This window comes from Streptomyces sp. NPDC005728 (assembly GCF_040630895.1).
Classification (GTDB): domain Bacteria; phylum Actinomycetota; class Actinomycetes; order Streptomycetales; family Streptomycetaceae; genus Streptomyces.
In genome coordinates this window covers 1-53942 of record NZ_JBEXYL010000065.1, presented here as the reverse complement: position 1 = coordinate 53942, position 53942 = coordinate 1, and the positions used below count along the sequence as shown (strand labels likewise).

General features: G+C 69.6%; 51 protein-coding genes. 33 read left to right on the top strand and 18 right to left on the bottom strand.

Features of this window, described 5'->3' with window-relative positions; translation table 11 throughout:
* Positions 1-511 precede the first annotated feature (511 nt).
* The 7 genes from ABZ471_RS33225 to ABZ471_RS33195 all read left to right on the top strand — a co-directional run bounded on the left by ABZ471_RS33225 (position 512) and on the right by ABZ471_RS33195 (position 10506).
* Positions 512-1723 (top strand): ROK family transcriptional regulator, encoded by a 1212-nt coding sequence (locus ABZ471_RS33225; protein WP_359071692.1) that lies wholly within the window; start codon positions 512-514, stop codon positions 1721-1723.
* A 133-nt stretch (positions 1724-1856) separates the two neighbouring features.
* Positions 1857-2960: a substrate-binding domain-containing protein gene (locus ABZ471_RS33220; RefSeq protein WP_359071691.1), complete on the top strand. Its 1104-nt coding sequence runs from the start codon at positions 1857-1859 to the stop codon at positions 2958-2960.
* Between the two features lie 186 nt (positions 2961-3146).
* On the top strand, positions 3147-3938 hold the full coding sequence (locus tag ABZ471_RS33215; protein WP_359071689.1) for an ATP-binding cassette domain-containing protein: 792 nt from the start codon (positions 3147-3149) through the stop codon (positions 3936-3938).
* A 23-nt stretch (positions 3939-3961) separates the two neighbouring features.
* Positions 3962-5248, top strand: coding sequence for a sugar ABC transporter permease (locus ABZ471_RS33210; RefSeq protein ID WP_359071695.1), 1287 nt, complete (start codon positions 3962-3964; stop codon positions 5246-5248).
* A 128-nt stretch (positions 5249-5376) separates the two neighbouring features.
* Positions 5377-7305 (top strand): 1-deoxy-D-xylulose-5-phosphate synthase, encoded by a 1929-nt coding sequence (gene dxs / locus ABZ471_RS33205; protein WP_359071687.1) that lies wholly within the window; start codon positions 5377-5379, stop codon positions 7303-7305.
* Positions 7306-7457: 152 nt separating this feature from the next.
* Positions 7458-8984 (top strand): amino acid permease, encoded by a 1527-nt coding sequence (locus ABZ471_RS33200; protein ID WP_359071685.1) that lies wholly within the window; start codon positions 7458-7460, stop codon positions 8982-8984.
* Positions 8985-9057: 73 nt separating this feature from the next.
* Complete coding sequence (locus ABZ471_RS33195; protein WP_359071683.1) at positions 9058-10506, top strand: glycosyltransferase family 39 protein; 1449 nt, start codon at positions 9058-9060, stop codon at positions 10504-10506.
* Between the two features lie 60 nt (positions 10507-10566).
* Here ABZ471_RS33195 and ABZ471_RS33190 read toward each other — a convergent pair whose 3' ends face one another.
* From ABZ471_RS33190 to ABZ471_RS33170, 5 genes are all read right to left on the bottom strand, one after another.
* Positions 10567-11262, bottom strand: a complete 696-nt coding sequence (locus ABZ471_RS33190) for a 2-phosphosulfolactate phosphatase (RefSeq protein ID WP_359071682.1) — start codon at positions 11260-11262, stop codon at positions 10567-10569.
* Between the two features lie 92 nt (positions 11263-11354).
* Entirely contained in the window at positions 11355-12116 is a 762-nt protein-coding gene (locus ABZ471_RS33185) for a hypothetical protein (protein ID WP_359071680.1), read from the bottom strand.
* 228 nt (positions 12117-12344) lie between these two features.
* Positions 12345-13436, bottom strand: coding sequence for a histidinol-phosphate transaminase (locus ABZ471_RS33180; protein ID WP_359071678.1), 1092 nt, complete (start codon positions 13434-13436; stop codon positions 12345-12347).
* Positions 13437-13560: 124 nt separating this feature from the next.
* Entirely contained in the window at positions 13561-14394 is an 834-nt protein-coding gene (locus tag ABZ471_RS33175; protein WP_359071676.1) for a class II aldolase/adducin family protein, read from the bottom strand.
* Between the two features lie 556 nt (positions 14395-14950).
* The gene (locus ABZ471_RS33170) at positions 14951-15562 is read right to left on the bottom strand and encodes a hypothetical protein (RefSeq protein WP_359071675.1); all 612 of its coding nucleotides are present in this window, start codon (positions 15560-15562) and stop codon (positions 14951-14953) included.
* 773 nt (positions 15563-16335) lie between these two features.
* Here ABZ471_RS33170 and ABZ471_RS33165 point away from each other — a divergent pair.
* From ABZ471_RS33165 to ABZ471_RS33130, 8 genes are all read left to right on the top strand, one after another.
* Complete coding sequence (locus tag ABZ471_RS33165; RefSeq protein ID WP_359071673.1) at positions 16336-17562, top strand: hypothetical protein; 1227 nt, start codon at positions 16336-16338, stop codon at positions 17560-17562.
* Positions 17563-17649: 87 nt separating this feature from the next.
* Positions 17650-18873, top strand: coding sequence for an argininosuccinate synthase-related protein (locus ABZ471_RS33160; RefSeq protein ID WP_359071672.1), 1224 nt, complete (start codon positions 17650-17652; stop codon positions 18871-18873).
* Positions 18867-19628: a hypothetical protein gene (locus ABZ471_RS33155; RefSeq protein ID WP_359071670.1), complete on the top strand. Its 762-nt coding sequence runs from the start codon at positions 18867-18869 to the stop codon at positions 19626-19628. Before ABZ471_RS33160 ends, ABZ471_RS33155 begins: the two co-directional genes overlap by 7 nt.
* Positions 19625-20839 (top strand): ATP-grasp domain-containing protein, encoded by a 1215-nt coding sequence (locus tag ABZ471_RS33150; RefSeq protein ID WP_359071668.1) that lies wholly within the window; start codon positions 19625-19627, stop codon positions 20837-20839. Before ABZ471_RS33155 ends, ABZ471_RS33150 begins: the two co-directional genes overlap by 4 nt.
* Before the next feature lie 75 nt (positions 20840-20914).
* Positions 20915-22180 carry a SidA/IucD/PvdA family monooxygenase gene (locus tag ABZ471_RS33145; RefSeq protein ID WP_359071666.1) on the top strand — a complete coding sequence of 422 codons (1266 nt, stop codon included), beginning with the start codon at positions 20915-20917 and terminating at the stop codon, positions 22178-22180.
* Between the two features lie 102 nt (positions 22181-22282).
* Positions 22283-23245 (top strand): fatty acid desaturase, encoded by a 963-nt coding sequence (locus tag ABZ471_RS33140; RefSeq protein WP_359071664.1) that lies wholly within the window; start codon positions 22283-22285, stop codon positions 23243-23245.
* Complete coding sequence (locus ABZ471_RS33135) at positions 23242-24471, top strand: MFS transporter (RefSeq protein ID WP_359071663.1); 1230 nt, start codon at positions 23242-23244, stop codon at positions 24469-24471. Before ABZ471_RS33140 ends, ABZ471_RS33135 begins: the two co-directional genes overlap by 4 nt.
* Positions 24458-25411 (top strand): GNAT family N-acetyltransferase, encoded by a 954-nt coding sequence (locus ABZ471_RS33130; RefSeq protein ID WP_359071661.1) that lies wholly within the window; start codon positions 24458-24460, stop codon positions 25409-25411. Before ABZ471_RS33135 ends, ABZ471_RS33130 begins: the two co-directional genes overlap by 14 nt.
* Positions 25412-25743: 332 nt before the next feature.
* Here the strand turns inward: ABZ471_RS33130 and ABZ471_RS33125 are convergent, their stop codons facing one another.
* On the bottom strand, positions 25744-26142 hold the full coding sequence (locus ABZ471_RS33125) for an NTP pyrophosphohydrolase (RefSeq protein WP_359071659.1): 399 nt from the start codon (positions 26140-26142) through the stop codon (positions 25744-25746).
* 72 nt (positions 26143-26214) lie between these two features.
* Here ABZ471_RS33125 and ABZ471_RS33120 point away from each other — a divergent pair, with 72 nt between their 5' ends.
* Positions 26215-27234: a hypothetical protein gene (locus ABZ471_RS33120; protein WP_359071657.1), complete on the top strand. Its 1020-nt coding sequence runs from the start codon at positions 26215-26217 to the stop codon at positions 27232-27234.
* A gap of 129 nt (positions 27235-27363) precedes the next feature.
* Here ABZ471_RS33120 and ABZ471_RS33115 read toward each other — a convergent pair whose 3' ends face one another.
* From ABZ471_RS33115 to ABZ471_RS33095, 5 genes are all read right to left on the bottom strand, one after another.
* A complete protein-coding gene (locus ABZ471_RS33115; RefSeq protein WP_359071655.1) occupies positions 27364-29490 on the bottom strand; it encodes a 3-hydroxyacyl-CoA dehydrogenase NAD-binding domain-containing protein in 2127 nt (708 codons plus the stop codon).
* The gene (locus tag ABZ471_RS33110) at positions 29487-30713 is read right to left on the bottom strand and encodes an acetyl-CoA C-acyltransferase (RefSeq protein ID WP_359071653.1); all 1227 of its coding nucleotides are present in this window, start codon (positions 30711-30713) and stop codon (positions 29487-29489) included. The genes ABZ471_RS33115 and ABZ471_RS33110 overlap by 4 nt, the downstream gene beginning before the upstream one ends.
* Before the next feature lie 278 nt (positions 30714-30991).
* Positions 30992-32278, bottom strand: coding sequence for a ribonuclease D (locus ABZ471_RS33105; protein WP_359071652.1), 1287 nt, complete (start codon positions 32276-32278; stop codon positions 30992-30994).
* A gap of 157 nt (positions 32279-32435) precedes the next feature.
* Positions 32436-33095, bottom strand: coding sequence for a response regulator transcription factor (locus ABZ471_RS33100; protein ID WP_359071651.1), 660 nt, complete (start codon positions 33093-33095; stop codon positions 32436-32438).
* Positions 33096-33377: 282 nt separating this feature from the next.
* The gene (locus ABZ471_RS33095; protein WP_359071649.1) at positions 33378-34055 is read right to left on the bottom strand and encodes a DUF3000 domain-containing protein; all 678 of its coding nucleotides are present in this window, start codon (positions 34053-34055) and stop codon (positions 33378-33380) included.
* Positions 34056-34151: 96 nt separating this feature from the next.
* Between ABZ471_RS33095 and hemE the strand changes: the two genes are divergently transcribed.
* Positions 34152-35219 carry a uroporphyrinogen decarboxylase gene (gene hemE, locus ABZ471_RS33090; protein WP_359071648.1) on the top strand — a complete coding sequence of 356 codons (1068 nt, stop codon included), beginning with the start codon at positions 34152-34154 and terminating at the stop codon, positions 35217-35219.
* 10 nt (positions 35220-35229) lie between these two features.
* On the opposite strand, the gene ABZ471_RS33085 is transcribed toward hemE, so the two are convergent.
* The gene (locus ABZ471_RS33085) at positions 35230-36054 is read right to left on the bottom strand and encodes a rhomboid family intramembrane serine protease (protein WP_359071694.1); all 825 of its coding nucleotides are present in this window, start codon (positions 36052-36054) and stop codon (positions 35230-35232) included.
* 92 nt (positions 36055-36146) lie between these two features.
* Here ABZ471_RS33085 and ABZ471_RS33080 point away from each other — a divergent pair, with 92 nt between their 5' ends.
* Complete coding sequence (locus tag ABZ471_RS33080; protein WP_359071647.1) at positions 36147-36431, top strand: hypothetical protein; 285 nt, start codon at positions 36147-36149, stop codon at positions 36429-36431.
* Between the two features lie 14 nt (positions 36432-36445).
* Here ABZ471_RS33080 and ABZ471_RS33075 read toward each other — a convergent pair whose 3' ends face one another.
* The gene (locus tag ABZ471_RS33075; protein WP_359071646.1) at positions 36446-37891 is read right to left on the bottom strand and encodes an FAD-dependent oxidoreductase; all 1446 of its coding nucleotides are present in this window, start codon (positions 37889-37891) and stop codon (positions 36446-36448) included.
* 27 nt (positions 37892-37918) lie between these two features.
* Positions 37919-38878, bottom strand: coding sequence for a DUF4349 domain-containing protein (locus tag ABZ471_RS33070; protein WP_359071645.1), 960 nt, complete (start codon positions 38876-38878; stop codon positions 37919-37921).
* Between the two features lie 157 nt (positions 38879-39035).
* On the opposite strand from ABZ471_RS33070, the gene hemG reads away from it, so the two are divergent.
* A complete protein-coding gene (gene hemG, locus ABZ471_RS33065; RefSeq protein ID WP_359071643.1) occupies positions 39036-40592 on the top strand; it encodes a protoporphyrinogen oxidase in 1557 nt (518 codons plus the stop codon).
* 5 nt (positions 40593-40597) lie between these two features.
* Positions 40598-41329 (top strand): hydrogen peroxide-dependent heme synthase, encoded by a 732-nt coding sequence (gene hemQ, locus ABZ471_RS33060; RefSeq protein ID WP_359071642.1) that lies wholly within the window; start codon positions 40598-40600, stop codon positions 41327-41329.
* Here hemQ and ABZ471_RS33055 read toward each other — a convergent pair.
* From ABZ471_RS33055 to ABZ471_RS33040, 4 genes are all read right to left on the bottom strand, one after another.
* Positions 41326-42960 carry an alpha/beta hydrolase gene (locus tag ABZ471_RS33055; RefSeq protein WP_359071640.1) on the bottom strand — a complete coding sequence of 545 codons (1635 nt, stop codon included), beginning with the start codon at positions 42958-42960 and terminating at the stop codon, positions 41326-41328. The genes hemQ and ABZ471_RS33055 overlap by 4 nt on opposite strands.
* A gap of 148 nt (positions 42961-43108) precedes the next feature.
* A complete protein-coding gene (locus ABZ471_RS33050; protein ID WP_359071638.1) occupies positions 43109-43891 on the bottom strand; it encodes a TIGR04222 domain-containing membrane protein in 783 nt (260 codons plus the stop codon).
* Positions 43892-43987: 96 nt separating this feature from the next.
* The gene (locus tag ABZ471_RS33045; protein ID WP_359071637.1) at positions 43988-44779 is read right to left on the bottom strand and encodes a DUF4142 domain-containing protein; all 792 of its coding nucleotides are present in this window, start codon (positions 44777-44779) and stop codon (positions 43988-43990) included.
* 137 nt (positions 44780-44916) lie between these two features.
* Complete coding sequence (locus tag ABZ471_RS33040; RefSeq protein WP_359071636.1) at positions 44917-46212, bottom strand: DUF692 domain-containing protein; 1296 nt, start codon at positions 46210-46212, stop codon at positions 44917-44919.
* 307 nt (positions 46213-46519) lie between these two features.
* On the opposite strand from ABZ471_RS33040, the gene ABZ471_RS33035 reads away from it, so the two are divergent.
* The 13 genes from ABZ471_RS33035 to ABZ471_RS32975 all read left to right on the top strand — a co-directional run bounded on the left by ABZ471_RS33035 (position 46520) and on the right by ABZ471_RS32975 (position 53846).
* Positions 46520-47419: a hypothetical protein gene (locus tag ABZ471_RS33035; RefSeq protein ID WP_359071635.1), complete on the top strand. Its 900-nt coding sequence runs from the start codon at positions 46520-46522 to the stop codon at positions 47417-47419.
* 10 nt (positions 47420-47429) lie between these two features.
* Positions 47430-48506 (top strand): DUF5047 domain-containing protein, encoded by a 1077-nt coding sequence (locus ABZ471_RS33030; RefSeq protein ID WP_359071634.1) that lies wholly within the window; start codon positions 47430-47432, stop codon positions 48504-48506.
* 9 nt (positions 48507-48515) lie between these two features.
* On the top strand, positions 48516-49328 hold the full coding sequence (locus ABZ471_RS33025; protein ID WP_359071633.1) for a hypothetical protein: 813 nt from the start codon (positions 48516-48518) through the stop codon (positions 49326-49328).
* A gap of 432 nt (positions 49329-49760) precedes the next feature.
* Entirely contained in the window at positions 49761-50084 is a 324-nt protein-coding gene (locus ABZ471_RS33020) for a hypothetical protein (protein WP_359071632.1), read from the top strand.
* Positions 50085-50092: 8 nt separating this feature from the next.
* A complete protein-coding gene (locus tag ABZ471_RS33015; protein ID WP_359071630.1) occupies positions 50093-50338 on the top strand; it encodes a hypothetical protein in 246 nt (81 codons plus the stop codon).
* Between the two features lie 65 nt (positions 50339-50403).
* A complete protein-coding gene (locus ABZ471_RS33010; RefSeq protein WP_359071629.1) occupies positions 50404-51180 on the top strand; it encodes a hypothetical protein in 777 nt (258 codons plus the stop codon).
* Between the two features lie 12 nt (positions 51181-51192).
* Positions 51193-51405: a hypothetical protein gene (locus tag ABZ471_RS33005; RefSeq protein ID WP_359071627.1), complete on the top strand. Its 213-nt coding sequence runs from the start codon at positions 51193-51195 to the stop codon at positions 51403-51405.
* Positions 51406-51410: 5 nt separating this feature from the next.
* A complete protein-coding gene (locus ABZ471_RS33000) occupies positions 51411-51683 on the top strand; it encodes a hypothetical protein (protein WP_359071626.1) in 273 nt (90 codons plus the stop codon).
* Positions 51683-51892: a hypothetical protein gene (locus ABZ471_RS32995; RefSeq protein ID WP_359071624.1), complete on the top strand. Its 210-nt coding sequence runs from the start codon at positions 51683-51685 to the stop codon at positions 51890-51892. Before ABZ471_RS33000 ends, ABZ471_RS32995 begins: the two co-directional genes overlap by 1 nt.
* Positions 51889-52797 carry a glycoside hydrolase family 25 protein gene (locus ABZ471_RS32990; protein WP_359071623.1) on the top strand — a complete coding sequence of 303 codons (909 nt, stop codon included), beginning with the start codon at positions 51889-51891 and terminating at the stop codon, positions 52795-52797. Before ABZ471_RS32995 ends, ABZ471_RS32990 begins: the two co-directional genes overlap by 4 nt.
* A 3-nt stretch (positions 52798-52800) precedes the next feature.
* Positions 52801-52986: a hypothetical protein gene (locus ABZ471_RS32985; protein ID WP_359071621.1), complete on the top strand. Its 186-nt coding sequence runs from the start codon at positions 52801-52803 to the stop codon at positions 52984-52986.
* On the top strand, positions 52983-53297 hold the full coding sequence (locus tag ABZ471_RS32980) for a hypothetical protein (RefSeq protein ID WP_359071620.1): 315 nt from the start codon (positions 52983-52985) through the stop codon (positions 53295-53297). The genes ABZ471_RS32985 and ABZ471_RS32980 overlap by 4 nt, the downstream gene beginning before the upstream one ends.
* A gap of 213 nt (positions 53298-53510) precedes the next feature.
* Positions 53511-53846, top strand: a complete 336-nt coding sequence (locus tag ABZ471_RS32975) for a hypothetical protein (protein WP_359071618.1) — start codon at positions 53511-53513, stop codon at positions 53844-53846.
* Positions 53847-53942 lie beyond the last annotated feature (96 nt).

Here is a 53942-nt window from a genome sequence, read left to right as displayed (position 1 = left end):
CGATCTGCCTGCCGGCCGCCGCCCTTATTTTACCTGCCGGCGCGGTGGGGGCCCGGCCGCCCCCGCGGGGGCGACCGGGCCCGCGGTCATGCCGCCCGTGCCTGGGCTCAGAGGGCCGTGATCCCGCTCGACGGGGCACTGCCGCTTCGCATGTGCGATTCGCTACAGGGGCTCCCGCCCCGATCACGACCGGGTAACGCCCTCGCCTCTGGATTCCGCGGCTGAACGATCCGCCGTCCCCTGCGCGGCACCTCCGCCGCACCCCCGATCCCGGCCCCCAAGGCCCGCCGGAACGGTCTTCCGCCCTGCTCCGGGGTGGCATCCGCATGTCTGCGAGGTGTCCGGGGCGGAACCAGAGAAGCGAGAGCGATTTCCCTCAAGGACTTGACTGCGGTAACCCGTACAGCCGAGCTTGGAGTTCATAACTTGTAAGTGGCCCGGTTCCGCAGATGTGACCTGGGCCACGGGCGGCGCAGGGGCCGCCCGGCCGATGGCGGGAGTGGATGGGTCGATGGAGACTCCGGGGTCGCAGTCGTCGCTGCACCGAGCCAACCTGGAACGAGTCGTACGGGCCGTGCGGCTGGCCGGGTCGCTCACGCAGGCGGAGATCGCGCGGACGACCGGCCTGTCCGCCGCGACGGTCTCCAACATCGTGCGGGAGCTGAAGGACGGCGGGACGGTCGAGGTCACGCCCACCTCGGCGGGCGGGCGGCGGGCCCGCAGCGTCTCGCTCAGCGGGGACGCCGGCATCGTCATCGGCGTCGACTTCGGGCACGAGCACCTGCGCGTCGCGATCGGGAACCTCGCGCACCAGGTGCTGGCCGAGGAGTCCGAGCCGCTGGACGTCGACGCCTCCGCCACCCAGGGCTTCGACCGGGCGGAGGAGCTGGTCAACCGCTTGATCGCGGCGACCGGCGTCGACCGGTCCAAGGTGGCGGGCGTGGGGCTCGGCGTGCCCGGTCCGATCGACGTGGAGTCGGGGACCCTGGGTTCCACCGCGATCCTGCCCGGCTGGGGCGGCACCAGGCCCGCCGAGGAGATGCGCGAGCGCCTCGGTGTGCCCGTGCACGTGGACAACGACGCCAACCTCGGCGCCCTCGGCGAGCTGGTCTGGGGCAGCGGCAAGGGCGTGCGCGACCTCGCCTACATCAAGGTCGCCAGCGGTGTCGGCGCCGGTCTGGTGATCAACGGGAAGATCTATCGCGGCCCGGGTGGCACGGCGGGTGAAATCGGACATATTACACTCGATGAATCCGGTCCGGTCTGCCGTTGCGGGAACCGTGGCTGCCTGGAGACTTTCGCGGCCGCGCGCTACGTGCTCCCGCTGCTCCAGTCCAGCCATGGCACCGACCTGACGATGGAAGGCGTCGTACGGCTGGCCAGGGACGGAGACCCGGGCTGTCGTCGGGTGATCGCCGACGTCGGCCGCCACATCGGCAGTGGAGTGGCCAATCTCTGCAATCTGCTGAATCCGAGCCGGGTGGTCCTGGGCGGTGATCTCGCCGAGGCCGGAGAACTCGTTCTCGGGCCCATCAGGGAGTCCGTGAGCCGCTATGCCATCCCGAGTGCGGCGCGCCAACTGTCCGTTCTCCCCGGGGCACTTGGAGGCCGTGCTGAGGTGCTCGGGGCGCTCGCTCTCGCGCTCAGCGAGATGGGTGATTCGACCCTTTTGGACGGTTCTGCCGCCGACTTGCTGCCTGCGGCCACTCCTGCCTTCACTTAGAGAACGGATGGCACCGTTGCCATCTCGTTAAGGATTTACTTCTTGACGTCGCACGTGTGGCCGAGTTGACTTCCAGCCACCTCGGCCGCAACGACGCGGCCTCGTCAGGGAGGTTTCTAGAGTGAACACGCGCATGCGTCGTGCCGCCGTTGCCGTTGCCGCTGGGGCGATGGCTGTCTCGCTGGCCGCCTGTGGCAGTGCCAAGGAGTCCAAGGGCACCGACAGCTCTTCCTCGGCGTCCGCCAAGAAGGGCGACAACATCAAGGTCGGCCTTCTCCTTCCGGAGAACAAGACCGCCCGCTACGAGAAGTTCGACCGCCCCCTGATCGAGAAGAAGATCAAGGAGCTGACGAACAACAAGGCGGAGATCCAGTACAACAACGCCCGCCAGGACGCGAACGTTCAGGCCCAGCAGGTCGACACCATGATCACCAACAAGGTGGACGTCCTGATCGTGGACGCGGTGGACGCCAAGGCCATCCAGAACTCCGTCCAGAAGGCCGTTGACGCCGGCATCAAGGTCGTCGCCTACGACCGCCTCGCCGAGGGTCCGATCAGCGCCTACACCTCGTTCGACAACGAGGAGGTCGGCAAGACCCAGGGCGAGGCCCTGCTGAAGGCGCTGGGCAGCAAGGCCACCAAGGCCTCCAAGATCGTCATGGTCAACGGCTCGGTGACCGACCCGAACGCCGCCCAGTTCAAGAAGGGCGCGCACTCCGTCCTCGACGGCAAGGTCACCGTCGCCAAGGAGTACGACACCAAGGAGTGGTCGCCGGACAACGCCAACTCCGAGATGGAGTCGGCGATCTCCGCGGTCGGCAAGGACAAGATCGCGGGCGTCTACTCCGCCAACGACGGCATGGCCGGCGGTATCATCACCGCCCTGAAGGCCGCGGGCGTCTCCGTCCCGGTCACGGGCCAGGACGCCGAGCTGGCGGGTGTGCAGCGCATCGTCACCGGTGACCAGTACATGAGCGTCTACAAGCCGTACGCCCCCGAGGCCGACGCCGCCGCCGAGATGGCCGTCGCCCTCGCCCAGGGCAAGTCGCTCGACTCGATCGCCAAGAACAAGGTCTCCTCGGGCTCCGCCAAGGACGTCCCGTCGGTCCTGGTCCCGGTCACCGCGCTGACCAAGGACAACATCAAGGACACCGTCATCAAGGACGGCGTCTACACCGTCGCCGACATCTGCACGGACAAGTACAAGTCCGCCTGCGAGAAGCTCGGCCTCAGCTAAGCAGCCCCACGGTCCCTTCCCAAGTACCGGCGTTCGCCCGTGAACGCCCGTACGGGACCGGACGGACTGCCCAAGGCTCCTCCGGCGCCCCGCGCATCAGACAGCCCCGCAAGCTCGGTGCGGGGCGCCGGACGGAACTCCCCCAAACTTCTGCACAACCTCCCGCCGGGTCAGGCGGCGAAGGAGATGGTTCACGTGTCCGCTACGCCCGTGCTGGCGTTGCGCGGGGTCTCCAAGCGATTCGGTGCCGTTCAGGCGCTCACCGACGTAGAGCTTGAGGTCCACGCCGGTGAGGTGGTCGCCCTGGTGGGCGACAACGGTGCCGGAAAGTCCACGCTGGTCAAGACGATCGCCGGCGTGCACCCCATCGATGAGGGTGTCATCGAATGGGACGGCAAGGCCGTTTCGATCAGCAGGCCGCACGACGCCCAGGCCCTGGGCATCGCGACGGTGTACCAGGACCTCGCGCTGTGCGACAACATCGATGTCGTCGGCAACCTGTTCCTCGGCCGCGAGCTGAGGAAGTGGGGCGTCCTCGACGAGGTCGAGATGGAGCGCCGCGCCCGCGAGCTGCTGACCACGCTGTCGATCCGCATCCCGAGCGTCCGTATCCCGATCGCCTCGCTCTCCGGCGGTCAGCGCCAGACCGTGGCCATCGCGCGTTCGATGCTCGGCGACCCCAAGCTGGTCATCCTGGACGAGCCCACCGCCGCCCTCGGCGTCGAGCAGACCGCCCAGGTCCTCGACCTCGTGGAGCGTCTGCGCGAGCGCGGTCACGCCGTCATCCTCATCAGCCACAACATGGCGGACGTGAAGGCGGTGGCCGACAAGGTCGCCGTGCTGCGCCTCGGCCGCAACAACGGCGTCTTCGAGGTCAAGACGACCTCGCAGGAGGAGATCATCTCCGCCATCACCGGCGCCACCGACAACGCCGTGACCCGCCGTGCGGCGCGCACGTCCGGGGAGGTTTCCAAGTGAGCATCGACAAGACCTCCGCGAACATGGACAAGACCCCCGAGGCGTCCGGGGACACGCCCGTCGTGAACCCCGAGGCCGCGGCCGCCGCGGTCACCGCGGTCGACCCGCGCCTGCTGGTGCGCGAGCAGGGCCTGCTCGGCTACTGGACCGAGTTCAAGCGCAAGATGAAGGCAGGCGAACTGGGCTCCCTCCCGGTCGTCCTGGGCCTCGCCATCATCTGCATCATCTTCCAGGTCCTGAACTCCGAGTTCCTCTCCGCGCAGAACATCAGCAACATCACGGTCACGATGGTCGGCACGGGCATGATCTCCGTCGGCATCGTCTTCGTGCTGCTGCTCGGCGAGATCGACCTGTCGGTCGGCTCGATCAGCGGCGCGGCCAGTGCCCTCGCGGCCGTCCTGACGGTCAACCAGGGCTGGCCCGAGTGGGTGGCCGTGCTCGTCGCCATCGCCGTCGGTGCCGCCATCGGCTCGCTGCACGGCTTCTTCTTCGCGGTGCTCGGCGCGCCCGCCTTCGCCGTGACCCTGGCCGGTCTGCTGTTCTGGCTGGGCTTCATGCTGAAGGTGCTGGGCGAGGACGGCACGATCAACCTCGACAGCGACGGTCTGATCGGCAAGCTGACCACGTACACCTTCACGGACGTGGCCGCCGCCTACGGCCTGGCCGTCGTCGTGGTCGCCCTGTTCTTCGTCAGCTCCTTCCTGGGCAACCGGCGCCGGGAGGCCGCGGGCGTCCCGTCCCGGCCGCTGAGCGACACGATCCTGCGCACGGCGCTGCTGGCCGTGGTCTCCTTCGCGGGCGCCTACATGTACAACCAGTACAAGGGTCTGCCGCTGGCCACAGTGATCTTCCTCGCATTCCTGGTCGGCACGGACTTCGTCCTGCGCCGCACCTCCTACGGCCGCAAGATCTTCGCGCTCGGTGGCAGCGTGGAGGCGTCCCGGCGTGCGGGCATCAACGTCACGGCGGTGCGGATCTCCGTCTTCGCGATCTCCGGCGGTTTCGCGGCGATCGGCGGTCTGTTCCTGGCCTCGAAGATCGCCTCCGCCAACCAGAGCGCCGGTACGGGCGACCTGCTGATGAACGCGATCGCCGCGGCCGTCATCGGTGGTACGTCGCTCTTCGGCGGCCGGGGCCGTACCTGGAACGCCCTGCTGGGTGTGCTGGTCATCGTGTCCATCCAGTACGGTCTCCAGCTGGAGTCCATCGCCGAGCCGGTGAAGTACATGATCACCGCGGCGGTCCTGCTGACCACCGTGGTCATCGACTCCATCACGCGCAAGACGCAGAAGACCGCGGGGCGCGCGTAGCGCCCCTAGGCAGGAACAGTGCCCGGTGCCCGAAAGGTGCCGGGCACTGTCGTGTCCCGCAAAGCCGGAACATTAGACTCGTCAAGCCCGGCGACAGCTCGATCAGCTCTACTTGCAAGGAGGCACGGGTGCCGCTGCTGACCCGCATCAGGGGACCGCGCGATCTGGACCGGCTCAGCCTGGAGGAGCTGGACCAGCTGGCAGAGGAGATCCGGACCTTCCTCGTCGACGCAGTCTCCAAGACAGGCGGCCACCTCGGCCCCAACCTGGGCGTGGTCGAGCTCACCATCGCCCTGCACCGCGTCTTCGAGTCCCCCAAGGACAAGGTCCTGTGGGACACGGGCCACCAGTCCTACGTGCACAAGCTGCTCACCGGCCGGCAGGACTTCGCCAGGCTGAAGATGAAGGGCGGCCTGTCCGGCTACCCCTCGCAGGCCGAGTCCGAGCACGACGTCATCGAGAACAGCCACGCCTCCACGGTCCTCGGCTGGGCCGACGGCATCGCCAAGGCGAACCAGCTGAAGCAGCGGGACAGCCATGTCGTCGCCGTGATCGGTGACGGGGCACTGACCGGTGGTATGGCCTGGGAGGCGCTGAACAACATCGCCGAGGCCAAGGACCGCCCGCTCGTCATCGTCGTCAACGACAACGAGCGCTCCTACGCCCCGACCATCGGCGGCCTCGCCAACCACCTGGCCACCCTGCGCACGACCGACGGCTACGAGCGCTTCCTCGCCCGGACGAAGGACATCCTCGACCGCACCCCGGTCGTCGGCAAGCCGCTGTACGAGACCCTCCACGGCGCCAAGAAGGGGCTGAAGGACTTCATCGCCCCGCAGGGCATGTTCGAGGACCTGGGCCTGAAGTACGTCGGCCCGATCGACGGACACGACATCGAGGCGCTGGAGTCCGCCCTGGCGCGGGCCAAGCGGTTCGGCGGGCCGGTCATCGTGCACTGCCTGACCGAGAAGGGCCGCGGCTACCAGCCCGCCCTCCAGGACGAGGCCGACCGCTTCCACGCCGTCGGCAAGATCCACCCGGACACCGGTCTGCCGATCGCCTCCTCCGGCGCCGACTGGACCTCCGTGTTCGGCGAGGAGATGGTCAGGCTCGGCGAGGAGCGCGAGGACATCGTCGCCATCACCGCGGCCATGCTCCAGCCGGTCGGCCTGGACCGCTTCGCCAAGCGCTTCCCCGAACGGGTGTACGACGTCGGGATCGCCGAGCAGCACGGCGCCGTCTCCGCGGCCGGTCTGGCCCACGCCGGCGTGCACCCGGTCTTCGCCGTCTACGCCACCTTCCTCAACCGTGCCTTCGACCAGGTCCTGATGGACGTGGCCCTGCACAAGTGCGGGGTGACCTTCGTCCTGGACCGGGCCGGTGTCACCGGCACCGACGGTGCCTCGCACAACGGCATGTGGGACATGTCGATCCTGCAGGTCGTGCCGGGGCTGCGGCTGGCCGCCCCGCGCGATGCCGACCAGGTGCGGGCGCAGTTGCGCGAGGCCGTCGCCGTCGAGGACGCGCCGACCGTGGTGCGTTTCTCCAAGGGCGCCGTCGGCCCCGCCGTACCGGCCGTGGGCCGCGTCGGCGGCATGGACGTGCTGCGCGAGCCGGGCACCGACCGCCCCGACGTGTTGCTGGTCTCCGTGGGCGCGCTCGCCCCGATGTGCCTGGAGATCGCCGGCCTGCTCGACCAGCAGGGCATCTCCACGACGGTCGTCGACCCGCGCTGGGTCAAGCCCGTCGACGAGGCGATGGCCCCGCTCGCCGAGCGGCACCGGGTCGTGGTCACCGTCGAGGACAACAGCCGCGTCGGCGGTGTCGGCTCCGCGATCGCCCAGGCCCTCAGGGACGCGGGCGTGGACGTGCCGCTGCGTGACTTCGGCATCCCGCCGCGCTTCCTCGACCATGCCTCCCGGGCCGAGGTCATGGCCGAGATCGGGCTGACCGCGCCCGACATCGCCCGCCAGGTCACCGGTCTGGTGGCCAAGCTGGACGGCCGGTTCGACCGTACGGCCGACGAGGTGGACTCGGTCGAGCCCGTGCGCGATTAGGACGCGTCCGGGAAAGCACCCGTCGGGCCGGTTCCGCCCCCTTCCCAGGTGGCGGAACCGGCCCGTTTGCGTGAACCTGCCTGTGCCGGGGCATACGCATCCCCAGCCCTCTCGATCATGTCGAGGACGACGAGCGTGTGGGAGGTAGGTCCGTGAGCAGCACCCTCTTCCGAACGAAGAAGGTCGAACAGTCCATCCTCGACACCGAGGAACCGGAGCACGCGCTCAAGAAGTCCCTGTCCGCGCTGGACCTGACCGTCTTCGGCGTCGGTGTCATCATCGGCACCGGCATCTTCGTGTACACCGGGTCCGTCGCCAAGACGACCGCGGGCCCTGCGATCTCCCTGTCCTTCGTCGCGGCGGGTGTGGCCTGCGCCCTGGCCGCGTTGTGCTACGCGGAGTTCGCCTCCACCGTCCCGGTGGCGGGGTCCGCGTACACGTTCTCGTACGCCTCGATCGGCGAGCTTCCCGCCTGGATCATCGGCTGGGACCTGGTCCTGGAGTTCGCGCTCGGCACGGCGGTGGTCGCGGTCGGCTGGTCCGGCTATTTCCGGTCGTTCCTGGTCAACAACATCGGCTGGCAGGTCCCCGAGGTACTGGGCGGCCGGGACGGCGCCTCGGGCTTCGGCTTCGACCTGTTCGCCGCCCTGCTGGTCCTGGCGCTCACCGCCGTGCTCGTCGTCGGCATGAAGCTGTCCGCACGCGTCACCCAGGTGGTCGTCGCGATCAAGCTGGTCGTCGTGTTCATCGTGATCATCGCCGGCGCCTTCATCGTCAACACGGCCAACTACAAGCCCTACATTCCGCCGTCCCAGCCCGAGGCGGCCGGCGGCAACCTCCAGGCCCCGCTGATCCAGCTGATGTTCGGGTGGGCGCCGTCCAACTTCGGTGTGATGGGCATCTTCACCGGCGCCTCGATCGTGTTCTTCGCGTTCATCGGCTTCGACGTGGTGGCCACGGCCGCCGAGGAGACCCGCAACCCGCAGCGGGACATGCCGCGCGGCATCATCGGCTCGCTGTTCATCTGCACGGTGCTGTACGTGGCCGTCTCGATCGTCGTCACCGGCATGCAGAAGTACACGGAGCTGTCCGTGCAGGCCCCGCTCGCGGAGGCCTTCAAGGCCACGGGGCATCCCTGGTACGCCGGTGTGATCAGCTTCGGCGCCACCATCGGCCTGATCACCGTCTGCATGATCCTGCTGCTCGGCCAGACCCGGGTGTTCTTCGCGATGAGCCGCGACGGGCTGCTGCCGCGGTTCTTCTCGCACACCCACCCGCGCTTCCGGACGCCGTACCGGCCGACCATCCTGCTCGGCGTGATCATCGCGGTCGTCGCGGGCTTCACCAGCCTCCAGACGCTCGGCGAGCTGGTGAACATCGGCACGCTGTTCGCGTTCATCATCGTCGCGATCAGCGTCATCATCCTCCGCAGGACCCGCCCCGACCTGCACCGCGCCTTCCGCACTCCGTGGGTCCCGGTCATCCCGATCCTCTCCGTGTGCGCCTCGCTGTGGCTGATGCTCAACCTGCCCGCCGAGACCTGGCTCCGGTTCGCCATCTGGATGGTCATCGGCTTCATCGTCTACTTCCTCTACGGCCGCTCGCACAGCCGCCTCAGCCGGCACGAGGAGACCTCCGTCGACGAGGTCACGCACCCGCCGAAGGGCAACACCGAGTAGCCGTCAAGGTCCCCACCTCGGTCCCGTATGTCCCGCTTCAGATGGGACTGCGGTGCCGGATAGCCTCCTGCCCATGCTCGCCGCCCCGCTCGCCCCCGCACGGAACGTGACCGCCCGGAGGGCGTACTGGGCACGGCTGCTGCCCGTCCTCGCAGCCCTGGCCTGCGTCACCCGCGTCCCGTCCTTCGTCCGGCCGCTGTGGAGCCCCGACGAGGGCTATCTCGCCGTCCAGGCGCGCCTCCTGGCCCAGGGCGGCCACCTGTACGAGACGGTCGTGGACCGCAAGCCGCCCCTGGTGCCCTGGCTGTACGAGGCCGCCTTCGCGGTCTGCGGATCCGGCTCCCTCACCCCGGTGCGGGTCCTGGCGGTCCTCGCGCAGACGCTCACGGCCCTGCTGCTGGCCTCCGTGGCCCGGCGCCGCTGGGGCGACACCGCGGGCCGTACCGCCGGGGTGTTGTACCTGCTGGTCTCGGTCGGGCTCAACCCCGAGGACGCCCAGGCCGCCACCTTCGAGGTGTTCATACTGCCCTGTACCGCGGCCGCCCTGTGGTGCGCGGACCGCGGCCGCTGGGGCGCGGCCGGTGCCGCAGTCGCCTGCGCCTTCCTCGCCAAGCAGACCGGAGGCGCGGTCCTGCTGCCGGTGGCGTGGCTGCTGTACCGGGCCGGACTCCCGCGCGCGGGCGCCCTGCGGCTCGCGGCCGGGTTCGCCGTACCGGTGGTGTGCGCGGCCCTGGCCACGGATCCCGAGGGGTTCCTGTTCTGGACGGTCACCGGTTCCGCCGCCTACGCCACCTTCACCGGCTCCGAACTCCATGTCCTCGGCCGCTGTCTGGCCAACACCGCGATCCTGTCGGTGGCCTGTGCGGGCCTGATCCCGCCGGTCGTACGGGCCCTGCGCACCGCCGGCCCGGCAGCGGCCGACCTGTGGCTGTGGCTGGCCTCCTCGGCCTTCGCCGTCACCCTCGGCTTCCACTTCTTCGGCCACTACTACCTGCAACTCACCCCGCCCGCGGCGCTGCTGGCCACGGCCGCGCTGCGGATCCCGTCCCGTGAACGGCTGACGGCCGCCGTCCTCACCTCGGCCGGCTGCTGTGCCCTCTTCCTCGCCTGGGGCCTGCTCGCGCCGCGCCCCGAACTCGCCCACGCCCAGCGCCTCGGGGCGGCCCTCGCCCAGCGAACCGCGCCGACCGACCGGGTCCTCGTGTGGGGCATGCACCCCGAGACGTACTGGCTGGCCGGCCGCACTCCCGCCACCCGCTACCTCACCGCCGGCCTGCTCACCAACTACAGCGGCGGCCGCGACGGCCCCCAGGTCGGCGAGAAGTACGCGGTCGAGGGCGCCTGGCCGGTCTTCCGGGCGGAGCTGGCCGTACACGCCCCGGCCCTGGTCGTCGACGACTCCCGCGGCAGGCCCTACGGCCCCGACCGCATCCCGAGCCTGCGCCGGCTGCTGGCAGGCCGGTACGAGGAGGTGGAGAGGGTGGACGGCGCCGTGCTCTACGCCCGGACGCCGCCCGGCTGAAGAGGGCCGGCTCCCGCCGGAGCGCACCCTGGCCGCAACAACAACTCGGGTCAGTCCTCGTCAGTCCTCGTCGGTCAGCGAAGACATCGCGCGTGGACGCAGGACCATGAGCGAGCCTTCCAAGGTCGCCACCATGGCAAAGGGGAACCGGTCGACCTCAAGACAGAGCGCAACGTCATCAGGATGGACTCCTTGACGCACCCCCTCCGCCAGTTCGGCGGCGGCACGCGACTCGGCAGCGCGGCGGACGAAGCCGGCAGCATCCGTCTCAGCCTCGGTGGCCCTCCGGGCGATGTATTGAGCACACGCCAGATCTTCATCGGCCTGCCCGTCTTCGCCCGTGACCACGAACGTGACACTGTCGCTCTCGTGTGTCCGCAGGAGCCGAGCCGTAGCCTCCGCCACCACGAAGCCGGCGCACAGCACCAGCGGAGCGTCCCTGACCGCAAGGGCGCCGACCGTCCCTGCCGTGGTCTTCTGCACAACGGTCCGTCCGCCGAGGTCGATGGACCGCAGCAGGCCCGGCGAGTTGACGGTGTCGAACCCGGGTGCGGGCGGACCGTCTTTGAGCGCCACCCAATCCGGGTGGCGAGCCTTGAGCGCCAAGGCTTCGTCCAGCGACTCCGCAAGGACGATCTTCTCCGCCCCCTGGGCAAAGGCCCAGGCAGCCACGGTGAAAGCACGCATGACGTCGACTACGACCGCCACGGACGGGGCTTCGACCAGATCAGCGATACCAAGGAAACGAGTGTCCATTCCGATCATGATCGCGCATGCCCGACCGTGGGTGCCCGGAGAGTGATGCGCCTCACATCGACGGTCTCGGAATTTGGACTTGCGCAAGCTGTTCAGACTCCGAGGTCGTCAATAAAGGCGATCTTCGGCAGTTCCAGCGGATAAATGCGTGACCTCTCGGTCGCGATCCAATGAATCATTGACTCAACTCGGTCAAGTGCGTCGGCAGGCTCGGTGAACTCGGACATGAGATGCAATATGTTCTGCATGGCGGCTGCCTTTTCGGGATAGTATTTCCCGAAGAATTCACAGCACATGTCCGGGTCGCGCGTATATTCCTGCAGCCGTTCGGCAATCAATTCCAGGCCGGCGCGTAGTACTCGCTTCACAAGCCGCAGGACGAGTGTTCGCGCCAAGACGTCGGAGGCGTCGTCAACGGCGCAACGAACCGTTTTGAGATCGAGTTCGAGATTGAACAGATGACTGAACGCGTCTGCGTCAATCCGGTAGGGAGCGATCCGCGGCGCGAAGTCTTCGCCGTACACCAGAGCCGATTGTGTCTTGATGTAGAAACCGCTCTTACGGTCCGTGAGTATTGCTGTCGCGGATGTTATGGCGAGATCGATATCGACGGCAGTTGAATGTCGGCTGAGTGTGCGATCCACAGCCTCCTGCGTCCACGCCCTGTCGACCGCGTGCTCCTGGTGGGTCACGGCTATTAGATCAAGGTCTGAACGTCCGAATACGGCCGTTCCGTTGGCCACTGATCCCCTCACGTAAACACTGGCGAGATCTCGGTAGCGCGACCGGTATTCATCCACCAGACTCTCGATGAGGGGGCGCCATACCGGGCCGACCTTCTCGATGTCAGCCATATTCATTAGGTGGCCGTCAGTGTTGAGGGGAATAAACACTAGTCACTCCTATTGACCCTGAAGGGGCGAACTCGGTGGTTCGGGATCGGCATCGCGACCGTAAACCGCTACAAGGCGTATCGCGGCGCCGGCGCCTCCATCCGGGCGCCCAGGCCGGTCTCGTCCTTCATCACGCGTCGGCATGAGGTGGGAAAAGGCTCCTTGACGGGCCGGCTCGGGTTGTCACAATCACCCGGCTGCAAGCAACTTGCCGGCTGTGGCTGTCACCGCGAGAAACCGATCGTTCTCCGCTGAGGTGCCTATGGTGACACGGGCAGCTTCGGGAAAGTCGCGTATGAGGACCCCACCGGCCGCGCAGTGCGCCGCAAAGGCGGCGGGATCCGGCATGGGGAGCCAGAAGAAATTCGCCTGAGATGCCGGGGCCCGGGGCACCAATGCCTTCAGCGCGGGGAACATCCGGGCACGCTCCGCGGTGATGAAGTCGACGCGGCGACGTACCTCTTTTTCCTGCTCGAGCGCGGCAAGCGCGGCAACCTCGGCGAAGGTGCTCGTGGCGAAGGGTGCGAGGAGCTTGCGCATGGCGTTGGCCACCTCCGGCGCAGCAGCCAGCCACCCCAGGCGCAGGCCGGCAAGGCCCCAAGCCTTTGACATGGTGCGCAGAACCACTACGTTGCGTCGGTCACCGTACTCAACCAGTCCGTCCGGAACATCGGGGTCGGTGACGAACTCGCAATATGCCTCGTCCAGAACGACCAGGACTGATTCCGGGACAGAGTCGATGAACTTCGTGAGCTCTGCACGGGTGACGGCAGTGCTGGTCGGGTTGTTGGGATTACAGATGAGTGCCACGCGGGTGTCGGCGGTTATCGCCGCTGCCATTGCGTCAAGGTCCTGGCTGAAATCATCGGCGCAGGGCACCTGCACGGGGCGCACATTACCGCCCACTGCAACGACCGGATACGCCTCGTAGGAGCGCCAGGGAAAGATGAACTCCTGGCCTGGTTCGCACACAGCCTTCAGCAGCAGTTCAAGGAGGTAGACGGAGCCGAAACCGGTCACTATCCGATCCGGTGTCACACCGTGGTGGTCGGCCAATGCATTACGCAGGGCCACAGCTGCCATGTCTGGATAGCGGTTGGAGCCACCGGCAGCTGCAACGATGGCATCGAGAACGCCGGGCAGCGGGCCGAAGGGAAGTTCGTTGAGCGCGAGCCTCGCAGCATCAGGTGCCTGCGGGGCACCGCTGCTGTCAAGCGGGATGGGACTTGGCAGGTAGGACGGCAGGACGTCCAATTCCGGCCGGGTAAGCTGCGCTTCCAACGGTCCTCCTCCTTCAGTTGACTTGCAATGGAGCTGTATCGAAGATCGCGCCCCACGGTGGTCGGTGCCATATCTGCTGCGGTTGGGAAACGCGAAGCCGCAGGCCGGCTGAGGGCGGCAGGGATCAGACCAGAGTGGACGCAGGCAGCATGGGCATGCGGGATGCTTCGGTGGTCCATGCCCCGTCGACGTGCTCGATGTAGTCGTAGAGGGGCTGGAACTGCACGCGCGCGCTTTCCTCGGAAGCCACGTAGCGCTGTGTCTTGAGGGCGACATCATGCGGAATCGGCTCCAGTGGCCCAAGCCCCGCTGACAACACCTGCGCCTTGCAGGCCCTCTCCAGGGTGATATAGCGCCAGGCTGCCGCCTCCACCGATGCCCCAACTGTGAGCAGACCGTGGTATTTGAGGATCAGAGTATTAAAGTCGCCGAGTGCTTCGGCGGTCGCCCGGCCGTCTTCGAAGGTGTGGGGAAGACCGCCGAAGTCGTGGTCCACCGCCTGGTCCTGGTAGAAAGCGCAGGTGTCCTGGCTGATGGCGGGGAGTATCCTGCCGGTGGCTGCCCAGATACGCCCGTACGGGGAATGAAAGTGTGCTGACGCCACGACATCCGGCCGCGCGGCATGCACGCTGGAGTGCAGCACCAAGGCACCTATGTTGACCGGGTGGCGGCCTGCCAGCACGTTGCCGTCGTAGTCGAGCAGCACTAGATCATCGACATCGGTCTTCGACAGGTGAACCCCGACGGGGTTCACCCAGAACGCGTTCTTCACTTCCGGGTCTCGGCATGCAAAATGTCCGGCGAAGCCCTCACCTTCGTCATAGCCCCACCGCGAGAAGAGGCGGAGTGCGGCAATCAGCTGCGTCAATCGGTGCTGCCGCTCCTGAGGGATTGACCGCGTGATTTCGGGATCGTCAGTGTCGTTCACCAGAACGATCGAACCCTTCATGGTGTGCATCCCATCGTTGTTGGGTGAATTACTGCGGGGCTGACGCCGAAGCAGCTGGCGGCCGGTGCGCTGGTGAGGCTCGATGGCGGCGGAGTGGTTCGAGCGCGAGGAGAAGGCCGCCGATATCGCCGAGGCGTTCGACGTCGGGTGGAGAAGTGGCGGCGGGCGTGGCGCGAGGGCGGGAGTGGCGGCCCTGCGTCACCCACGATCTGACCGTGGACCGAAGCCACGGGATCACAGGGCGCACCAAGGCGTCGGCCGCCTCGTGCCAGTGCCCTTCCAGGGCCGCCGCCTCAAGGGATGGAAGCGTCGCCACAACGGCACCCTCGCCCAAGATCCGCTGCCTCGGCGAGCAGCCCATGGCTACCCTGAAGTGCCGGCGACTCCTGCGGAACTCCGCTGCAGCACCGAACGAATCACCGGCGATTTCGCCGAAGCTCCGCTGGTTCTAGGCGGCTTGCGAGGTCACCTGGCCCAACGGAGCTTCGGTCTTGTCTGTCGCAGCCCGCCCACCTGCAGAAAGAGCCGATATCCGGACTTTGCGCCAGTCCCGGGGAGAGAAGACTCAGGCGGCCGAAACGTTCGGGAAGATTTCGGGGAATGCGTCGACAATGGCCTGCCTCATCGCAAGCTGCACCGTCTCGAGATCGCCGTCGCCCGGGACCGAAACGAAATCAGTGAACTCGGGGAGGCCGACGTAGGCGGCCCGGAAGGCCTCGAGGAACTCCGGGCTCTCTTCGTCGATTCCGCGCACGTTGATGCGGCGTACCGCCTCGGCCGGGGAGACGTCCAGAAAGATCGTGAGATCCGGCTTGAGCGCACCTCCGAGGAGTCTGCGCAGGAAGTCGACGCTGCCGACCCCCTCGGCCTTGGCCAGGGCGTACTGGCAGTAGATGTAGCGGTCGACGATCACGACGTCGGGGGACGTCATGAGGGTCTCCTCGAGCGCGGAAACCCGGGCCAGTTGGGAGCACGCAGAGATGAGGCGCATGGTCTCGCCGCCGATGAGCTCCAAGTGGTCCTCGAGCCCATCCTGTTGGGCCATGGCGTCGAGAGACTTGCGTACGGGTGCCATGGTGAGGCTCCGGTGAGCCTGGCCCGGAACGCCCTGTGAGCGGAGCCAATCGCCGAGCATTCGCACCTGGGACGACTTGCCGGCTCCGTCCAGGCCGATCACCGCCACAAGTCGCCCGGTTCTGGATCCTTGGCCCGCAGGGTATTGCTGTGCGCGCACTTCCACCGCCCTAGTGAACTGTTCCGTCACTGAAGAAATTGACGGGCCTGCTGTACGGCCCTCGTGAGGGAAGGCGAGAACCAAGGATGCAGATTCCTGAGATGAATCTGTGGTTCTGAACTCGCGCCCCCCGTCGACGCCTCAGCGAACCTAGATCAATCCCAGGAGGGTTGTAAACAGCTTTCCAACTTGCGTCTCGGGGAATGAGATGAGCGTACTGAGGAGCCGTGTCTAACCCGGACATAATCGCTTGATTTCTGCTGGCCAGCCACGGTCTCGGCTGCAAGAAGCGGAGGAAGTTGCCCCGGTAGCTGTGGTGTTGGAGGTCTACGAGTCGTAAGTCACCCGGTTTGCTTGGGTGTTGGAGGTGACGAGGGAGGAAGTCACCGGGCTGGCTGGGGTGTTGGCGTCCGTCTTGACTGTTGACGGGTAATGTCGACTCTGCCTATGGTGCTTCCTCGCTATGATCATCTCGGTCGGCGGCCACCTGGTCGAAACGTCTCTGTTTCACCGTCAGCCGTCACGGAATGTCCTATTCCGTTTCCCGAAGTATCGCGAGGGGCAGCGCAGCCCTAGCCATCGCCTTTTAACCTGCTCGGGCATCTTTTGAGTTTCTGGCCCGTCGGTTTGCGGTGGCCCTTCCGTGTCTGAGTACTTCTCTAGGAGTTGCATTGACAGCGCAGTTGCCCGTTGATGACGGGGGATCCGGCACGGCCGTGGCCAGGCGCCTCGTCTTCGCGGATGTCGCCCATCAGTACTCGGTCGCACCGGTCGCGGACGCGCCCGTATGCGTGGTCGAGCTCGTACCCGAAGAGGGCAGTGGCGCGCGGGCCGTGGAGTACCTGCGTCAGGGAGACACCGTTGCCCGAGCGGTATCGGCGCTGGATGCCACGGGCGGGGCAACGGCGCTCGACCCGCCGGCCGAGCCCCTGGCGACCTGGGCCGGTACGAGGCTCAACGAGGACTTCACGGCCTATCTGCGCACGGCCCTGGCGGCGCCGGGTCAGGCCCCGGATGCGGATTCCGGCGATGAGTCCCTTGAGGCACTCGGTCCGGTCATGCTGCTCCGTACCCACGCGGGCGAGCAGCAGCCCTACACGGAAGTGCTGATGTGCACCCGTATACGTGCCATCGGGGCGCTGTTCGTCCGAGTCGCTCAATTCGGTCATTCCGTCGATTCCGACCTCGGTGAGCTCGTGACAGCGGCATTCAAGCACCGCACCGAACTCGAGGATTTCGTTCGTGTCGAGGGCAACGCCTACCGGGGATACGAGAAGGACATCGAGATCGAGGAGAAGGTCACCCTCATCGATGACGCCTCCATCTGGTCCCTCACCAAGAGCATGTGGACGGCCGTCGAGAACGGGGACTTCCCCGGGTTCATCACCGACCCGGGCTACGAGCTGACCCGCTGGCACTTCGTACAGCACAACTTCGAGGTGCTCGCGCCGGACGACGAGGTCGGCCACTACGCCTTCCAGGAGAACCTGGAGGGCAAGTACCGGCTCAAGATGAAGAAGTTCTCCAAGGACTCTCTGCGCCGTGTCGAGACGTTCCGCAAGGGCCTGGAGATTCCGGGTGCCGACTTCGAGGACTACCTGGCCCGGGAATTCCCCGACCTGCGCTTCAGGCGACTGCCGGGCTTCCGGCGTACGAAGTTCGACATCAACGTCCAGTCCGTCACCACCGGGCACTGTTTCGGCATAGAGACGGACGAGGTCACCCTCAGCGACACCACCGGGCGCAAGATGCGGCAGGTCGAGACGGAGTACCTGGAGACCCGCCGGCACGCCGGCATGGACGCCACGTCGATCGATACCGAGCTGAGCCGCCTGACCAGTCTGGTCGAGGCACATCTGGCACGCCTCGGCATCGCCGCCGAGCGCGGCCTCTACTCGAAGTTGTCCTTCCTGCGCGACTGTTCGCAGCCCGCCGACCGCTGACGGTCATCGGAACCGCCGCGGGACAGCGCGCGGCGGCCATGACCGCCTCCTCCCTCAGAATCCGGCCGGACCATAAGGACGTGCGGTGTGAAGACAAGTCGAAGGGGGATTCGATCCTTTCATGACATCACGCACAGTGATGTCGATGTGAGGCGCCCCATCGTGACGCTGTTCAGCGGCGGGCTGGACAGCACCTACCTCCTGCACCGCCTGGTGCAGGCCGGTGCCACCGAGGTGCACGCCCTCAGCGTGAGTGTCGGTGGCGACGAGAAGCCGGAGCAGATCCAGCGGATCGCCGACCAGTTGGGGGTGCGGCTCCACTTGGTCGACGGGCGGGCCGCGTTCGTGGAGGAGTTCGTCAAGCCTGCGATCGCCGCACACGGCGTGTACCTGGACACACACCCCGTCAGCTCGTCCCTGAGCCGGCCGCTCATCGCCCGTACGGCCGTGCACGTGGCGCGGGACCTGGACGCGGGGATGATCCTGCACACAGCCAACCGCTCGCAGAACACGCTGCGCAGACTGAACGGCGCACTCGACCAGCTCGGATTCCAGGGCCACTTCGGCACCCCCTACGACCTCGATCCCGTGGACCGGGAGATGAAGATCAAGGAGCTGCGGGCCGTCGGCCTGGAGGAGATGGCCGAGCGCTCGGCCAGCGGCGACTCGAACCTGTGGTGCCGCGAGTTCGAGTCCGGGATCCTGGACGATCCCGAGAACCACGCGGTGCCGGAGTCCTACTACCGATGGAGCGCGACTCGGGGGATCCCCGACACGGAGGACCTCGATGTGACCTTCCGCGCCGGAACGCCCGTTGCCGTCAACGGGTGTGAGCTCCCGCTCGCGGACGTCATCGAGTTGCTCAACCGAACGGTCGGAGCCCACGGCCTGGGCCGCTACACCGGCCTGGAGCACCTGGCGGGCGGAATCAAGGTCCTCGAAGTGCGAGAGATGCCGGCGGCCTGGCTGCTGCTGGCGTCCCGCCGCCATCTGGAAACGGCGGTGCTCGACGCCGAGGCCCTCAGGGAGAAGATCCACGTCGAGCAGATCTGGGTCCGTGAGGCGCTCGAAGGGCGCTGGTTCGGCGGTCTGCGAGCGGCCTGCCAGGCCTTCCTCACGGAACTTGTCGCCCCGGTCACCGGATCGGTGCGCTGGCGTCTGGCCGGCAGCCGGACCTCCACGGTCTCCATCGTCGCCGCCGACCCCAAGTACGTGCGCAGCAGGGAGGACTGGGAGCAGGCCTCCATCAGGGAGGAACTCTCGCACCTGGGTGGAGCGGTGAACGACGAGAACGGGAGCGGACAGTGGTAGGGCCCCACCGGAACACCGAGCCCACCCCCGGGCGCCTGGTCATCATCGACGCGAGCGTGCGCACCGCTCGCATCGCGCACACCCTCGGCTGCCACACCGTTTTCGTGCAGTGTCCCGGCGCCCCCGTGCACAAGCTGGTCGACGACTTCTCGGGCTACTACAGCGTGGATTTCACGGGGGAGGCGTTCACAGGATTCGTCATGGAGGTCCTGCGTCCGCTTGTTCCCACGGCGGTGGTCTCCCTCAGTGACGACGGCGCTCCGGCGGCCGCGACCGCGAACTCCCTGCTCGGCACGCCCGGCACCCGGGTCGACGTGCTGCAACGCCTCATGGCCGGCGCATCCGGCGGTGAGGCCGACCATGCCGGGGAGCGGTACGCGTACACCTTCAGCGAGGCGGGAGCACACCGGTGGGTGGCGCTCGTGGATGAGGGAGCACAGCCGACGCTGGCCGAGCACGTCGTTCCGGAGCGGCGGCTGACCCCCGGCGAGCACGACGTCATCGAGGCGGCCCTGACCGGGTTCCTCGACACCGCAGGCCTGGAGAACGGCCCCGCCCGCATCCGGCTGCGGAGCCTGGACGGCGAGGTGCGCATCATCGGCGCCACCCCCACCGCGGGCACGGACGAGGAGGCCGAGCTCGTACGGCGGCTCACGGGATTCGACCTGACGCGCTCGACCCTGCGCCGCGCCCTCGGGCTTGCCGACGACAACGCCACGAGCCCCGCCCGCGCCCACGAGGGGGCCACCCGATGACGAAGACGACTGCGCTGTTCATCAACAACCACCCGTACTCCCACTTCAACCGCGGCGGTACCTACATCCTGCCGACCTCGGAAATCGGGATCCACATGGTGGCCCGCACCCAGGTCGACGGCGGAGTCAGGGGATTCACGGACCACCCCATCGACCACGTCGCGCTGTGCGAAGCCAACGACGAGGACCGCTGGCGCGAGATCTGCGAGTGGACGCTGCGCAACCACTCCATCAGCCGGGTCATCGCCGTGCACGAGCGAGCGGTGCTCCTCGCGGCTGAGATGCGCTCGAAGTTCGGCCTCGCCGGCATGGACTACGAGACGGCGACACGGTTCCGCGACAAGGTGCGGATGAAGGAGGCCGTACGGTCGGCGGGCGCCGCGGCGGTTCCCGACTTCGCCGCCCTCGACACCGTCGAAGACCTGGAGAAGGTGGACTGGAGCACCGGCCGCAAGGTCATCAAAAGCCGTTGGGGCCTCGCCGCGAAGGACCTCTACATGGTCGAGTCGCTGGAGGAGGCGCGGCGCACCGTCGGCGGCCTGGACCTCTCCGGCTCCCACTACGAGGTCGAGGAGTTCGTCAAGGGCCAGATCTACCACTGCGACTCCGTCGTGCGCGACGGACGCCTCGTGTTCCGCAGTGTCGGCAAGTACCTGGCCGACCCCGCGAGCTACGCCCCGGGTTCCTTCTTCGGCACCGTCCTCATCGGTGAAGGCGAGCTGCACAAGCGCATCACCGAACTGAACGCGGAGGTGCTGGCCGCACTGGGGCTCAAGGACGGCACCACACACCTGGAGCTGTTCCACACCGAAGCGGACGAACTGGTGTTCTGTGAGGTCGCCGGGCGCCCGCCGGGCGGCATCATCCCCCCGGTCATCCAGGCGCAGTACGGCTTCAACATCGTTGAGACGCAGATCCGCATCGACGCCGGGCTCGACATCTCCCTGGGGTCCGCCCCCGAGCCCGTGGCCGGCGGAGGCACGAGCGGATTCATCGCCTTCTACCCCGGAGGCGACGATGCCCGCGGGATCGACGCCGACCGGCTGGCCGCCCTGGGCGTCGTGGAACACCTCACGCACCGCGGCGCGGGCAACGGCCGCGGAGGCGTCCGGCACTCCACGGACTTCCTCGACTCGTACGTGGTCAGGGCCCCCGACGACGAGACGCTGCTGCACCGGATCGCCTGTATCGAGGACGAGTACCGGCGGTGACGACGGCCCGCAGTACGTCCTGTCCGCGTGTGACGCACCACCAGTGCCCCGAGCCTTATGAACGAGAGATGTGGCATGCCTGACTTCGACCTGATCGGCATCGGCGTAGGGCCGGCGAACCTGAGCCTCGCGGCCCTGTCCGACCCCCTCCCCGAGGTGCGCTCCCAATTCCTGGACGCCAAACCGGAGTTCCGGTGGCACCCCGGCCTCATGCTCCCCGACTCCCAGCTGACGGTGACGTACTTCAGGGACCTCGTCACGCTCGTCGACCCACGGAGCAAGTTCTCCTTCCTGAACTTCCTCGTCGAATCGGGCAGGGCGTTCAGGTTCCTGGAGGCGAACGGACTGAACTGCTCCCGGCGCGAGTTCGAGCAGTACTACCAGTGGGCCGCCGCACAGCTCCCGTCCCTCCAGTGGGGCAAGCCCGTCGAGTCCGTGTCCCTGACCGACGACGGCTTCCGGATCACCTCCGAGGGAGGCGACACCAGCACGGCCCGCAACCTCGTTCTCGGATCGGGATCCGAGCCCCGCCTGCCCGCCTTCGCGAAGCCGTTCGAGGGGGAGCGGGTGGTACACAGCAGCAACCTGACCGTGGCCCGCCCCGAGTGGAAGGGGCGCCGGGTCCTCGTCGTCGGGTCGGGGCAGAGCGGAGCCGAGGTCGTCAACCACATCCTGTCCGACGACAACCGCCTTCCCTCGACCCTCACCTGGACCTCCAGTCACATCGGCTTCCAGCCGCTGGACGACTCGCCCTTCACCAACGAGTGGTTCTCCTCGAACTTCGTCGGCTACTTCAACGGACTTCCCGCCGCGCGCCGCGCGGAGATCATCCGCGAGCAGCGCAACGCCGGCGGCGACGGCATCACCGACGAGCTGGTGGGCTCCGTCTACCGGCGGCTCTACCATCTCGACCACGTCCTGCGGTCCGAGTTGCGCCACCGCCTCCTGGCGTGCCGCCGGGCGGTGGGCCTGGAGCAGAACGGATCCGAGGTCGTCGTCGACCTGCACGACGTGAACCGCGGCGACGTCGAGCGACTCCCGGTGGACCTGGTGATCTTCTGCACCGGATACCACAACCCGATTCCGGAGTACCTCAAACCTATCCAGGATCAGTTGTCCATCGAGGACGGCACGTTCCGCGTGCGGCCGGACTACTCCCTCGAGTTCGACGGACCGGAGGACCTCCGCATCTACGCCCAGGGCTTCGCGGAGAGCAGCCACGGCATCAACGACACGCTGCTCAGCCTCGCGTCCTGGCGCAGCGCCCGCATCGTCAACTCCGTGCTCGGCCGCGAGGTGTACCGCGTCGACGAAGGCACGACCACGGTGGCCTGGCAGTAGCGCCTCACATTCGAGCGGTTCTTCGAGCTGTGTCCACCAGCGGGTGCGGGCGGGCGCCCGTGCCCGCCGCTCGGTGGATGGCCCATGTCCACAAGGGGGATCATGAGTACCGACAACGCCGGGACAAAGGCGCTGTTCGAACGGACGAGAGTCTCACGCAACGACGCGTTTGTCTTCGTCATGAAGCTGGCTGTGGCGCTGGTCATCAGCTGTCTCGGAGGGCTCCTCGCCCTGACCGGCGGATGGTTCGGCACGCCCATCGGCGTGCTGCTGCTCGCTGCAATGTACACGCACATGGTGGAGCTGCAGCACCAGTGTCTGCACCACTCCGCGTTCCGCCGCAGCTCGCTGCACCGGCCCGTCGGATTCCTGCTCGGGCTTCCGCTGCTCTCGGCGTACAGCCACTACCGGGTCCAGCACCTTCAGCACCACAAGTACCTCGGTACGCCGGACGACTCCGAGTTCTTCGGCTTCGACACGCGCGCGCCGCTGACCTGGGGAGCCCTGCTGCGGGGCACGCTCAGCCCCGCTCGACTGTTCCAGGTCGGGGTGGACGTCCTCACGAGCTGCCGGGGCACCTGGACGTACACGATGGGGCAGATCGCCGACCGTGCCCGTCGACAAGTCATCACCGAGTACCGCCTGTTCGCGCTGTGCGTCGTCGGAGCCGCGGCCCTGTCCGTCGGAGGGTACGGCCATGCCGTCCTGATGCTGTGGGCCCTGCCGCTCCTGCTGTCGATACCGATCCACTTCCTTCTGGAGCTGCCCGAGCACGTCCTGTGCGACAACGAGAGCACGGACGTCCTGCGCAACACCCGGACGATCAGCGGCAGTTGGTTCAGCCAGTGGTTCACCAACGGCAACAACTTCCACGTCGAGCACCACGCGTCGATGGTGGTCCCGATCAACCGCCTCCAGGAACGCCATCCAGTGGCCAAGGAGTACGCCATGCACACGGAGGACAGCTACGTGACCTTCTACGCGAAGATCATGAGAGAGGCGAACCACAACCACAGGCAGCGCCGCGCGCCGGCCACAGCCGTCAAGATAGACGCGGACGCATGACAGTGACATCCGAGCCCGCGCTGTCTGCGGACGCGCGCGTGCTGCGTGTGCTCGTCACCTCGTCGATTCTCTCGAAGGTCGCAGACTGGCAGCTGGGCATCGTCATTCCGCTGGCCGTGCTCGCGGAGTCGGACTCCGTCGCCCTGGCCCTCGTCTCGTTCGCTCTGCGCGGTGTCTCCTACGTCGGTTCGCCCTTCCTGGGATCCCTGATCGACCGCTTCGACAAGCGGACGATCTACGTACTGGCCCAGCTGCAACAGGCCGTGTGCCTCGTTCTGCTGGCGGCGATGCTGTCCAGCCGGCTGTCAGTGGCCGCTCTGGTGCTGCTCTCGGGCATCGGCGGGGTCGCGAGCACGATCACCGGTCAGTTCGTGCTCATCCCGAAGCTGATCAGCGCGCCGGCCCGCCCCGTGGCCGTTGCCAAGCTGAACTCGGCGATCGAGCTGTCGAAGGTCATCGGGCTGGTCCTGGGCGGCACCGCCTTCGGCATCCTCGGCCCGGCACCGGCCTCGCTGTGCATCGCGGTCCTGTACCTGCTCTCGGGCTGCGTTGCGCTGCTGCTGCCCAGGGTGGCGTCCGGCCACGAGAAGATGGACATCCGCCGGGACCTCGCGATCGGCTTCCGCTGGGTCGGCCGCCGCGAGATCCTCTGGCTCGTGGTGACCATGTCGATGACGAACCTCGCCATCGGCCAGCTGGAGCCCGTCCTGATCACCGAGTTCGGTGATCAGGGAATGAAGCCCGGTGTGATCTCCGTGGTGATGGCGGCGGGCCTGCTCATGGGCGCCCTCGCCAGCCGGCTGGCGCCGGCCGTCGCTCCCGCCTGGAGCCCCGAACGACGCATCCTGGTCGCCCAGTTGATCGCCTTCGCCGGCCTGGTCCTCGTGGCCACGCCGCTGCTGCCGGTGCGGCTCCTCGGATTCATGGTGGAGTGTTTCGCGGTCGCCGTCAGCAACGTGGCCTCCATCACCTACCGACAGGAGACGATCCCGGACGACGTCGCGGGCCGGGCCAACGCGACGATCCGCATGTTCATCACGGGGGCCTCCCCCCTCTCCGGATTCCTCTTCGCGTGGGCGAGCCGGCTCGACGGCTTCTGGTACTGGCTGCCGGCACTGGGCCTGTGGGGCGCCGCGATCGTGATCTGGGCCGTCTACACCCGCAGCAGCGGACGGGCCGCCCAGTGGGCGGACGACCTGGAAGGAGTCTCCCTTGGAGATCGCTGAGCTGGACCATGTCGTCGTCGCCACGGTGGACCGTGACGAGGCCGAGCAGCACGCCTGGAAAGACGCCGGCGTGCCGGTCGACATCGTCAGGCTCGCCGAGTCCGATGGTCTCGACGAGGCGACCCTGGCCGATCTGGGGTTCGTGGCGCGCCCGCGCTGGATCAACTGGTGCGCTCCCGTGCGGGATTCCGCGGCGGAGTTCGAGGCCGCACTCTCCGGTACCGAGCGGCGCAATATCCGCCTCGGCCGCCGCTTCGTCCAGGACGAAGGACTGCACGTCAGCGTCCGGGTCGGACTGACCCCGGAGCTCATGGACGAGTTTCTGGTGGTGTACGACCGCCAGATCGAGGCGATGCCGCGCGGGAAGAACTTCGCACGCCGCTGGCGCGACCGTCTCCTCGCGGCGGGGCATGAGCACGTCAGCGTCTGTGTGTACAAGGGCGCCGGCATGATCGTCGGCTCGCTGTGGTGGATCCGCCCCGAGCAGTCCGTGCTGCAGATGCGCTTCTCCGCGGCCTCCGCCGACGCGCGCTCGAGCCGGGTGATGCGGGTGGCCTACATGGAGGCGTTCCACTTCGCCCGCGAAAACGGGCTGGTCCTCGCGTCCCTCGGCAACGACCCCTCCCTCTTCGGGCACGTCGTACAGCCGGGACTGTTCACGTTCAAGAGCCGCTTCGGCTTCGCCCCCGTCCCCTCCCACATACTCGACCCCAACCTGGGGGGCGAACACGCCGACAGGTTTCTTACGCTGCGATCGCTCTCCGACCCCGCGCTCGTGGTGACGTGGGGACGGCACCGAGCCACACCACCGTCCTGGCCGGAGTCCGCGCAGACCCCCGGCCACGATCTCCTCATCCTGTCGGCCGCACCCGACGAGGCGCTGACGGGCCGCTTCCGCACGGATGGTTTCCGGGAGACCCGGTCGGTGACGGTGGTATAGCCGCGTGGTCCGAGCAGTGCACCCGATGGCAGAAGGGACGCAAATAAATGGAACGTGGCACCAGCAGTGATGACAGCGAGCAGCAGGCCGGCGCGCATTGGGTCATATGGGAGAACGCCGGCGAAGAGACGGTCTTCGACAGACGACTGAACGTCCCGGTGCACCTGTCGAGCCCTGACGTGACACGGGAAGTGGTACAGCTTCTGCGCGACAGCGGGGCCCAGGAATTCACTGACTATCCAGGTCGTCCATGCCATGCGCACTCCTGCTGGTAGCACGTGCTTCTGGGCATCGCGAGGCAGGCGTTCGTGGGGCTCACAGCTCTTACGTGCTCACCTGGAGTAAAGGTCCGTACGGGGCCCGGCCACCTCCGCGCCCAGGTCGGTCACCCGGCGGCGCAGCTCCCGGTCGGCCGTGACCACCAGGCGCGGCAGGCCGGAGTTCTCCGCCACCAGCTCCACGATCCGGTCGTCCCCGCTGCCGGGCGCCGACTCCACCCGTACCCCCGGCACCGACTCCACCCCACGGGCGGCGCCCTCGACGACGAGCACGATGGCCACGGCACCGTCCCGGCCCGGCAGTCCCCCCGTGGCCAGCCGGTCCCGCAGTCGCTCGGCGGCGCCCCTGCGGTCCCGCCACCAGCCGTCGGGCCGCGATCCGACGACGTTCGCGCCGTCGACGATCACGAGCAGCGGACCGTCCGGGGCGGGGGAGCCGAGGGGGTCGTCCATGGGCCAAGGGTGCCATGCCGAGCGCCAGGGGGCGGGCTCCGGACCTCGTCGGCGGCGGCTTACAGTGAACTGGTGAACGGAGACTGGCTCATACGCGGCCGCGACGGCCGGCTCAGTGTCTACCACCTGTCGGGCGACGTCGTCCTGTGCCGGGCGGAGCGCGCGCCGGGCGGCCCCTGGACCGACCCGCGCAAGGTGGGCGGCGACCAGAAACTCCACCCCGTCCTCGCCGTCGGCCAGGGCGCCGACGGCTACGCCCACCTGGTCTCCTGGCGGCCGACGCTGCCGGGTGAGTCGGGCCTGGTGCACTCCACACACTTCCGCCCGCACCTCGCCGCCCTGGACTGGCACCCGATCGGGCACCCGCGGAAGAAGGGCGGCGACCGGTCGGGCACGCCGGCGGTCGCCGTCGACGCCCAGGGACGTGCCCATGTGTTCGTCCGCAACGACGGCGGCGGGGTGCACATGGTCAACCAGAAGGAGAAGGGCGGCTGGGCGCCCTGGGTGGACCTCAGGGGCAGCAAGGTGCAGGACGGCCTGGCGGCGGTGACGGGGGAGTCCGGCCGGGTCGAGGTCTACGCGGCCGTGCCCAAGGGACTCCTGCACTGGCGCCAGGAGGAGCCGGGGGCCAAGCCCGTCGTCCAGGAGCCCTTGGAGGCCGAGGTGCGTCCCGGCACCCTCCGCGCCCTCGCGACCTCCGCCGACAGCACCACCGTCTTCTTCACGGACACCTCCGGTGACCTGTGTGCCTGGCGGTCCGGCAGCAAACCGGTCACCCTGCTGCCCGCGGCGGGCCCGGGCCCGGTCACCGCGATCCGCTGCACCCTGGACGGTCACGACTGCACGGTGCTGGCCCAGCGCTCGGCGAGCGGCCGCGTGGCCTTCGCCGCCTACCCGACCGAGCAGGAGTCGGCGGGCGCCTGGTGGGAGGAGTCGGGACCGCAGCTGCCGGTGGACGCGCTGGTGTCCCTCGCGGTGGACGAGGACGAACGGGTGGTGGCGGCGACGCTGTCCCCGTCGACCGGAGAGCTGCTGCTGACCCGGCGCAAGGACGAACCGGGACTGGCGCTTGAGGCATGGCGGTCACTCTGATCTTCTGATCACGCCGGTCTTCCGATCACGCCGGTCTTCCGATCACGCCGGTCTTCAGATCATGCTGATCGCCTGATCACGCAGAAGGGCCCCCGCCGAAGCGGGGGCCCTTCGTGACGTCAGCGGGTGCTAGGCGGGAACACTCGCCACACCCGGCGCCAGGAACTTCTTGCCGTTCACGCGCTCCGAGACGCCCTCACGGTCCAGGTACGGCGTGATGCCGCCCAGGTGGAAGGGCCAGCCGGCGCCCGTGATGAGGCAGAGGTCGATGTCCTGGGCCTCGGCGACGACACCCTCGTCGAGCATGAGCCCGATCTCCTGGGCGACGGCGTCGAGGACGCGCTCGCGGACCTGCTCCTCGGTGAGGACGACGTCGCCCTGCTTGAGCAGCGCGGCGACCTCCGGGTCCAGCTCGGGCTTCCCGCTGTCGTAGACGTAGAAGCCGCGCTTGCCCGCCTTGACGACGGCCGCGAGGTTCGGCGAGACCGTGAAGCGGTCCGGGTAGGCCCGGTTGAGGGTCTCCGAGACGTGCAGGCCGATCGCGGGACCGACCAGCTCCAGGAGCACCAGCGGGGACATCGGCAGACCGAGCGGCTCGACGGCCTTCTCGGCGACCTCGACCGGGGTGCCCTCGTCGATGACGTTCTGGATCTCGCCCATGAAGCGGGTCAGGATGCGGTTCACGACGAACGCCGGGGCGTCCTTCACCAGAACCGCGGTCTTCTTCAGCTTCTTGGCCACCGCGAAGGCGGTCGCGAGGGAGGCGTCGTCCGTCTGCTCGCCGCGGACGATCTCCAGCAGCGGGAGGATCGCGACCGGGTTGAAGAAGTGGAAGCCGACGACCCGCTCGGGGTGCTGCAGCTTCGACGCCATCTCCGTCACCGACAGCGAGGAGGTGTTGGTGGCGAAGATCGCGTGCGCGGGGGCGACCGCCTCGACCTCCGCGAACACCTGCTGCTTGACACCGATCTCCTCGAACACGGCCTCGATGATGAAGTCCGCGTCGGAGAAGCCCTCGGCCTTGTCCAGGACACCGGTCACCAGCGCCTTGAGGCGGTTGGCCTTGTCCTGGTTGATCCGGCCCTTGCCGAGCAGCTTGTCGATCTCGGCGTGGACGTAGCCCACACCCTTGTCGACACGCTCCTGGTCGATGTCGGTCAGGACGACCGGCACCTCCAGACGGCGCAGGAAGAGCAGGGCGAGCTGGCTGGCCATCAGACCGGCGCCGACGACGCCGACCTTGGTGACCGGGCGGGCCAGGTTCTTGTCCGGGGCGCCCGCGGGGCGCTTGCCGCGCTTCTGCACCAGGTTGAACGCGTAGATGCCGGAGCGCAGTTCGCCGCCCATGATCAGGTCCGCAAGGGCCTGGTCCTCGGCGTCGTAACCCTGCTGCAGGTCGCCGTTCTTGGCGGCCGCGATGATGTCCAGGGCACGGTAGGCGGCCGGAGCCGCGCCGTGCACCTTGGAGTCCGCGATGAAGCGGCCCTTGGCGACGGCCTGGTCCCAGCCCTCGCCGCGGTCGATCACCGGACGCTCGACCTCGATGTCGCCCTTGAGGACGTTCGCGGTCCAGATCAGCGACTGCTCCAGGAAGTCGGCGCCCTCGAAGATCGCGTCCGCGATGCCGAGGTCGAAGACCTGCTGGCCCTTGAGCTGCTTGTTCTGGTTCAGGCTGTTCTCGATGATGACCGAGACGGCCTTGTCGGCGCCGATCAGGTTCGGCAGGATCGTGCAGCCGCCCCAGCCCGGGACCAGGCCCAGGAAGACCTCGGGGAGGGAGAACGCCGGGATGGCCTTCGACACCGTGCGGTAGCTGCAGTGCAGGCCGACCTCGACGCCGCCGCCCATCGCCGCGCCGTTGTAGTAGGCGAAGGTCGGGACCGCGAGGGCCGCGAGGCGCTTGAAGACCTCGTGGCCGCCCTTGCCGATGGCCAGCGCGTCCTCGTGCTTCGTCAGCAGCTCGACGCCCTTGAGGTCGGCGCCGACCGCGAAGATGAACGGCTTGCCGGTGATGCCGACACCGACGATCGTGCCCTCGGCCGCCTCCTTCTCGACCTGGTCGACGGCGGCGTTGAGGTTCGCCAGCGAGGCCGGGCCGAAGGTGGTCGGCTTGGTGTGGTCCAGGCCGTTGTCCAGCGTGATCAGGGCGAAGCGCCCGGCACCGAACGGCAGGTCGAGGTGGCGTACGTGCGCGGACGTCACGACCTCGTCCGGGAACAGCTCGGCGGCGCCCTTCAGGAGTTCGGTGGTGCTCACTTGTCGCCTCCGGCGTCCTTGTGGTGCGGGTTCTCCCAGATGACCGTGGCGCCCATGCCGAAGCCGACGCACATGGTCGTGAGGCCGTAGCGGACCTCCGGCTGCTCCTCGAACTGGCGGGCCAGCTGCGTCATCAGACGGACGCCGGAGGAGGCCAGCGGGTGGCCGTACGCGATGGCGCCGCCGTACTGGTTGACGCGCGCGTCGTCGTCGGCGATGCCGTAGTGCTCCAGGAAGGCGAGCACCTGGACGGCGAAGGCCTCGTTGATCTCGAAGAGGTTGATGTCCTCGATGGAGAGACCGGCCTGCGCCAGGGCCTTCTCGGTGGCCGGGATCGGGCCGTAGCCCATGACCTCCGGCTCCACGCCCGCGAAGGCGTACGAGACGAGACGCATCTTCACCGGCAGGTTGTGCTCGCGGGCGAAGTCCTCGCTCGCGAGGATCGAGGCGGTGGCGCCGTCGTTCAGACCGGCCGCGTTGCCCGCGGTGACCCGGCCGTGGACGCGGAACGGCGTCTTCAGACCCGACAGGTTCTCCAGGGTGGTGCCCGGACGCATCGGCTCGTCGGCCGTGACCAGGCCCCAGCCCGTCTCGCCGGCCTCGGGGTTGGTGCGGCGCACCGAGATCGGCACCAGGTCCTGCTGGATCTTGCCGTTGGCGTACGCCTTGGCGGCCTTCTCCTGCGAGCGCACGGCGTACTCGTCGGCGCGCTGCTTGGTGATCGTCGGGTAGCGGTCGTGCAGGTTCTCGGCGGTCATGCCCATGAACAGGGCGGACTCGTCGACCAGCTTCTCGCTGACGAACCGCGGGTTCGGGTCCACGCCCTCGCCCATCGGGTGGCGGCCCATGTGCTCCACGCCACCGGCGATGACGGCGTCGTAGGCGCCGAACGCGATCGAACCGGCGGTGGCCGTCACGGCGGTCAGGGCGCCGGCGCACATGCGGTCGATGGAGTAGCCGGGAACCGACTGCGGCAGACCGGCGAGGATGCCGGCCGTACGACCGAGGGTCAGACCCTGGTCACCGATCTGCGTGGTCGCGGCGATGGCGACCTCGTCGATCTTCTTCGGGTCCAGCCCGGGGTTGCGGCGCAGCAGCTCCCGGATCGCCTTGACGACGAGGTCGTCGGCGCGGGTCTCGTGGTAGATGCCCTTCGGGCCCGCCTTGCCGAACGGGGTGCGGACGCCGTCTACGAAGACGACATCCCTGACGGTACGAGGCACGATGGCTCTCCTCCAGGGTGCGGGATGGCACTGCTGCGACGCGCAAGCGCTGAGCGCGCGCTCAGGACCCATGCTACTTATGAGTAACGTAGCTGCACAGCCCTGCCGGGGGGAGCGGCGAACGTCACACCGGCACCTCCCCGGATCTTGGCGCGATCTCGACGTCCCTGTTCCGCTTGTGCGGCCCGTACGGTGAGCGCGCCCGAAGGTGGCGCGGAAAACCGCACGGGCACCCGTGACAACCCGCAGCCGCCGTTGGCGAGAAGGCGCTGCGGCGGCTAGGCACCCTTCGCGGACAGCGCCGAAACCAGCACAGGGGTGACCTGCTCCACCTGCCACGGCCGTGCGCCGTACCCGACCAGCGCGGCTCCGACGGCCCCTGCGTCGGCGGTCGGCGGCTCCCAGCAGACCCTGCGCACAGTGTCCGGAGAGACCAGGTTCTCCTGAGGCATGTTGAGCTGCTCGGCCAGCGCCGAGACCCCGGCCCGGGCGGCCGACAGCCGGGCCGCGGCGGCAGGATCCTTGTCGGCCCACGCCCGGGGCGGCGGCGGCCCGGCCACCGCCTGCCCGGGCTGGGGCAGCGCGCTGTCCGGGAGGGCCTTGGCCCGGTCGACCGCCGCCTGCCACTGGTCCAGCTGCCGCCGCCCCACCCGATGCCCGAACCCGTTGAGCGCGGCCAGCGCATGCACGGTGCCCGGCAAGGAGAGCGCGGCCTCCACGATGGCCGCGTCCGACAGCACCTTGCCCGGCGACACATCCCGCCGCTGGGCGATCCGGTCCCGCGTCTGCCACAGCTCCCGCACGACCGCCAGCTGCCGGCGCCGCCGCACCTTGTGCATGCCGGACGTACGGCGCCAGGGATCCTTGCGGGGCTCGGCGGGCGGCGCGGTCGCGATCGCGTCGAACTCCTGGCGCGCCCACTCCAGCTTGCCCTGCCGGTCCAGCTCCTTCTCCAGGGCGTCCCGCAGGTCTACGAGGAGTTCGACGTCCAGCGCCGCATAGCGGAGCCACGGCTCGGGCAGCGGCCGGGTGGACCAGTCGACGGCGGAGTGGCCCTTCTCCAGGACGAAGCCGAGGACGCCCTCGACCATGGCACCGAGGCCGACCCGGGGGAACCCGGCGAGCCGCCCGGCCAGCTCGGTGTCGAACAGGGCCGTCGGCACCATGCCTATTTCGCGCAGGCAGGGCAGGTCCTGGGTGGCGGCGTGCAGCACCCACTCGACGCCGGCCAGCGCCTCGCCGAGACCGGAGAGGTCGGGGCAGGCGACGGGGTCGATCAGCGCGGAGCCGGCGCCCTCGCGGCGCAGCTGCACCAGATAGGCGCGCTGGCCGTAGCGGTAGCCGGAGGCGCGCTCGGCGTCGACGGCGACGGGGCCGGAGCCGGCGGCGAAGGCGGTGATCACCTCGGCGAGGGTGCTCTCGTCGGTGACCACGGGCGGAATGCCCTCGCGCGGCTCGAGCAGTGGAGTCGGCGCCCCCGTCACAGAAGATCCGGCGTCGTCCGGAGGGGTGCCTCCGGTGGTGCGCAGGGAACTGTCTGCTGCGGTCTCTTGGGCGTCCGTCACATGTCAAGGGTATCCGTGTGTGGACAGCGCCCGTCGACGGAACGTTCCGTCGACGGGCACCGGAGGGTCGTAAACCAGTCAGGCCGGTGAAACGTACGTTCACATGAGTGAACTCTGGGCTCCGCCGAGCGGCTCGGCGGCGGAGCGGGTCAGGGGCTCAGTGGATGATGCCGGTGCGCAGGGCGACGGCCACCATCCCGGCGCGGTCGCCCGTGCCGAGCTTGCGGGCGATGCGGGCGAGGTGGCTCTTCACGGTCAGGGCGGACAGGCCCATCGAGACGCCGATGGCCTTGTTCGACTGGCCTTCTGCGACCAGTCGCAGCACCTCGACCTCGCGGCCGGACAGCTCGCGGTAGCCGCCCGGGTGGCTCGGGGCACCCGGGGGGCGGCGGTGCATCCGGGCGCCGGTGCCGAGGGGGGTGGCGCCGGGTCGGGTGGGGAGCCCGATGTTCGTCCGGGTGCCGGTGACGACGTAGCCCTTGACCCCGCCCGCCAGGGCGTTGCGCACGGCGCCGATGTCGTCGGCGGCGGAGAGTGCCAGCCCGTTGGGCCAGCCCGCCGCGCGGGTCTCGGACAGCAGCGTCAGGCCGGAGCCGTCGGGCAGGTGGACGTCGGCGACGCAGATGTCGCGGGGGTTGCCGATGCGGGGACGAGCCTCCGCGATGGACGAGGCTTCGATGACATCGCGCACACCGAGCGCCCACAGATGGCGGGTGACGGTGGAGCGGACGCGCGGGTCGGCCACGACCACCATGGCGGTCGGCTTGTTCGGGCGGTAGGCGACCAGGCTTGCGGGCTGCTCGAGGAGAACGGACACCAGGCCTCCTGGGGTGGGGGGACGGGGCCGGCTTGGGGGGAGGAAGCCGGGACGAACCGTGCTTTCAAGGTCACAGTCGTCTTCGGCAGCAAACCCGTCCGCCTTTAGAGAATGATCACGATCTAGTGAGTAACAATCCGTGCAATTCGGACACGCGATCGATCATCCGAAGATCGAGTCGGTTCGGGCTGAGGCGATTCGAGTACGGAAAGTGGCCGTATCGACAAAGAGAGGGTCAACAAGGGGTCCGTGTGGATGACACCGGCGTGACCGGGGACCGTCTCACCGTGACTGCGGACCCCTGCGCTGCGGCAGCGTCACCACCGAGGCGTCGCCCGGTCCGGCCGGGGGCAGCCCGCCGACCTGGGCCAGCAGATCGCACCAGGAGGCCAGGTGACCGGCGGTGTCCGGAACCCCGCCCAGGCCCTCGCGGGGCGTCCAGGAGGCTCGGATCTCGATCTGCGAGGCGGGCGGGCGCTCCGACAGGCCGCCGAAGTAGTGCGAGCCCGCGCGCGTGACGGTGCCGCTCGGCTCGCCGTACGCCAGTCCGCGCGACTGCAGCGCACCGGTCAGCCACGACCAGCACACCTCGGGCAGCAGCGGATCGGCCGCCATCTCCGGCTCCAGCTCCGCCCGCACCAGCGTCACCAGCCGGAACGTCCCCTGCCAGGCGTCGTGCCCGGCCGGGTTGTGCAGCAGCACCAGCCGCCCGTCGGCCAGGTCCTGGTCGCCGTCGACCACCACGGCCTCCAGCGCGTACGCGAACGGCGCGAGCCGCTGCGGGGCGGGTGTCGGCTCCACCTCGACCTGCGGCCGCAGGCGCGCGGCCCGCAGCGCGTCGACGGCGGCACGGAAGGCCGGCGGCGCCGCCGTGCCCGCCCGTCCGTCCGCGTCCGCGGTGTCCTTCGCGTCGTCCATTCCGTCAGCGCCGTCCGACAGTCGTCCCTGAGCCGCAGCCATGCGGGGAAGAGTAAGGGGAACGGCGCCCCGGCGCAGGTAGGACACCCCTGAGGGCGGCCGCACTTCTCACGTCGGGGCCGTGCGAGACTTGCCGACGTGAGTGCCAACGCAAGCCCCACGGGCCAGCAGCCGACAGCGACGTACGACAGCGCGTTCCTCAGGGCGTGCAGGCGCGAGCCCGTGCCGCACACCCCGGTGTGGTTCATGCGCCAGGCCGGCCGCTCGCTTCCCGAGTACCGCAAGGTGCGCGAGGGCATCCCCATGCTGGAGTCCTGCATGCGGCCCGAACTGGTCACGGAGATCACGCTGCAGCCGGTGCGCCGCCACAACGTGGACGCGGCGATCTACTTCAGCGACATCGTCGTTCCGCTCAAGGCCATCGGCCTCGATCTCGACATCAAGCCCGGCGTCGGCCCGGTCGTCGAGCAGCCGATCCGCACCCGCGCCGACCTCGCCCGGCTGCGCGACCTCACCCCCGAGGACGTCCCCTACATCACCGAGGCGATCGGCCTGCTCACCCGTGAGCTGGGCGCCACCCCGCTGATCGGTTTCGCGGGCGCGCCTTTCACCCTCGCGAGCTACCTGGTCGAGGGCGGTCCGTCGCGCACGTACGAGAACGCCAAGGCGATGATGTACGGCGACCCCGAGCTGTGGGCCGACCTGCTGGACCGTCTCGCCGACATCACGGCCGCCTTCCTGAAGGTGCAGATCGAGGCGGGAGCCTCGGCCGTCCAGCTGTTCGACTCCTGGGTCGGCGCGCTGGCCCCTGCGGACTACGTGAAGTCCGTGATGCCCTCCTCGGCGAAGGTGTTCGAGGCCGTCTCGGGCTACGGCGTCCCGCGCATCCACTTCGGTGTCGGCACCGGCGAGCTGCTCAAGCTCATGGGCGAGGCCGGTGCGGACGTCGTCGGCGTCGACTGGCGTGTCCCGCTGGACGAGGCCGTGCGCCGGGTCGGCCCCGGCAAGGCGCTCCAGGGCAACCTCGACCCGACCGTCCTGTTCACCGACAAGGACACCGTCGAGGCCCGGGCCCGTGAGGTTCTCGAGGCCGCTGCCGGTCTGGAGGGGCACGTCTTCAACCTCGGCCACGGCGTGCTGCCGAACACCGACCCGGACGCACTGACCCACCTCGTGGAGTACGTCCACACGCACACCGCCCGCTGAGCGGACCCGCTCACCACACCTGACGGGGCCGGGCCTGCCTGCCGAACAGCAGACGGCGCGGCTCCGGCGGGGGCGGGGTGCCGGGCTTCAGCGGCCAGGCCAGCAGCATGCCCGCCACGAAGCCGACCACATGGGCCGCGTAGGCCACCGTTCCGGCGCCGGAGACACCGTGCCCGGAGGAGTACACCGCCTGGAGCGCGAACCAGAAGCCCAGCACCAGCCAGGCGGGCAGCCGGAGCGGCAGGAAGACCAGGAACGGGACGAGGACCCACACCCGCGCCGTCGGGTACAGCACCAGATAGGCGCCGAGGACCCCCGCGATCGCCCCGGACGCGCCGATCAGCGGGTCCGCGGAGGCGTCGTTGAGCAGCGCGAAGCCGTAACCGGCCGCGTAGCCGCAGACGACGTAGAAGAGGAAGTAGCGGATGTGGCCCATCCGGTCCTCGACGTTGTTGCCGAAGATCAGCAGGAAGAGCATGTTGCCCAGCAGGTGCAGCCAGCTGCCGTGCAGGAACATCGCCGTGAAGACGGACAGCGCCGGGGACTTGGCGTAGCCGGGCGGTCCCACCACACAGCCCGGGCCGTCCGGGCCGACGCCCACGGCGCCGGTCGGGACCACCTGAGGTATCCGATGGTGGATCAGCTCCCTGGGGACCACCGCGTAGTGGTCCATGAAGGCCTGCAGATGGCACAGCTGCGCCAGGTCGCTTCCGCCGGCCACGGAGCCGGCCATGCCCGGCGTGGTGAGGAAGACGAGGACGTTGGCGGCGATGAGCGCGTACGTCACATAGGGCGTGCCACGTACCGGGTTCACGTCATGGACGGGGATGACCACACAGAAGTAGTGCCCGCGATGTGGCACGCGAACCGGTGAACGCCGCCGGGCGGGGGTGCGTATCTCTCCTCAACCGACGTGAGGATCAGGCGATGGACGCTCGGCAGGTTTCGGCGATGCATGCTCTGCCCGACGGAGAGGCGGAGATCTCTTTGGTGGTGCGGCTTCCCTGGGAGGACGTCGCGCGGCTCGGCCAGGAGGCGGGGCGGCTGGCCGCGCAGATGCAGCGGCCGGTGACGCTGGACGAGGCGGTGAGTCATCGGCTCCGGTCGACCCGGCCGTCGGCCTCCCATGCCAAGCCGCTGGCAGAACAGCCCGCAGCCGTTTCCGCCAACGCGTCCGTGGCTTCTCTGCCGCGACTCAGCGGGACGGCCTAGACGCGTTGCCGGGCTCAGCGGGTTGACCCTGTGCCTCCGCGGAGGGCTCCCTTGCGTACTTGTGCCGTCGCCTTTCTCGCCGCCACCAGAACCGGGTCCCACACCGGCGAGAACGGCGGGGCGTAGCCCAGGTCCAGAGCCGTCATCTGCTCCACCGTCAGGCCCGCCGTGAGGGCCACCGCGGCGATGTCGACCCGCTTGGCCGCGCCCTCCCTGCCGACGATCTGCACCCCCAGCAGACGGCCCGTGCGGCGCTCGGCAAGCATCTTGACCGTCATGGGGGAGGCGCCCGGGTAGTAACCGGCGCGGCTGGTCGACTCGATGGTGACGGTCTCGTACTGGAGGCCGACGCGGTGGGCGTCCTTCTCGCGCAGGCCGGTGCGGGCGATCTCCAGGTCGCAGACCTTGCTGACCGCCGTGCCGACCACGCCGGGGAAGGTGGCGTAACCGCCGCCGACATTGGCGCCGATGACCTGGCCGTGCTTGTTGGCATGGGTGCCGAGCGGGACGTACTGCTCCTGACCGGAGACCAGGTTCAGCACCTCGACGCAGTCGCCGCCCGCCCAGATGTTCTCGTGGCCGCGCACCCGCATCGCGAGGTCGGTGAGCAGGCCGCCGCGGACGCCGAGGGGGAGGCCCGCCGCCTCGGCCAGCGCCGTCTCCGGGCGTACGCCGATGCCCAGGACCACCACGTCCGCCGGGAACTCGGCGTCCTCCGTGGCCACCGCCCGCACCCGGCCGTCCTCGCCGGTGAGCACCTTGGTGACCTCGGCATCGTTGACCATGGTGATGCCCAGGCCCTCCATGGCCCGGTGCACGAGCCGGCCCATGTCCGGGTCGAGGGTCGACATGGGCTCCTCGCCGCGGTTGACGACCGTCACCTCGAAGCCGCGGTTGATGAGCGCCTCGGCCATCTCCACGCCGATGTAGCCGGCTCCCACGACGACCGCGCGCTGCTCCGGCGCCGCACCGGTGCGGCCACGCGTGCGGGAGAGCGTGTCGAGCAGCGCCTGGCCGTCGTCCAGGGTCTGTACGCCGTGCACGCCGGGGGCGTCCGCTCCCGGCATGTCCGGGCGGATCGGGCGGGCGCCGGTCGCGATCACGAGCTTGTCGTACGCCGTCCAGGACGCGTCCCCGGAATCGACGTCACGCGCGCGTACCCGACCGCCCGCCACGTCGATCTCCGTGACCTCCGTACGCATCCGTACGTCGATGCTCCGCGCGCGGTGCTCCTCGGGCGTACGGGCGATCAGCTCGTCCCGCTCGGACACGTCACCGCCGACCCAGTACGGGATCCCGCAGGCCGAGTAGGAGGTGAAGTGGCCGCGCTCGAACGCCACGATCTCCAGTTCGTCCGGCCCCCGCATCCGGCGTGCCTGCGACGCCGCGGACATGCCCGCGGCGTCGCCGCCGATCACGACCAGCCGTTCCCTGCTGCCCCGCCCACCGCTCATGCTCATGCGAACACGCTACGGGGCCGGGGCATTTCAGTCCTGGTCGGGCTCGCGGGAGGAGTCCGGTACCGGGCGCGCGTGGGGGAGCCGGCCCGGGGCCGTCGTCGCGGGCGCCGCGCGGCGCGCCAGGCGCGGGCGTACCACCCGTAGCCACAGCAGCACCAGCAGCGCGGCGAGCGCGGCGAACGGCAGGACCGCGCCCAGGGCCAGGGCGATCCAGCGCAGCATGGTGACGAACACGTGCCAGCCGCCCGCCAACGCGTCCACGAAGCCCGGTGTGTCGTCCTCGGACGCCGCCTTCTTCACGGGCGTCTCGGACAGCGACAGGGTGATGGTCGCGAGGCTGGTGCGGTCCTTCAGGGACGCCTGCTGGGCGAGCAGCGCCTCCAGGTCCGCCTCCCGGCTGCTCAGCTCTCCCTCCAGGGTGACGACGTCGCTCAGCTTGGTCGCCCGGTCCATCAGCTCGCGGATGCGGGCCACGCTCGCCCGCTGCGACCTGATCCGGCTGTCCACGTCCACGACCTGGTCGGTGACGTCCTCCGCCTTCGCGCTGCGCTCGACCAGCTTGCCGGTGCCCTGGAGCCCGGCGAGGACCTCGTCGTACTTCGCGGTCGGCACGCGCAGCACGACCCGGGTCCGCTCGTGGCCCTCGGAGTCCCGGCTCGTGGTCTCGTTGCCGACGTAGCCGCCCGCGCTCTCGGCGGTCGTCCGGGCCTCGTCCAGGGCCTTGGGCACGTCCTTGACCTCGACGGTCAGGGAGGCGGTGCGGATGATGGCGCTCGGGGTGAGTCTGGGCGCCTTGCCGGCCGGCTTCCTGGCGTCGTACGCCTTGCCTCCGGCGGTGCCCTCCTGCGGCTGAGCGGCGTCCGCGGCGGACTTCGCCCCGCCGGCGCTCGAGTCGTTCGCGCCGCTGCACCCGGCGAGCGCCAGGGAGGCGGCGAGCAGGACCCCGGCCAGGGTCCGGACGGATCGTGCGGAACGTGGTGTGCGCATGGGCGGTACCCCCGATGACGACGACTTGTGACGCACCTTTGACGCCAGGGCCGCCCGGAACGTTGGGCATGGCCGGTTCCGATGCGGTCACGGTCCGGCCTCGTCCCGGACACCGGTCCGGGACGGGAGTGTCAGCGGGGTCTGAGAGAGTGGGGCAATGAGCGCAACGGGTACGAGCACGGGGCATGTCGTCGTCGTCGGAGCCGGTATCGCGGGGCTGGCCGCCGCCCACCGGCTGCTCGGGCGCGGGGTGCGCGTGACCGTCCTGGAGGCGTCGGACCGGGTCGGCGGCAAGCTGCTGCCCGGCGAGATCGCGGGCGTCCGGGTCGACCTCGGCGCCGAGTCGATGCTCGCCCGCCGCCCCGAGGCCGTGGCCCTCGCGCGCGAGGTCGGCCTCGCCGAGCAGCTCCGGCCACCGGCCACCGCGACCGCCTCGATCTGGACCCGCGGCGCCCTGCGCCCGATGCCCAAGGGTCATGTGATGGGCGTCCCCGGCACGGCGGCGGCCCTGGCCGGGGTGCTGTCCGAGGAGGGCCTGGCCCGCATCGGGCGCGACGCCGACCTGCCCCGCACGGAGACCGGCGACGACGTGGCCGTGGGCGAGTACGTGGCGGCGCGGCTCGGCCGTGAGGTCGTCGACCGGCTGGTCGAGCCCCTGCTGGGCGGGGTGTACGCGGGCGACGCGTACCGCATCTCGATGCGCTCGGCCGTCCCGCAGCTCTTCCAGGCGGCGCGCACCCATGACTCCCTCACCGCGGCCGTCCGCGACATCCAGGCCAAGGCCGCCGCCCACCAGCAGACCGGGCCCGTGTTCATGGGCATCGAGGGCGGGGTGGGCCGGCTGCCGCTCGCGGTCGCCGAGTCGGTGCAGGCGCGCGGCGGCGAGATCCTGACCGGGACACCGGTGCGGGAGCTGCGCCGGGGCGGGACGGCGGATCCGGGCACCACGCGCGGGTCGCGAGCCCCCGGCCGGGACGCAGAGGCAGCCGGCACCGCGGGGGCCCAGGAGGCCGACGGGACGGCGCGGCCGGACGCCGCGTGGCGCGTCGTGGCCGGTGACCACATGCTGTACGCGGACGCCGTCGTCCTCGCCGTCCCCGCCCACGCGGCCGCCGGCCTGCTGCGCGCCGAGGCCCCGGCCGCCGCGACCGAACTCGCCGCCGTCGAGTACGCCTCCATGGCCCTGGTCACCCTCGCCTACCGCCGCGCCGGCCTCGCCCTCCCCGAGGGCAGCGGCTTCCTCGTGCCGCCCGTGGACGGCCGCACCATCAAGGCGTCGACCTTCGCCTCCCAGAAGTGGGGCTGGATCGCCGACCAGGACCCGGACGTGGTCGTGCTGCGCACCTCCGTGGGGCGCCACGGCGAGACGGAGATCCTGCGGCGCGAGGACGCCGAGCTGGTCGAGGTCTCCCGGCACGACCTGCGCGAGGCCACCGGGCTGGACGCCGTTCCCGTCCGGACCCGTGTCACCCGCTGGACCGACGGACTGCCCCAGTACCCGGTGGGCCACCACGCGCGCGTGGCCCGCATCCGCGAGCACGTCGCCAAGCTGCCGGGCCTCGCGGTGTGCGGCGCGCAGTACGACGGCGTCGGCATCCCGGCCTGCATCGCGAGCGCCTACGCGGCGGTGGACCAGCTGGCGGGCGACTTCGGCGGGGTCGAGGAGCTGACGGCGAACCCGGTGCAGAGTCTGCACGGCGGAGCGGGAGAATAGGGACCATGAGTGACGACGCCCCCACCACCGAGTCCGGCAGGATCCCGAACAAGGGCAAGCTGGCCAAGGACCTCAACGAGGTCATCCGCTACACCCTGTGGTCGGTCTTCAGGCTGAAGGACGTGCTCCCGGAGGACCGCGCGGGTTACGCCGACGAGGTCCAGGAGCTGTTCGACCAGCTCGCCGCGAAGGACGTGACCATCCGTGGCACGTACGACGTCTCCGGTCTGCGCGCCGACGCCGACCTCATGATCTGGTGGCACGCCGAGACCAGCGACCAGCTCCAGGAGGCGTACAACCTCTTCCGCCGTACGAAGCTGGGCCGCGCCCTCGACCCGGTCTGGTCGAACATGGCGCTGCACCGCCCCGCCGAGTTCAACCGCTCGCACATCCCGGCGTTCCTCGCCGACGAGACGCCCCGCAACTACGTGAGCGTCTACCCGTTCGTGCGCTCCTACGACTGGTACCTGCTGCCCGACGAGGACCGCCGCCGCATGCTCGCCGACCACGGCAAGATGGCCCGCGGCTACCCGGACGTGCGCGCGAACACGGTCGCCTCGTTCTCGCTCGGCGACTACGAGTGGGTCCTGGCCTTCGAGGCCGACGAGCTGTACCGCATCGTCGACCTCATGCGCCACCTGCGCGCCTCCGAGGCCCGCATGCACGTCCGCGAGGAGGTCCCCTTCTTCACGGGGCGCCGCAAGGAAATCGCCGAGCTGGTCGCCGGGCTCGCCTAGGCGGTCCTGCCCTTCAGGGAGTCCCGCAGGGGCTGCTTGGGAGCGCCTTTCGCCCGGGTCTCGGGCCTCGGCTCCGGGTGCGGTGCGCAGGCCGCGCGCCGCCCCGGGAGCCGGCCTTCCAGCAGGTAGGTCTCCAGGTGCGCGTTCACGCACTTGTTCTTGCCGCCCCCGATCCCGTGCGTGCCCGCGTCCCGTTCGGTCACCAGGACCGAGCCGGACAGCCGCCGGTTCATCTCCAGGGCGCCCGCGTAGGGCGTGGCGGCGTCCCGTTCGGCCGCCAGGATCAGTACCCCGGGCAGCTCACCGGGTCCGGTCCGCACGTCCACCGGCTGCTGCCGGGGCGCCGGCCAGTAGGCGCACGGCAGGTTCATCCACGCGTTGTCCCAGGTCTCGAAGGGTGCCGTGCGCGCGAGCCGTGTGTTGTCGCGGTCCCAGACCTTCCAGTCCGTCGGCCAGGCCGCGTCGTTGCACTCGACCGCCGTGTACACCGCGTTGCCGTTCTCGGCCTCGGCGGCCGTCTCCTGGCTCGGCGCGGCCAGCCGGACCAGCGGCTTCGCATCGCCCTTCAGATAGGCCGACAGTGCGGCGGCCCGGCTCGGCCAGAAGTCGTCGTAGTAGCCGGCGGTGAGGAACGTGCTCTGCAACTGCCCCGGTCCGACCTTCCCGCTCGCGGCCTTCGCGGCCAGCCGGCCGCGCGCGGTGTCGTAACTGCGCTGCACCTTCGCCGCCGTGTCACCGAGCTTGTAGACCTTGTCGTGCCGGGCGATCCACTCCCGGAAGTCCGCCCAGCGGTCCTCGAACGCGGCTGACTGGTCCAGGTTGTTGCGGTACCAGACCTTCGCCGGGTCCGGGTCCACCGCGGAGTCCAGCACCATCCGCCGCAGGTGCGAGGGGAACAGCGTCGCGTACACCGCGCCGTAGTAGGTGCCGTACGACGCTCCCATGAAGGTCAGCCGGTTCTCGCCCAGCGCCGCGCGCAGGACGTCCAGGTCACGGGCGTTGTTGAGCGAGTTGTAGAACCGCAGCTTGCTGCCCGACCGCTTGGCGCAGCCGCGCGCGTACGCCTTCGCCTGGCTGATGCGCTGCTGCTTGTACTGCTCCGAGGGGTGCGTCGGCGACTCGGTGGGTGCGCTGAAGAAGTGCTTGGGGTCCACGCACGACAGCGGCGCCGAATGCTCCACCCCGCGTGGGGCGTAGCCGACCAGGTCGTAGGCGGCGGCGATCCGCTTCCACGTGGGCAGCGCGCCGACCATCGGGAAGCGCATGCCGGACCCGCCGGGGCCGCCCGGGTTGTAGACCAGGGCGCCCTGCCGGGGCACCTTCCGCTTGCTGTTGTGCGGGTCCTTGTGGGTGGCCCGCACCCGGCTGACGGTCAGTTTGATCTGACGGCCGTTCGGGTGTGCGTAGTCCAGCGGGACGCTCACCGTTCCGCACCGCATGCTCCCCGGCGCCTCCAACTCGGCGGCGCACTTGCCGAAGTTGATGCCGGCCGCGCCGGCACGCGCGGCCGCCACCGCGGTCCCGTGCAGCTCGGCCGCGCCCGGCAGCCCGGGGGCGCCGTCCGCCGGGGCCGCGGCCAGGGAGGTCAGGAGCAAGGATCCGGCGGCCGAGTACAGGGCGGCAGTTCTCATCGGGTATCCCTTCGGTGCGCGGCGGCGATGGCACGGCTGCCACGGCCCGCGACGACAAAAGGGATGTTTCGTTCGACCGCCTGCGAAGGCAAGCACCGCCCGGCGGGTGTCGCCGTCAATGCCCCCTATGCGCCCCCGAGGATCGGCCTCACTCCCGCCAGGGCTGGTCGCGGTGGGTGAAGGCCGCGCGTAGCTGCGGCTCGCCGATCGCACGGACGCCGCGTACGGCGACGGAGGTGAGGAAGGACCGCTCGTCGCCGGCGGCCGGCCCGGGGGTGAGTGAGCCCAGCAGCCGCTGTCCCGCCGGGGAGGCCCAGCGCGAGTACGGATGCGCCTCGACCCGGGCGAGGACCAGGCAGCTCAGGGTGAGCGTGAGGGGCAGCGCGAACCACAGGGCGACGAGGAGGCGGGGCATCCCGGTCTGAGCGGGCATCAGCAGCGCGGTCAGGCCCAGCGCGAGCACGGCCAGTGCGGCGGCCCGGACCTGGCGGACCCCGTCCGCCACGCTCGTCCGCGCGCCGTCGGGCACCGCGAGACCCGCGCGCACCAGCCCGTCGGCGAGCCGCCCTACGGCCTCGGCACCGGCCGCGGTGGCGCGCACCGGCGCTATCCGGGACTGCCCCTCGGGCCCGATGGCTCCTATGACGGACTGCTCGATCTCGTCGCGGCCCTGCGGGTCCACCACCGTGGCCCACCCGGTGTGCGCGAGCAGCAGTCGCCGTTGCCGGGCCATGGAGACCATGGTCACATCGGCGACCCGCCGGGGGCCGCCCGACAGGAAGGCCGCCTCGTACAGCGTCAGAGCGTGCCCGCGGTCCGCGGTGGTGTCGTCCGTGTCGGCGGCCGCGGCGCGTACGGCGGCCAGGCACAGCCTGGTACACGCGAGGCCGGCGAACCCCCAGGCCAGGAGCAGCAGTAGGACCCAGAACATGACGTGTTTCTATGCCAGGGTCCTGGGAAACGCCATGCCCTGTTCACTATGCGGACCGAGTGTTGTCGGTATGTGACGTTCCGTTTTTCCCGCAGTTCAGGGGCTGTTCGCCGACGGCGGGCCGGAGACGGCGGGCGGCAGGGCGTACGTCGTGGAGGGCGCGGCGGACGGCGAGGCGGCCGCCGAGGGCGCGACCGGAACCACGGAGGCGGGGTCGACCGCCGAAGGCGTGGGCACGGGGGTCACAGACGCCGCGAGGTCCCGGGCCAGCGCGGAGAAGTCGACGTACCCGGTCGCCTCCAGGACCTTGATGTGGTCCAGCACGGTCGCGTTGGCGTCGTCGGCCAGATCGCGGACCAGTGAGTTCTGGGTGCCCGCGCGGACCTGGGCGACCAGCGAGAACACCCGGCCGTGGGCGAGCCGCAGAATGTCGGCGAACTGGCGGTCGAAGGTCTGCCCCTGTGCCGCGTTCAGGGTCGTGAGCCACTGCTTCTGCTGCGCGTTGGGCTCGTTGGGCAGGGGCACGCCGAGCTGGGTGGCGACGGTGCGGACGTGCGCGTCGAGGGAGGTGTGCCCGTCGATCAGATGCTGCCCCGCGTCGCGTACGGCCTGGGTGGTGCCCTTCCGTTCGGCCAGCTGACCGGCGGGCAGTTCCCACAGGCCCGCGAGGCGGACCTTGGTGACGAAGTCCCGGTCCTGCGCGGACAGCGGGCCGTACGGGGTCGTCACGGTCTGCGCGCTGAGGATGTTCGCGCCGGTCGTCTGCGGTCGGTCGGCGTAGGACCAGAGCGGGAAGAGCAGCGCGGCGGCTGTCGCGCCGAGGGCCAGGACTATGAGTCCGGTCCCGTTGAACATGCCTCGGCCCTTGACGGGGGGTCGCGGTCTCATGGTGCCTCCTGCACCGCACGCGAGGGTGCTTCGGGTGCGGGCTTGGCATATTACTGCGGAGTTCGGGGTGGGTCGGCCCAGCGCCGTCGGCCGTAGGAACCAGGGCCGGCGGCACTCTGCCGGCGCCCCCGCCCCGCTCAGCCCCTCCTCAGCAGCGTCCTCGCCCGCTCCGCGAGTCCGGGGGACCGCGGGGCCGGGCCCGCGCGGTGCAGCCACCACTGCCGCAGCTCGCGCCGCACCCGCGCGTCCTGTGGCCGCCCGGTCTTCAGCAGCTGACCCACGAAGTCCAGCGCATCCCGCCGATACCCCCCGTGCATCGGCCGCACCCGCGCATACCCGAGGAACGCCTCCCGGTACCCCTCCCCGAGAATCACCGGCACCTCGGGCGCCACCTTCGCCACCACGTCCGCCCGCTTCGCCGCGAGCGCACGCGCCTGCACCCCCATCCGCACCCGGTCGAAACCCTCCGGCACGGGCGTCCCGGCCACCAGCGAGGACAGCACCGCGGCCTGGGCGACGCCGAGCCGCTCCCGGGCGCGGGGCGGGGCCAGGACGGCGACGCCCCCGGCCGCTGCGGCGGCAGCCGGGGCCGCCGTCCCCCCGGACGGCGTCACCGCCTCCACAGCTGCGCGAATCGCCCCCAACTCCCGCTCCAGCTCGGCCGGTTCGGGGAAGTTCTCGTCGCGCTCCAGCAGCACGCCGGGCGGCGCGGCCCGGGACGCGAGGTCGGTCAGGATGTCGAGCACCGGACGCGGTACGGGGTGCGCGTGGCTGTCGTGCCAGACGCCGTCCCGCTCGAAGCCGCCCGCGACATGGACGTAGGCGAGCGCCTCCAGGGGCAGCGCGGCGAGCGCCTCGGCCGGGTCCTCGCCCCGGTTGACGTGGTTGGTGTGGAGGTTGGCCACATCGATGAGCAGCCGTACCCCGGTCCGTTCGACCAGCTCGGCCAGGAACTGCCCCTCGGTCAGCTCCTCGCCCGGCCAGGAGAACAGCGCGGCGATGTTCTCCAGGGCCAGCGGCACCGGCAGCGCGTCCTGCGCGATCCGCACGTTCTCGCACAGCACGTCGAGCGCGTCCCGGGTGCGCGGCACGGGCAGCAGATGGCCCGCCTCCAGGTGCGGGGAGGCGGTGAGCGCGCCGCCCGCCCGTACGAACGCGATGTGCTCGCTGACCAGCGGCGCGCCGAGCGCCTCCGCCCGCTCGGCGAGCGCCGTCAGCCGGTCCTCGTCGGGCCGGTCCGCGCCGCCGAGGCCGAGGGAGACGCCGTGCGGGATCACGGTCACCCCGCGCTCGCGCAGCCGCAGGAGGGAGTCCGGGAGATGGCCGGGGCAGACGTTCTCCGCCACGACCTCCACCCAGTCGATGCCCGGCATGCGCTCCACGGCGTCCGCGATCTCCGGCCGCCAGCCGATTCCCGTGCCCAGTCGCCGCATGGCTCCTCCGTCCCCTCCCTCGAATGACGGGGATATGGCCCCGGCGGACTCCCCCGAACCCCCGTCCGTGCGCGTTCAGAGCAACATTTGAGGTTCCGGGCCCCGCCCGCCTTCCACCGCCGTACGGGCCACTCCTGCGGGACCCGGCCCAGCAGGAGGCGTCGAGAAGGTGCTGTGGCAGCACCGGGCGGCCCCGAGGCCTGCGGCGACGTCCCGACCGCCGGGTGCGGTTGCCCCGGTCGATCCCGCCCGACGGGACCCGCCACCCGGCTTTCCCTATCGCAGCGCCGGATGATCGGCGACCACGGTGCACGAGCCCGGCGCGATCTCGGTGTCCTCCGGCTCCGGCACCCAGGCCCCCACCATCACCGCGACCCTGGCCAGCGCGTCCACGGGCATCTCCGGCGTGATGCGCGTCCGGGAAGCCAGCTCGGACGTCAACGCCTCGCCCCAGAGCGTGTTCCCACCCCGCAACCTGGTGTCGGCAACTGGCCTCACCGGCGACGACATCACGACCATCACCCTCCTCCGGCAGGTCGACGGCAACCTGGCCCCGGTGCGGGCGGCGAGCGGGGTCGACGTGACAGGCCAGGCCTCGTTCCTGCGAGTCGACGCCGAGCAGCCCTTCGGGATCTCGCTGAACTACGCGGCCGTCCTGACCGACGTCAACGGCGCACAGTGGACCGTCTACTCCGGGCCCATCACTTCAACCGTGACCAGCGACGTGGTATCCGACGCGATCCGCGGCGTCGGCGCCGCTGTGCGGATCGAGTCACCGCTCGAGTGGAAGCGAGACCGCGACAGCAGCCAGTTCAACGTCGGCGGCCGCATCGTCGTCGTCGGCCGGCCACGGTCGGCACGGTCCGGGACGCTCACGGTTCGCACGGAGAGCGACGACGCCGGCGACGACCTGAACGACGTCCTCGACAACGCCACCGAGGGCGTCTTGCTCGTGCGCAAGCAAGTCAGCCTGTCGCGGCTGGACGGCACGTACGCGCTGCTCGACGACACCGAGTCCCCGAACTGGTACGACGAGTTCCGCTGGTTCGCGCTGTCCGTCGTCAAGTCGGACGACTGGCCGGACGTGATGGAAGCCGCGGGCTTCACCCTCCAGGACATCGCGAACAACTTCTCCACGCTGGCCGACATCGCCGCGTTCTTCACGACGAACCTGCTGGCCATGGCCCAGTACGACTTCGGGCCCTGACATGCTCGACATGTCCGCCACTGCGCTCGCCGTCGTGCAAGGCAGCTACACCATGTCCCTGCGCGCCGAGTCCTGGCTTGACGGCCAGCTGCTCGCCGACGACATCCCCATCTCAGACGGCGGCGAGAGCCGTGACCGCTCTCTGAGCGTGCCGGAGCAGATCAGCCTCACGATTCCTCGGCGCGACCGGGGCTTCGACTGGGACCCGGGCACAGACCCATCCCACCCGCTCGCCGCATACGGGCAGATGCTCAGGATCGACTACGGGGTGGACATCGGCGGCACCATGGAGTGGGTCAACCGCGGATGGTTCCTGGTCACGGAGTCGAGCAGCGACGGCGACACCGTCTCCGTGAACTGTGCCGGCTTGCTCGCCCTCGTCGACGAAGCAAAGCTCGCGGCACCGTTCCAGCCGAGTTCGACGGACACCCTGGCCTCTGTGGTCCGCGGGCTCGTCGAGCCCGCCCTCACCGTGATGGTCGACGGGACCCTCGTTGACCGGGCGGTGCCGCTCGGCATGCAGTGGGACAGCGACCGGCTCGGCGCCGTCGTCGAAGTCCTCAACGCCTGGGGCGCTGCGGAACGCGTCACCGAGGACGGCTTCCTGATGATCGAGCCAGTGAGTGACGCTGGAAGCCCGGTCCTCAGCATCACCGACGACCGCGACACCGGCACAGTCGTCCGTTGGCAGGGAGCCACCAGCCGCGACGGCGCCTTCAACTGCGTGGTGGCCCAGGGCGAGGACTCGGTCGGCAACCAGCTGCAAGGTGTGGCCTACGACGCGGACGGCACCAGCCCCTACCGGTTCGGTGGCCCGTTCAACCCGCTGCCGGTGCCCTACCTGTACCAGTCCTCGCTGCTGACGACGGTCGCGCAGTGCCGCACGGCGGCCGCGGCCCAGCTGAAGCTGCTGCGCCGACAGGCTTTCCGGAAGTTGCAGGTCACGATGGTGCCGCATCCAGGCCTGGTGACCGGCGACATTGTGTCTGTCACCGGCGCCGGCCTGACCAACGCGCGCTGCGCTATCGAGCAGCTGTCCCTGCCCTACTCGCCCGGCGAGCAGAGCCTGACCGTGCGCGTGCTGTAGGGGGCGACGATGGCCGACTTCGCGGACACACGCGTGTCGACAGCCGGGCTGGGAACGGCTTTGGGCACCGCGCAGACCGCGCCGGCATCGGGCGCCTGCCTTGTGACGGTCGGCGGGATCACGGTCACGGCTCGGGTGGCCACCGGGCTCACCGTCGCTGCCGGGAACATCGTGCTCTTGGCCCGACTGCGCAGCACCTACTACGTCACCCAGGTGGTTCCGGCTGCGCCGACGTCGACCCCTGCCCCTCCTCCTCCACCGGATACCGCACCACCTGACACCGGCGACGCCCCACCGGCGCCAAAGCCCACGGTCAGGACCGGCACGCTTACGTGCGTGCCAACCGCGACTGCCTGTTTCCGGGATGGCAGTTGGCGCAGTGACGGCGACCCGACGAACAGCTTCGACCTGTACCAGGGGCGCTACGGCGGATCCTCGTTCGGCCGCAACACCGGCTGCGCGTTCTATGGCAGTAAGCCCCACACACTGGCGGGCGCCACCTGCACCAAGGCCACGGTGAAGATCAAGCGGCTCTCGGCGGGCGACTATTCGGCCCGCTCCGCCACGCTGAGGCTCGTCACCCAGACGACTAGGCCGGGTGGAGCACCGACGCTCAACGAAACCACGAGCGGGCCGTCCCTGAAGATCGGCGACTCGTCGACCTTCGTGCTCCCCACCTCGTGGGGCCAGTCGCTGATCGACGGCACCCGTGGCGGCATCGCCATCAACGTCAGCAGCGACGACCCGTACATCCACCTCGCCGGGCGCGGCTCCTGGTCCGCCGCCTTCACGGTCTCGATCTCCTGGAGGCGCTCGTCATGACCGCGAACACGAGCAAGGGCATCACCTACCCCCAGTCGACGGACCACACCCGGCTGTGGGAGCACTTCCAGACCCTCGCCACGACCGCCGACGGGATCATCTTCGGCAACATCGACCGTCAGGTCTTCACCGCCAACGGCACATGGACGCGCCCTGCGAACGCCATCAGGGTCTTCGTGCAAGTACAGGCCGCGGGTGGCGGCTCCGGGGGGGCCCTCGACCACCTCTGGACAGGCGGCCTGCGCGGCTGGTGGCAGCGGTGGCGAATACGCCGAAGGCTGGCTCACACCCGCCACGACCGGCAGCACCGTCGCGGTCACCGTCGGCACAGGCGGAGCCGGTGGTGCCGCAGGCAACAACTCGGGAAGCGACGGCGGCGGCTCCAGCTTCGGTTCCCTCATCACCTGCAACGGGGGCGGCGGATCCGCAGGCATGGCAGCCACCTCATCCAGCGCCAGCGTCGGCGCATCCAACGGCGGCAGCGGCGGCACCGGCGGCGACCTCCACATCCCCGGCGGTGACGGCGGAAACGGCCAGGTCATCACCGGCTTGCCCGTCAAGTACAACAACGGCGGCACGGCCCACTTGGGCAGCCTGCGCCGAGCCAGCGGTGTTTCCTCAACCACCACCACAGGCTTCAACGGCTACAGCTACGGCGGTGGTGCATCCGGGCCTGCGAACGGCGCCTCCCAGTCGGCCGTAGCGGGCAGCACCGGCGCCCCCGGCATCGTCATCGTCACCACCTACACCGCATAGGAGCAGGCATGCCCCTCGACACCCCGGAGACCACGCAGTCTGACGTCACCTGGACAGCATCCGGCCGGCTCAACGCACAGAGCACGACCAGCTTCCAGCTGCACATCACCACCGAGGGCGCACCGCAGACCGAGGCCGAGGGCGACGCGCTCCTCCAGCAGCTGGTCGACCTGCTCAGCACGAGGTTCGTCGGTGTCACGGGCACCAAGGGCTACACGGCCTACACCACCCGGAACATGACGCTGTCGCCCTGACCTGCACCGTCCGCTCATCTCAACGCCCCTGCCTGTGGGGCTTTTTTCATGCCTGGAGGGGCGTCTTGATCATCACCTTCCGTGGCGGCCGCCTCCCCGATGACCCGGACCGGCCGCACCTGAAGCTCACGCGCGTCCTCGCCCGCGGGCTCCCCGCGCCGCCGGTGCCCGCGGACTGGCTCAGCCCGGTCCCGGCCGACGCGTGGGGGATGCTCGGCAACGACGAGGTCGGCGACTGCACGTGTGCGGGGGTGGCGCACAAGCGGATCGGGGATGCCTACGTCAACCAGGGCCGCCACCTGGACATCAGCACCGCCGACGTCCTGAAGCTGTACACGCACTTCGGGTACCGGCCCGGCGACCCGAGCACCGACCAGGGCGCCGTCTGCCAGGACGTCCTCGCCTACTGGCACCGGTACGGCTTCCGGGGTGAGAGGAACCTCGGCTACGCCCGGATCGACGTCGGCGACCACCGCGAACTGAAGCAGGCCATCCACCTGTTCGGGCAGGTCTACGTCGGCGTCACCATCACGCAGTCCGCCGAGGACCAGTTCAACGGCGACGAGGTGTGGGACGTGACGCGTCGCTCACCGGTGCTCGGCGGCCACTGCATCAGCCTCGGCGCGTACAACGAGCACGGCCTGGACGCCGTCACCCGGGGCCGCGTGCAGCGGCTCACCTGGCGCTGGTGGGACGTCTACGGCGACGAAGCATGGGTGGTGTTCAACCCGCGGGACTTCCTCGACCCCAAGACCGGCCGAGACCGCGACGGTCTCGACCTGGCCACGCTGCGCGCCGACTACACCGCGCTCACCGGCAGCCCCCTTCCCCTCGCCGCCTGAACGGAGGCCGCCATGGACTTCCCCCTGTGGCTGTGGGCCATCCCAGCCGGATCCTTCGCCGTCCTCGAGGGCCTCGCCATCGCCAACCGGCGGCGGGGCGACACCGCGAGCGAGCTGCTGCGCCAGCTGGCCGGCATCAAGCCCGTCCGGCCGTGGCGGCCGGTTGGCGTCGCCGTCATCGCCACCTTCTGCGCGTGGCTCGCCCACCACCTGATCGGAGGCTGACCGCCATGCCTGTTCCCACACCCGGCCGCGTCGTGCTGTACCGGCTGGCCGAGGAAGACGTTCGGCGCATCACCCATGACCGCGCCCACCACGGTCTGAACGGCAACTTCGTCCGCGCGGGCGACTCCTACCCGGCGATCGTCGTGAGGACGTTCCCCAGCAACCCGGCCGGCGTCGCCAACCTCAAGGTTCTCCTGGACGGCGAGGACACCCTGTGGGTGACCTCCCGGCACCAGGGCACCGAGGTCGGCACCTGGTTCTGGCCGGAGCGCGTGTGATGGCCCGCCACGACCCGACCGAGCTTGCGCAGGCCGCATATCTGGCGTACGGCCAGGCCACCGGCGGCAAGAACTACCGCGGTGAGCAGATGCCGCCCTGGGAAGACCTGGGCTCCACTATTCAGACGGCCTGGGAGGTCGCCGCCGAGGCCATCGCCCGCACGGTCCTCGGGCTCGGCGGCCAGCAGGCACATGGGGAGTCCCGATGATCAAGGGCATCGACGTCTCCAACTACCAGTCCTCGGCCTACAGCCTGGACGGCGTCGACTTCGTGTTGGTCAAGGCCACCCAGTCGACGAGCTATGTGAACCCCAAGCACGGTGACCAGGTCCAGCGAGCCCGCAGCAACGGCCGTGTCGTCGGGCACTATCACTACCTGACGGCGACGCCGGGGATGACGGCGCAGATGGACTACTTCCTGGCCCACGCGGCGCCGCGCCCGGGCGAGGTCCTCGCCGTCGACTGGGAAGAGGCCGGCGTCTCGTGCGCGGAGAAGGACGCCGCGATCAAGTACCTGCGCAGCAAGGCCGGCGGCCGCAGGGTGCTCCTGTACTGCTCGCAGTCGTACTGGACGGGCCGGGACACCAGCTCGTATGCCGGGGATGGCCTGTGGGTCGCCCAGTACAACGGCAAGCCCGGCCAGCCCAGCATCACGGCTCCGTGGCTGCTCCACCAGTACACGGACAGCCTCGTGGACACCAGCGTCGCGGTCTTCGCAAGCCGCGCGGAAATGGCCGCGTGGGCGGCCGGAGAGGACCCCGACATGGCATTCAGCGACACCGACGTGGCCAAGGTGGCCGACGCCGTGGTGGCAAAGCTGCTCGCAGGCGGCGGCGCCCTGGAGGGCAGCGACCTAACCCGCATCTGGGGCGCGGACGTCATCCCCGCAGCCCGCCCGCCGTACGCCAACACGGACTACGACACCAACAAGACCTGGACCGCGTCGTACACGCAGCAGACCCAGGTCGAGGGCATCCGGGAGACCCTCGCCCGCGTGAAGGCGCTCCAGGCCGCGCTCGCCGCGCTCGACCCGGTCGCCCTGGAGGCCGCCCTCGTGGCCAAGCTCAACGGCCTCAAGGTCGAGGTCACCGTCACCGAACCGCAGGAGGGCTGAACCATGAGGGTCTCGCAGTACTGGAAGGCCGTCGCGGCCGCCGTTGCCGCTGGCGCTGGATCCCTGGGCACCGCCATGGGCGACGGCACCCTGACCGCACCCGAGATCGTCACCGCCGTGCTGGTCACCCTCGGCGCGGCCGGGCTCACCTCGGTGGTGCCGAACCGGGAGCCCAAGGACTTGGCGTGACCGCGGCCCCGGACCCGACGGCGAATGTCGCTGTTGAGCTGGCGCAGCTACGAGGGGAGATCAACACGGGTCTGGCCGACATCAAAGGCACGCTCGGCGTCCTCGTCGAGCGAACGAACCGAACCGATGCCGACCTCGGCCGTCTTCGCGTGGACACGGAGGCCGAACTGAAGAAGCGGGACGACGAGATCAAGGCTCTCCGCGCAGACGTGGAAGACCTGAAGAAGGCCCGCTGGCCACTCGCTCAGATCGCCTCTCTCGTCGGGGTGGGCGGTCTGGTCGCAGCGGTCGTCGCGTTCTTCGCCCACTGACCCAGCCGACTCCGAGCCCCCGTCGCCTTCGGGGATGCTGTTGGCGAATGCTCAGCGGGGCTCCTATGCGTCGAACCGTGCGACGGGGGAGATCGCCCGCAAAGCGGCTCGACGGCGTGGAGGAGACGCCGCCAACTGGGCGACGAATACTCAGTACAGGCGCTGATCGCGGTACATCTACTCCCAAAAGCCCCAAACCTAAGGAGTAGTGCCATGAGTCTGTCCGACTTCGGCAAGGCCGCAGGAAAGATGCGCGACGCGACGCACAAGGCTCTCGGAGGCAAGAACGCTTCCGGACTGGAACACAAGGTCATCACGGCCAAGGGGAGCGGGAAGGTCGAGGTCCAGGCGCCTGACGGCTTCATCGTCACCGGTGGTGGCTGGCGCTACCCAGACCTGGTCCCTGAGGAGGGGATTCGCGCCAGCTACCCGTCCCCCGACGGCAAGACCTGGACGGTTGAGATCGACCAGGTGGACCGTGGCGGCGCCGACAAGGAGGTAATCGCGGAGTTCACCGCCTACGCAGTGTGCGTCCGCGCCGGCGGCTGAGCCTCGATCCAGGACGCGGTGTACGGCTTGCGCGCGATGTCGAGCATGAAGCCGCGCACCGGCTTCGCGGGCTCGTCGCGTACGACGCCCTCCGGG

What these genes read in the sequence shown, in the direction of transcription:
- ABZ471_RS33030 (WP_359071634.1), top strand. Translation starts at nt 47,430, where the DNA reads ATGTCCGCCACTGCGCTCGCCGTCGTGCAAGGCAGCTACACCATGTCC.
- ABZ471_RS33135 (WP_359071663.1), top strand. Translation starts at nt 23,242, where the DNA reads ATGACAGTGACATCCGAGCCCGCGCTGTCTGCGGACGCGCGCGTGCTG.
- ABZ471_RS33210 (WP_359071695.1), top strand. Translation starts at nt 3,962, where the DNA reads ATGGACAAGACCCCCGAGGCGTCCGGGGACACGCCCGTCGTGAACCCC.
- ABZ471_RS33190 (WP_359071682.1), bottom strand. Translation starts at nt 11,262, where the DNA reads ATGGACACTCGTTTCCTTGGTATCGCTGATCTGGTCGAAGCCCCGTCC.
- ABZ471_RS33070 (WP_359071645.1), bottom strand. Translation starts at nt 38,878, where the DNA reads ATGCGCACACCACGTTCCGCACGATCCGTCCGGACCCTGGCCGGGGTC.
- ABZ471_RS33185 (WP_359071680.1), bottom strand. Translation starts at nt 12,116, where the DNA reads ATGGCTGACATCGAGAAGGTCGGCCCGGTATGGCGCCCCCTCATCGAG.
- ABZ471_RS33025 (WP_359071633.1), top strand. Translation starts at nt 48,516, where the DNA reads ATGGCCGACTTCGCGGACACACGCGTGTCGACAGCCGGGCTGGGAACG.
- ABZ471_RS33075 (WP_359071646.1), bottom strand. Translation starts at nt 37,891, where the DNA reads ATGAGCATGAGCGGTGGGCGGGGCAGCAGGGAACGGCTGGTCGTGATC.
- ABZ471_RS33195 (WP_359071683.1), top strand. Translation starts at nt 9,058, where the DNA reads ATGCTCGCCGCCCCGCTCGCCCCCGCACGGAACGTGACCGCCCGGAGG.
- ABZ471_RS32995 (WP_359071624.1), top strand. Translation starts at nt 51,683, where the DNA reads ATGGCCCGCCACGACCCGACCGAGCTTGCGCAGGCCGCATATCTGGCG.
- ABZ471_RS33215 (WP_359071689.1), top strand. Translation starts at nt 3,147, where the DNA reads ATGGTTCACGTGTCCGCTACGCCCGTGCTGGCGTTGCGCGGGGTCTCC.
- ABZ471_RS33140 (WP_359071664.1), top strand. Translation starts at nt 22,283, where the DNA reads ATGAGTACCGACAACGCCGGGACAAAGGCGCTGTTCGAACGGACGAGA.
- ABZ471_RS33055 (WP_359071640.1), bottom strand. Translation starts at nt 42,960, where the DNA reads ATGAGAACTGCCGCCCTGTACTCGGCCGCCGGATCCTTGCTCCTGACC.
- ABZ471_RS33080 (WP_359071647.1), top strand. Translation starts at nt 36,147, where the DNA reads ATGGACGCTCGGCAGGTTTCGGCGATGCATGCTCTGCCCGACGGAGAG.
- ABZ471_RS32985 (WP_359071621.1), top strand. Translation starts at nt 52,801, where the DNA reads ATGAGGGTCTCGCAGTACTGGAAGGCCGTCGCGGCCGCCGTTGCCGCT.
- ABZ471_RS33020 (WP_359071632.1), top strand. Translation starts at nt 49,761, where the DNA reads ATGGCAGCCACCTCATCCAGCGCCAGCGTCGGCGCATCCAACGGCGGC.
- ABZ471_RS32975 (WP_359071618.1), top strand. Translation starts at nt 53,511, where the DNA reads ATGAGTCTGTCCGACTTCGGCAAGGCCGCAGGAAAGATGCGCGACGCG.
- ABZ471_RS33045 (WP_359071637.1), bottom strand. Translation starts at nt 44,779, where the DNA reads ATGAGACCGCGACCCCCCGTCAAGGGCCGAGGCATGTTCAACGGGACC.
- ABZ471_RS33040 (WP_359071636.1), bottom strand. Translation starts at nt 46,212, where the DNA reads ATGCGGCGACTGGGCACGGGAATCGGCTGGCGGCCGGAGATCGCGGAC.
- ABZ471_RS33015 (WP_359071630.1), top strand. Translation starts at nt 50,093, where the DNA reads ATGCCCCTCGACACCCCGGAGACCACGCAGTCTGACGTCACCTGGACA.
- ABZ471_RS33220 (WP_359071691.1), top strand. Translation starts at nt 1,857, where the DNA reads ATGCGTCGTGCCGCCGTTGCCGTTGCCGCTGGGGCGATGGCTGTCTCG.
- ABZ471_RS33005 (WP_359071627.1), top strand. Translation starts at nt 51,193, where the DNA reads ATGGACTTCCCCCTGTGGCTGTGGGCCATCCCAGCCGGATCCTTCGCC.
- ABZ471_RS33050 (WP_359071638.1), bottom strand. Translation starts at nt 43,891, where the DNA reads ATGTTCTGGGTCCTACTGCTGCTCCTGGCCTGGGGGTTCGCCGGCCTC.
- ABZ471_RS33225 (WP_359071692.1), top strand. Translation starts at nt 512, where the DNA reads ATGGAGACTCCGGGGTCGCAGTCGTCGCTGCACCGAGCCAACCTGGAA.
- ABZ471_RS33175 (WP_359071676.1), bottom strand. Translation starts at nt 14,394, where the DNA reads ATGCACACCATGAAGGGTTCGATCGTTCTGGTGAACGACACTGACGAT.
- ABZ471_RS33150 (WP_359071668.1), top strand. Translation starts at nt 19,625, where the DNA reads ATGACGAAGACGACTGCGCTGTTCATCAACAACCACCCGTACTCCCAC.
- hemQ (WP_359071642.1), top strand. Translation starts at nt 40,598, where the DNA reads ATGAGTGACGACGCCCCCACCACCGAGTCCGGCAGGATCCCGAACAAG.
- ABZ471_RS33000 (WP_359071626.1), top strand. Translation starts at nt 51,411, where the DNA reads ATGCCTGTTCCCACACCCGGCCGCGTCGTGCTGTACCGGCTGGCCGAG.
- hemG (WP_359071643.1), top strand. Translation starts at nt 39,036, where the DNA reads ATGAGCGCAACGGGTACGAGCACGGGGCATGTCGTCGTCGTCGGAGCC.
- ABZ471_RS32990 (WP_359071623.1), top strand. Translation starts at nt 51,889, where the DNA reads ATGATCAAGGGCATCGACGTCTCCAACTACCAGTCCTCGGCCTACAGC.
- ABZ471_RS33125 (WP_359071659.1), bottom strand. Translation starts at nt 26,142, where the DNA reads ATGGACGACCCCCTCGGCTCCCCCGCCCCGGACGGTCCGCTGCTCGTG.
- ABZ471_RS33095 (WP_359071649.1), bottom strand. Translation starts at nt 34,055, where the DNA reads ATGGCTGCGGCTCAGGGACGACTGTCGGACGGCGCTGACGGAATGGAC.
- ABZ471_RS33145 (WP_359071666.1), top strand. Translation starts at nt 20,915, where the DNA reads ATGCCTGACTTCGACCTGATCGGCATCGGCGTAGGGCCGGCGAACCTG.